Annotated in this window: 47 protein-coding genes and 2 pseudogenes (2 of these 49 running past the window's edge); 26 read left to right on the forward strand and 23 right to left on the reverse strand. The window is 63.7% G+C overall.

Going from position 1 to position 57,671, the window contains the following annotated elements; all coding sequences use genetic code 11:
• From AC1Z3W_RS15170 to AC1Z3W_RS15180, 3 genes and pseudogenes are all read left to right on the forward strand, one after another.
• Positions 1-963, forward strand: a pseudogene (locus AC1Z3W_RS15170) (CheR family methyltransferase) (its annotated part extends 1,734 nt beyond the left edge of the window); the annotation flags it as partial.
• An 87-nt stretch (positions 964-1,050) separates the two neighbouring features.
• A pseudogene (locus tag AC1Z3W_RS15175) lies at positions 1,051-2,124 on the forward strand (hybrid sensor histidine kinase/response regulator); the annotation flags it as partial.
• 154 nt (positions 2,125-2,278) lie between these two features.
• Complete coding sequence (locus tag AC1Z3W_RS15180; protein WP_483507896.1) at positions 2,279-3,283, forward strand: chemotaxis protein CheB; 1,005 nt, start codon at positions 2,279-2,281, stop codon at positions 3,281-3,283.
• Positions 3,284-3,343: 60 nt separating this feature from the next.
• Here the strand turns inward: AC1Z3W_RS15180 and gfa are convergent, their stop codons facing one another.
• The 4 genes from gfa to AC1Z3W_RS15200 form a co-directional block, all read right to left on the reverse strand.
• Positions 3,344-3,919: an S-(hydroxymethyl)glutathione synthase gene (gene gfa / locus AC1Z3W_RS15185; RefSeq protein ID WP_483508311.1), complete on the reverse strand. Its 576-nt coding sequence runs from the start codon at positions 3,917-3,919 to the stop codon at positions 3,344-3,346.
• A 522-nt stretch (positions 3,920-4,441) separates the two neighbouring features.
• On the reverse strand, positions 4,442-4,846 hold the full coding sequence (locus AC1Z3W_RS15190; RefSeq protein WP_057927633.1) for a cupin domain-containing protein: 405 nt from the start codon (positions 4,844-4,846) through the stop codon (positions 4,442-4,444).
• Between the two features lie 4 nt (positions 4,847-4,850).
• The gene (locus tag AC1Z3W_RS15195) at positions 4,851-5,330 is read right to left on the reverse strand and encodes a carboxymuconolactone decarboxylase family protein (RefSeq protein WP_057927634.1); all 480 of its coding nucleotides are present in this window, start codon (positions 5,328-5,330) and stop codon (positions 4,851-4,853) included.
• 178 nt (positions 5,331-5,508) lie between these two features.
• Positions 5,509-6,009 (reverse strand): Ohr family peroxiredoxin, encoded by a 501-nt coding sequence (locus AC1Z3W_RS15200; protein WP_124834520.1) that lies wholly within the window; start codon positions 6,007-6,009, stop codon positions 5,509-5,511.
• A gap of 532 nt (positions 6,010-6,541) precedes the next feature.
• Here AC1Z3W_RS15200 and AC1Z3W_RS15205 point away from each other — a divergent pair.
• The 3 genes from AC1Z3W_RS15205 (at position 6,542) to AC1Z3W_RS15215 (ending at position 11,712) form a co-directional block, all read left to right on the forward strand.
• Positions 6,542-8,650: an efflux transporter outer membrane subunit gene (locus AC1Z3W_RS15205; protein WP_483507897.1), complete on the forward strand. Its 2,109-nt coding sequence runs from the start codon at positions 6,542-6,544 to the stop codon at positions 8,648-8,650.
• Positions 8,651-8,684: 34 nt separating this feature from the next.
• A complete protein-coding gene (locus AC1Z3W_RS15210; protein ID WP_483507898.1) occupies positions 8,685-10,055 on the forward strand; it encodes an EmrA/EmrK family multidrug efflux transporter periplasmic adaptor subunit in 1,371 nt (456 codons plus the stop codon).
• Positions 10,056-10,158: 103 nt separating this feature from the next.
• Positions 10,159-11,712, forward strand: coding sequence for a DHA2 family efflux MFS transporter permease subunit (locus AC1Z3W_RS15215; RefSeq protein ID WP_483507899.1), 1,554 nt, complete (start codon positions 10,159-10,161; stop codon positions 11,710-11,712).
• Between the two features lie 570 nt (positions 11,713-12,282).
• On the opposite strand, the gene AC1Z3W_RS15220 is transcribed toward AC1Z3W_RS15215, so the two are convergent.
• From AC1Z3W_RS15220 to AC1Z3W_RS15230, 3 genes are all read right to left on the reverse strand, one after another.
• Positions 12,283-13,605 carry an MFS transporter gene (locus AC1Z3W_RS15220; RefSeq protein WP_483507900.1) on the reverse strand — a complete coding sequence of 441 codons (1,323 nt, stop codon included), beginning with the start codon at positions 13,603-13,605 and terminating at the stop codon, positions 12,283-12,285.
• Between the two features lie 72 nt (positions 13,606-13,677).
• The gene (locus AC1Z3W_RS15225) at positions 13,678-15,105 is read right to left on the reverse strand and encodes a sulfatase family protein (protein ID WP_483507901.1); all 1,428 of its coding nucleotides are present in this window, start codon (positions 15,103-15,105) and stop codon (positions 13,678-13,680) included.
• A 117-nt stretch (positions 15,106-15,222) separates the two neighbouring features.
• The gene (locus tag AC1Z3W_RS15230; RefSeq protein ID WP_483507902.1) at positions 15,223-16,194 is read right to left on the reverse strand and encodes a LysR family transcriptional regulator; all 972 of its coding nucleotides are present in this window, start codon (positions 16,192-16,194) and stop codon (positions 15,223-15,225) included.
• 160 nt (positions 16,195-16,354) lie between these two features.
• On the opposite strand from AC1Z3W_RS15230, the gene AC1Z3W_RS15235 reads away from it, so the two are divergent.
• Both AC1Z3W_RS15235 and AC1Z3W_RS15240 read left to right on the forward strand, forming a co-directional pair.
• Positions 16,355-17,464, forward strand: coding sequence for a porin (locus tag AC1Z3W_RS15235; protein WP_483507903.1), 1,110 nt, complete (start codon positions 16,355-16,357; stop codon positions 17,462-17,464).
• Positions 17,465-17,521: 57 nt separating this feature from the next.
• A complete protein-coding gene (locus tag AC1Z3W_RS15240; RefSeq protein ID WP_483507904.1) occupies positions 17,522-17,842 on the forward strand; it encodes an NIPSNAP family protein in 321 nt (106 codons plus the stop codon).
• A 249-nt stretch (positions 17,843-18,091) separates the two neighbouring features.
• Here AC1Z3W_RS15240 and AC1Z3W_RS15245 read toward each other — a convergent pair whose 3' ends face one another.
• The 5 genes from AC1Z3W_RS15245 to AC1Z3W_RS15265 form a co-directional block, all read right to left on the reverse strand.
• Positions 18,092-19,126 (reverse strand): DedA family protein/thiosulfate sulfurtransferase GlpE, encoded by a 1,035-nt coding sequence (locus tag AC1Z3W_RS15245; RefSeq protein WP_242431859.1) that lies wholly within the window; start codon positions 19,124-19,126, stop codon positions 18,092-18,094.
• Positions 19,123-20,394 (reverse strand): DUF3734 domain-containing protein, encoded by a 1,272-nt coding sequence (locus AC1Z3W_RS15250; protein ID WP_057927645.1) that lies wholly within the window; start codon positions 20,392-20,394, stop codon positions 19,123-19,125. The genes AC1Z3W_RS15245 and AC1Z3W_RS15250 overlap by 4 nt, the downstream gene beginning before the upstream one ends.
• A 10-nt stretch (positions 20,395-20,404) precedes the next feature.
• Positions 20,405-21,187 (reverse strand): 3-hydroxybutyrate dehydrogenase, encoded by a 783-nt coding sequence (locus AC1Z3W_RS15255; RefSeq protein ID WP_483507905.1) that lies wholly within the window; start codon positions 21,185-21,187, stop codon positions 20,405-20,407.
• A gap of 15 nt (positions 21,188-21,202) precedes the next feature.
• Positions 21,203-21,982 carry an acetoacetate decarboxylase gene (locus tag AC1Z3W_RS15260; protein ID WP_483507906.1) on the reverse strand — a complete coding sequence of 260 codons (780 nt, stop codon included), beginning with the start codon at positions 21,980-21,982 and terminating at the stop codon, positions 21,203-21,205.
• A 328-nt stretch (positions 21,983-22,310) separates the two neighbouring features.
• Positions 22,311-23,312 (reverse strand): bestrophin family protein, encoded by a 1,002-nt coding sequence (locus AC1Z3W_RS15265; RefSeq protein ID WP_057927648.1) that lies wholly within the window; start codon positions 23,310-23,312, stop codon positions 22,311-22,313.
• Positions 23,313-23,581: 269 nt separating this feature from the next.
• On the opposite strand from AC1Z3W_RS15265, the gene AC1Z3W_RS15270 reads away from it, so the two are divergent.
• The gene (locus AC1Z3W_RS15270) at positions 23,582-24,790 is read left to right on the forward strand and encodes an NAD(P)/FAD-dependent oxidoreductase (RefSeq protein ID WP_057927773.1); all 1,209 of its coding nucleotides are present in this window, start codon (positions 23,582-23,584) and stop codon (positions 24,788-24,790) included.
• A 116-nt stretch (positions 24,791-24,906) separates the two neighbouring features.
• On the opposite strand, the gene AC1Z3W_RS15275 is transcribed toward AC1Z3W_RS15270, so the two are convergent.
• Together AC1Z3W_RS15275 and pdxR are read right to left on the reverse strand one after the other, a co-directional pair.
• A complete protein-coding gene (locus tag AC1Z3W_RS15275) occupies positions 24,907-25,407 on the reverse strand; it encodes an Ohr family peroxiredoxin (RefSeq protein ID WP_057927649.1) in 501 nt (166 codons plus the stop codon).
• A 312-nt stretch (positions 25,408-25,719) separates the two neighbouring features.
• Positions 25,720-27,240, reverse strand: a complete 1,521-nt coding sequence (gene pdxR, locus AC1Z3W_RS15280; protein ID WP_124834510.1) for a MocR-like pyridoxine biosynthesis transcription factor PdxR — start codon at positions 27,238-27,240, stop codon at positions 25,720-25,722.
• A gap of 194 nt (positions 27,241-27,434) precedes the next feature.
• On the opposite strand from pdxR, the gene AC1Z3W_RS15285 reads away from it, so the two are divergent.
• From AC1Z3W_RS15285 to AC1Z3W_RS15300, 4 genes are all read left to right on the forward strand, one after another.
• Entirely contained in the window at positions 27,435-28,178 is a 744-nt protein-coding gene (locus AC1Z3W_RS15285; RefSeq protein ID WP_057927651.1) for an SDR family oxidoreductase, read from the forward strand.
• 84 nt (positions 28,179-28,262) lie between these two features.
• Positions 28,263-29,300: a LysR family transcriptional regulator gene (locus tag AC1Z3W_RS15290; protein ID WP_057927774.1), complete on the forward strand. Its 1,038-nt coding sequence runs from the start codon at positions 28,263-28,265 to the stop codon at positions 29,298-29,300.
• 378 nt (positions 29,301-29,678) lie between these two features.
• Complete coding sequence (locus tag AC1Z3W_RS15295; RefSeq protein ID WP_057927652.1) at positions 29,679-30,731, forward strand: proline racemase family protein; 1,053 nt, start codon at positions 29,679-29,681, stop codon at positions 30,729-30,731.
• 107 nt (positions 30,732-30,838) lie between these two features.
• Positions 30,839-31,810, forward strand: coding sequence for an Ldh family oxidoreductase (locus AC1Z3W_RS15300; RefSeq protein WP_483507907.1), 972 nt, complete (start codon positions 30,839-30,841; stop codon positions 31,808-31,810).
• A 90-nt stretch (positions 31,811-31,900) separates the two neighbouring features.
• On the opposite strand, the gene AC1Z3W_RS15305 is transcribed toward AC1Z3W_RS15300, so the two are convergent.
• The 3 genes from AC1Z3W_RS15305 to AC1Z3W_RS15315 form a co-directional block, all read right to left on the reverse strand.
• Positions 31,901-32,830 carry a DMT family transporter gene (locus tag AC1Z3W_RS15305; RefSeq protein WP_057927654.1) on the reverse strand — a complete coding sequence of 310 codons (930 nt, stop codon included), beginning with the start codon at positions 32,828-32,830 and terminating at the stop codon, positions 31,901-31,903.
• A 46-nt stretch (positions 32,831-32,876) separates the two neighbouring features.
• The gene (locus tag AC1Z3W_RS15310) at positions 32,877-33,074 is read right to left on the reverse strand and encodes a tautomerase family protein (protein WP_057927775.1); all 198 of its coding nucleotides are present in this window, start codon (positions 33,072-33,074) and stop codon (positions 32,877-32,879) included.
• Positions 33,075-33,384: 310 nt separating this feature from the next.
• Positions 33,385-34,305 carry a LysR substrate-binding domain-containing protein gene (locus tag AC1Z3W_RS15315; RefSeq protein ID WP_057927776.1) on the reverse strand — a complete coding sequence of 307 codons (921 nt, stop codon included), beginning with the start codon at positions 34,303-34,305 and terminating at the stop codon, positions 33,385-33,387.
• Positions 34,306-34,640: 335 nt separating this feature from the next.
• Between AC1Z3W_RS15315 and AC1Z3W_RS15320 the strand changes: the two genes are divergently transcribed.
• The 3 genes from AC1Z3W_RS15320 to AC1Z3W_RS15330 all read left to right on the forward strand — a co-directional run bounded on the left by AC1Z3W_RS15320 (position 34,641) and on the right by AC1Z3W_RS15330 (position 38,169).
• Positions 34,641-35,900 carry an aromatic ring-hydroxylating oxygenase subunit alpha gene (locus AC1Z3W_RS15320; RefSeq protein WP_124834504.1) on the forward strand — a complete coding sequence of 420 codons (1,260 nt, stop codon included), beginning with the start codon at positions 34,641-34,643 and terminating at the stop codon, positions 35,898-35,900.
• Positions 35,901-35,908: 8 nt separating this feature from the next.
• Positions 35,909-37,060, forward strand: a complete 1,152-nt coding sequence (locus tag AC1Z3W_RS15325) for an FAD-binding oxidoreductase (RefSeq protein ID WP_483507908.1) — start codon at positions 35,909-35,911, stop codon at positions 37,058-37,060.
• 179 nt (positions 37,061-37,239) lie between these two features.
• A complete protein-coding gene (locus AC1Z3W_RS15330; RefSeq protein WP_082664782.1) occupies positions 37,240-38,169 on the forward strand; it encodes a GlxA family transcriptional regulator in 930 nt (309 codons plus the stop codon).
• Between the two features lie 104 nt (positions 38,170-38,273).
• On the opposite strand, the gene AC1Z3W_RS15335 is transcribed toward AC1Z3W_RS15330, so the two are convergent.
• Positions 38,274-39,338, reverse strand: coding sequence for an ABC transporter substrate-binding protein (locus tag AC1Z3W_RS15335; RefSeq protein WP_057927657.1), 1,065 nt, complete (start codon positions 39,336-39,338; stop codon positions 38,274-38,276).
• Between the two features lie 416 nt (positions 39,339-39,754).
• Here AC1Z3W_RS15335 and AC1Z3W_RS15340 point away from each other — a divergent pair, with 416 nt between their 5' ends.
• Together AC1Z3W_RS15340 and AC1Z3W_RS15345 are read left to right on the forward strand one after the other, a co-directional pair.
• Positions 39,755-40,558, forward strand: coding sequence for an N-formylglutamate amidohydrolase (locus AC1Z3W_RS15340; protein WP_483507909.1), 804 nt, complete (start codon positions 39,755-39,757; stop codon positions 40,556-40,558).
• Between the two features lie 77 nt (positions 40,559-40,635).
• On the forward strand, positions 40,636-41,646 hold the full coding sequence (locus AC1Z3W_RS15345; protein WP_057927659.1) for a LysR family transcriptional regulator: 1,011 nt from the start codon (positions 40,636-40,638) through the stop codon (positions 41,644-41,646).
• On the opposite strand, the gene AC1Z3W_RS15350 is transcribed toward AC1Z3W_RS15345, so the two are convergent.
• Entirely contained in the window at positions 41,625-42,332 is a 708-nt protein-coding gene (locus AC1Z3W_RS15350; protein ID WP_124834498.1) for a TetR family transcriptional regulator C-terminal domain-containing protein, read from the reverse strand. The genes AC1Z3W_RS15345 and AC1Z3W_RS15350 overlap by 22 nt on opposite strands.
• Positions 42,333-42,751: 419 nt before the next feature.
• Here AC1Z3W_RS15350 and AC1Z3W_RS15355 point away from each other — a divergent pair, with 419 nt between their 5' ends.
• From AC1Z3W_RS15355 to hutG, 8 genes are all read left to right on the forward strand, one after another.
• Positions 42,752-43,900, forward strand: a complete 1,149-nt coding sequence (locus AC1Z3W_RS15355; protein ID WP_057927661.1) for a branched-chain amino acid ABC transporter substrate-binding protein — start codon at positions 42,752-42,754, stop codon at positions 43,898-43,900.
• Positions 43,901-43,973: 73 nt separating this feature from the next.
• Positions 43,974-44,096, forward strand: coding sequence for a hypothetical protein (locus AC1Z3W_RS15360; RefSeq protein WP_260428319.1), 123 nt, complete (start codon positions 43,974-43,976; stop codon positions 44,094-44,096).
• A 12-nt stretch (positions 44,097-44,108) separates the two neighbouring features.
• Complete coding sequence (gene pruA / locus AC1Z3W_RS15365) at positions 44,109-45,719, forward strand: L-glutamate gamma-semialdehyde dehydrogenase (RefSeq protein WP_057927662.1); 1,611 nt, start codon at positions 44,109-44,111, stop codon at positions 45,717-45,719.
• 229 nt (positions 45,720-45,948) lie between these two features.
• Entirely contained in the window at positions 45,949-47,022 is a 1,074-nt protein-coding gene (locus AC1Z3W_RS15370) for an ABC transporter ATP-binding protein (RefSeq protein WP_057927663.1), read from the forward strand.
• Positions 47,023-47,258: 236 nt separating this feature from the next.
• Positions 47,259-48,530, forward strand: a complete 1,272-nt coding sequence (locus AC1Z3W_RS15375) for an ABC transporter permease (protein ID WP_175826570.1) — start codon at positions 47,259-47,261, stop codon at positions 48,528-48,530.
• Positions 48,531-48,534: 4 nt separating this feature from the next.
• Positions 48,535-49,365 (forward strand): ABC transporter permease, encoded by an 831-nt coding sequence (locus AC1Z3W_RS15380; RefSeq protein ID WP_483507910.1) that lies wholly within the window; start codon positions 48,535-48,537, stop codon positions 49,363-49,365.
• Positions 49,366-49,451: 86 nt separating this feature from the next.
• Complete coding sequence (putA, locus tag AC1Z3W_RS15385; RefSeq protein ID WP_483507911.1) at positions 49,452-53,195, forward strand: bifunctional proline dehydrogenase/L-glutamate gamma-semialdehyde dehydrogenase PutA; 3,744 nt, start codon at positions 49,452-49,454, stop codon at positions 53,193-53,195.
• A 336-nt stretch (positions 53,196-53,531) separates the two neighbouring features.
• Positions 53,532-54,335, forward strand: coding sequence for an N-formylglutamate deformylase (gene hutG / locus AC1Z3W_RS15390; RefSeq protein WP_483507912.1), 804 nt, complete (start codon positions 53,532-53,534; stop codon positions 54,333-54,335).
• Between the two features lie 125 nt (positions 54,336-54,460).
• On the opposite strand, the gene AC1Z3W_RS15395 is transcribed toward hutG, so the two are convergent.
• The 4 genes in view from AC1Z3W_RS15395 to AC1Z3W_RS15410 are tightly spaced (at most 13 nt apart) and all read right to left on the reverse strand, a layout consistent with a single transcriptional unit that may run on beyond the window.
• Positions 54,461-55,390, reverse strand: coding sequence for an electron transfer flavoprotein subunit alpha/FixB family protein (locus AC1Z3W_RS15395; protein WP_124834496.1), 930 nt, complete (start codon positions 55,388-55,390; stop codon positions 54,461-54,463).
• Positions 55,391-56,140, reverse strand: coding sequence for an electron transfer flavoprotein subunit beta/FixA family protein (locus AC1Z3W_RS15400; protein WP_057927668.1), 750 nt, complete (start codon positions 56,138-56,140; stop codon positions 55,391-55,393).
• Between the two features lie 13 nt (positions 56,141-56,153).
• Entirely contained in the window at positions 56,154-56,762 is a 609-nt protein-coding gene (locus tag AC1Z3W_RS15405) for a HutD/Ves family protein (RefSeq protein ID WP_057927779.1), read from the reverse strand.
• A gap of 10 nt (positions 56,763-56,772) precedes the next feature.
• On the reverse strand, positions 56,773-57,671 hold the 3' portion of the coding sequence (locus tag AC1Z3W_RS15410; protein WP_057927669.1) for an NAD(P)/FAD-dependent oxidoreductase. It continues 289 nt past the right edge of the window; 899 of the gene's 1,188 nt are visible here — the last part of the coding sequence; its start codon lies beyond the right edge, outside the window; its stop codon occupies positions 56,773-56,775.

Genomic DNA, 57,671 nt, shown 5'->3' on the forward strand with positions numbered 1-57,671 from the left:
GTGCTCGCGCAGCTCGAACAGGAACTGCAGCACAGCCGCGAGCAACTGGCGACGATCATCGAGCAGTACGAGACCTCGGTCGAAGAGCTGAAGGCGTCGAACGAGGAACTGCAGGCGATCAACGAGGAATTGCGCTCCACGAGCGAGGAGCTGGAAAGCAGCAAGGAAGAACTGCAATCGGTCAACGAGGAACTGACCACGGCCAATGCCGAGATGCAGGCGAGAATCGAAGACACGGCCAAGGCGAACGACGACCTCCACAACATCATCGCGTCGAGCGAAATCGCGACCGTATTCGTCGACAAGGAAATCAGGGTCAAGCGGTTCACGCCGAACGCCACGGCGATCTTCAACCTGATCGATACGGATCTGGGCCGGTCGCTGTTTCACATTACCCACGCGTTGCGGTATCCGACGCTCGCGGACGATGTCCGGGAGTCGTTCAAGTCGCTCCGGCTGATCGAGCGCGAGATCGAGAGCGAGGCCGGCCGGTGGTACCTGATGCGCTTGCTGCCCTATCGCACCGCGGACGATCACATCGATGGCGCCGTGATCACGCTCATCGACATCACGGACCGGCACCACGCGGAAGAGGCGGCCCGGGCAGGCGAGCAGCGCCTGCGGCTGGTCGCGCAATCGACCAAGGACTACGCGATCATCATCCAGGACAGCCAGGGATCGATCGTGAGCTGGAACGCCGGCGCCGAACGCATCTTCGGCTATACGGAAGAAGAGATGATCGGCCAGGACGTGGAACTGCTTTACGAGCCGAACGATCGACAGGCGCTCGTGCCGGCGCGCGAGCGCGACGTCGCGACCCGCGAGGGACGCGCGGACGACGAGCGCTGGCACCGGACCAAGGACGGGCGCCGCATCTTCTGCAGCGGCGTCGTCACACCGATTTCCGATACGTCGTTCAACGGGTTCGCGAAGATCGTCCGCGATCTGACGCTGCGCAAGCAGAGCGAGGATGCGAACCGGGAAGCGCTTGCGCGCGAGCAGGCCGCGCGCGAGCAGGCGTTGAGCTCGAACCAGTTGAAGGACGAGTTCATTGCCGTGCTGTCCCACGAGTTGCGCCATCCGCTCAACCTGATCGGCGTCAAGTCGGAAATGCTGCCGCGCCTGCCGGAAACGCGCGACATCCCCGCCGTGCGCGAAGCGGCCGATTCGATTCGGCAGGCGGTGCGCGCGCAGGCGCAGATCATCGACGATCTGCTCGATCTGTCGCGCATGCAGACCGGAAAGCTGGCGCTCAGCCTGTCGCGAGTCGACCTGACCGCCGTATTGCGAGGCATTGCGGACACGTGCGAGGTCGATGTGCACGCGCGTGGGCTGGACCTCAAGACGGAGTTGCCGGTGCAACCGGCCATCGCGCTTGCCGACCCGGTGCGATGCGAGCAGATTTTCTGGAACCTGATGTCCAATGCGCTCAAGTTCACTCCGGCGCATGGGCAGATCGTGCTGCGTCTGGCCCACGAAGGGAGGATGCTGCGGGTCGATGTCGTGGATAACGGCCAGGGGATCGATCGCGACACGCTCCCGCACGTCTTCGACATGTTCCGGCAGGCGCCTCGCGACCGAACCCGCGGCGGGCTCGGCATCGGGCTCGCGCTCGTGCGACAGCTCGTTGAAATGCACGGCGGCCGGATTTCCGCGGCGTCCGATGGTCCGGGGACGGGGACCACGATGACGGTATGGCTGCCGGCCGCGACGGACGAGCGCGCGGTGGCGGCCGGCAGTGATGTCGAGGAGACGCGTATCGCCGGCCTGCGCGTGCTGCTCGTCGAGGACGACCAGGAGACGGCGATGTCGCTGAGAACGCTGCTGGAACTGGGGGGCGCGGTGGTCAGTGCCGCGGAAGCCGGTACCGCGGCGCTCGAGATGCTGGAGAAAGCGCCGGTCGATGCCATCGTGTCCGACATCGGACTGCCCGACATGGACGGTTATGAACTGCTTCGCCGGATCAAGGCCGATTCCCGATGGTCTAACGTACGGGCAGTTGCGTTGACCGGCCGTAATCGCCAGGACGATGTCCAGGCGGCGGTGGCGGCTGGATTCGACGCGCATCTTGCCAAGCCGCTGGATTTCGCGATGCTGCTCGCGGCTCTGACCGGCGCTCGATGACCGCGTGAAGCCACGCGCGCGAAGACGGTTTGCGGCGGGCGGTCGAGCCGCTTCAAACCGCCTGAGCCGCGCCCGTCGGCGCATCGATGCACGCGTACGACGATAACCCGGGACCAGGCATCAAATTTGCGCACTGAAGCGCAAAGGAGGTGTTATGGACCATCGAGATATCGTCGTCATCGCCTCGTCCAGAGGTGGCCTCCAGGTACTCCGGACGTTGGTGGCGGGCTTCGCCCGGGATCTCCGGGTGCCGATTTGCATCGTTCAGCACATTGGCCGGCATCGGACGATGTTGCCGGAGCTATTGTCGCGATGGGGCACCCTGGATGCGAGTGAGGCAACTCACGGGGAATCTGCGCAAGCGGGGAGGATTTATGTCGCGCCCCCGGACCGGCACATGGTTTTGCGCGGCGGATATATCCGGCTGCTCGATACCGCCGCTGAAAACTTCGCCCGCCCGGCTGCCGATCCGCTGTTCCGGTCAGCCGCACGCGAATATGGCCCCGGGGCGGTCGGCGTGGTACTCAGCGGTGACCTCGACGACGGGGCCGCCGGGCTCGCGGCCATTCGGGCGCGCAACGGTTACGGTATCGTTCAGGATCCCGACGAATGCGAGGCGCCTTCGATGCCTCGCAGCGCGCTAGCCGCCGCAGGTGCCGATGCGGTCGCGAGGGCCATAGAGCTGCCGCGGGCCATTTATGCAGCGGTCCACGGCGCACATGTAAAGGAGAAGCGAAAGATGGCAGATTTGCGCGATCTGGATCGAGAGTCCCGGATTGCGGAGCAGGGACTGGTTACACCGCAGCTTCTCGACGCCATCGGGGAGCGCTCCGCGCTGACGTGTCCCAGTTGTAATGGCGTGCTATGGCGTATACGCGACGATCGTCCGTTGCGATATCGGTGCCATACGGGGCACGCGTTCTCCGTGCTCTCACTGGACGACGCCCAGGCGCAGAAAGCGGAAGACGCGATATGGGCGGCGATACGGGCAGTTCACGAGCGCATGATTTTTGCGCGCGAGCGCCAGGATTGGGCCCGGCACGTGGGCAATACCGAAGACGTTGCAATCGAGCAGGCTCGCATCGATGAAAACCAGCAACTCGCGGACGTGCTGCGCAATGCGGTAGGTGCCGCCGCGCTCGGGAAAGAAAGGGCGTGACGGGCGGCGCCGGGTAACGGCGCGCAGCGTGTCGCCGCGCGCCGGCCTTGGGCGTTGCGCTCAGGCCTCGCGATACGTCCCTTTGGCTTTCGCCGTATGCGTCGCCAGCGCATCCATCAGCGGCGGGCTCAGGCAATCGTAAGGCTCCAGCCCCTTGCTGCGCAGCGTGTCGCGCACGTCCGCCATCAACGACGGCGGCGTGCCGCTCTCGATGATCGACGACACGAACGCGGCGAAACCGGGGCCGTCCCAGCCGGCATCCGGCGACAGTTCGGTATGGATGAAGTCCAGACCGTAAAACGCATGGTCGGCATTTTCGATGCGACCGAACAGATGCGCGCCGCATGCGGAGCACGCATGGCGCTGGATCAACGCCTTGTCGTCCACGACGTGCAGTTTCTCGCCATGTGCGGTCACGGCGACCTTGTCGCGCGGCACGACGCCCACGACGGAAAACAGCGCGCCGGCCGGCTTCCAGCACTTCGTGCAGCCGCACGCGTGATTGAAGGCGACCTGCGCATCGACCCGAACCTCGACCGGATCCTGTGTGCACAGGCAGCGCAGCGTACCGCCCGCGAACTGGGCGGCGCCCTTTTGAATGCCGCGATCGACGGCGGGATGAATGGCGACGGACATGTTCATGCTCCTTTTTCGGTGCTTCAGTAGTGAACGACGGTACGGATCGACTTCCCTTTGCGTATCGGATCGGATGCTGCGTTGATTTCGGAGTGCGATTTCGCGGGTGTCGCGAACGGCGCAAGCCGGATCTTGCCGTTTATTGCGTCCTCGACCATGTCTGGCACTGGCGAGCGGTCCTTGCCGGAAAACCGATCCGCGCCCGGCGCCGTCTTCCGGCGCGCGCGAGCGTATCGATCCGTCCTTTTGCGCGACGTCCGCGCGCAACCACCCGCGTCAATTCTGCGCCTTTTATGTCGCCTCTCGTTCGTCGATTGAAACTGGGGGGGAGTATATGCCGGATACTGGAGGGGAGTATACCCGGCGATTTCCCGATTCCATGATCATCGGGCCGGGGGCACGCCGAAGGTGTGCCGGGAGAGCGGGGTAGTCTGAGGAAAGACCTCGGCGGATCGGATCGCGCCGAGGCTATGTTGAACTGCAGGACCGGGCCCGACATCGCCGGGCCTCGTGACGATCCGGCTATTTCACGGGTGTGAGGACCGGCGCACCCTTGTTCTTGATCATGAACACCACGAACTTCGCAGGTTTCGTGCTGCTGGCGTTTCGTCCGACCGTGTGCACGTCCTCGGGGCCTTCGTGGTACGTGTCGCCGGCATGGAGCGTGACCGTTTTCCCACCGTTCAGGCCCATCACGATGCTGCCGTCGAGCACGTAGACGAATGCGTGCGCGTCGTGACGATGAACGGGATCGACGCTGCCGGGCGGATAGTCCACGACGATCATTTCGACTTCCTTGCCCGGATATTCGGGCAACGGTTCCGTGGTCAGCTGCGTCACCTTGGCCTGCGGCGCGGCGGCCGCCGGCTGAACGGGCATGAGCAGTGACACTGCAAGCGGTGCGAGAGCGAGCATGATGCGTTTCATGTCGTTACTCCAGATTGGCCTTGTCGAGCCCGAACATCTTGTCGAACGAGCCAGGTACGGTGCGGAACGCGACGTTCAGCCGGTTCCAGTTGTTGATCGCACCGACGAGGAAGGTGAGATCCGACAACTCCTTCTCCGAATAGTGGGCCCGCACGCGTTCGTAGAGATCGTCCGGCACGCCATGCGACGGAATCTGCGTCAGTGCTTCGGTCCATGCCAGCGCGGCGCGCTCGCGCGGCGAAAACAGCGTCGACTCGCGCCAGATCGCGACGTGATGCAGGCGCAGTTCGCGCTCGCCGTGGATCTTGGCCGTCTTGATATGCATGTCGACGCAGAACGCGCAGCCGTTGAGTTGCGATGCGCGAATCTCGACGAGCTCGCGGACCGGCGCTTCGATCGTCGTCTTTTGAAGCAGCCCGTCGAGCTCGACGAGTTTCTTGGTCAGTTCCGGCGATTGCTGAAAGTAGTTGATACGTTGCGTCATGATCCGTTCTCCTGATGTGTGGAATCGGTACTGCCGGTGCTGCGCATGGCGATGCATCGCACGACCGGCCCGACAACCATCGTAATCGCGAGTCTCGCGGGCCAGTAGTGCCGGGGACGTGCGCACTCTGTTGCCGCTTCGGCACCAATCGCGCGCGACGTGCGTCGCCGACGTTCGGTCATGGCGACACGGCGACGACATTGCAGATTCCCTGCCGCGCCATCTTCGTATAGGGACACAGGCGCTCCGTGTCGCGGACGAGACGTTCCGCGACCTCCCGTTCGACACCCGGCATGCGGACTGTGACATCGGCGGTCAACGCATATCCGCCGTCTGTCGGATCACGGCCGAACGAGATTCGGACAGCCACGGTTGCCTCCCGAATGTCGATCCGCTCGCGTTGCGCGAGCAGGCTCAGCGCGCCGTGAAAGCACGCGGCGTAGCCGGCGGCAAGCAGCTGTTCGGGATTGGTCCCGCCACCCGGGCCGCCGAGTTCGGTGGGCAATCGCAAATCAAGGACGAGACAACCGTCGTCGGATCGCGCAACACCCGATGCACGGCCGTGCCCGGATTCACCGCCAGAGACCCTGACGGTTGTCGTGTAGAGCACGGCGAATTCCCGCCCGCGGTATTTGTCGAGCAGCGCCAGCGATGGAGGTTGCAACCTCTCGTTCTCCATATGCCTCCCGTTTGTTTGTACTGATCAACGCGAGCGTCTCGACCCTTGCGTACCAGTGCGATGTGTTGTTTTTCGAAGCGAATCCGCGCGATGGTGCGGCTCTTGCCGGCAAGTCGATCCTCATGACTTCCATCCGAAAGATGGGCCAGACGCTCTTGCATGCTAGGCAAAGACGAGTCGCCGCACCAGATCGCTTCGGGATGCATGGTGTTGCCCACTCTGCACCAATGAGGCGAGACCGGCTGACGATCGGGGGCATCACTGTGACGAGAGAGGATTGGTGCCAACGAGGAACGGGAAAGTGTCCCGATACAGGTCTACCTGAAGATGGCTCCGGCTCCTAGCATGACGGTACGGCAATGGGGGCGATCGGCGTCGCTGACGCGCCATCGATTTCGATAGTGCCCGATACACGCGTCCTGGATCGCGATGCTCCATCGCCGATGAAACGTTGCGAATGCAACGGCAACCGTTCCTGGTGTTTCGGGCGGCGACGCGACATGCGACGCACATTCGAAATCGGAGGCCTGCGATGGAAACGTTGGATATCGAGTGGCGGTCGACTTCGCCGGTGCCGATCCGGAATGATCCGCGCATCGAAGCGGGCGCGCATCTCGTCAGTGAACGCGATGGGTATGCGCACCACGGAATCTACGCGGGAAACGGGCTGGTTATCCACTATGGCGGCTTTCATCGCTCAGCAAGGCGGTGCCCGGTGGAATGCGTCCCGTTGTGTCGCTTCGCGGCGAACAAGGGAATCCGCGTTCAGCCGGAACCGGGTGCCGTCTATACCGGAATGACCGTCGTCGAGCGGGCCAGGTCGCGTCTTGGTGAAGACCGATACCAGCTTCTGACGAACAACTGCGAACACTTCTGCACCTGGTGCGTGCGGGGTGTCGGGCGCAGCGAACAGGTACGCCGCAGCTTGAGGAATCCATGGATGGGCGTGAGGACATTGTTCGCGCTCGCGAACGAGGGTCTGGCTTCTCGCGCACGCATGAGGTCGCGTTGCCGCGATGAAATGCACCCGCGGCTCGTCGCGCCTGCGTGGATACCGGAGCGAACCCGAATGGCGATTTTTCTGCAAATGGCTTTCCTGGCCTACTACGTGACGAGACGAGCAATGAACATTTTTTCAATCGCCGGGCGACACACGTCGCGCGTGTTCAAGGCGGGGGTGCCGGCGATCGTCGCGACCGGGTTGTCGGCATGTGTGAACTACGCCGGCATTCACGGCGATGCCGCGATGACCGAGCCGCGGCAGTACGCGACGCAACAGAGCCTGCCGTTCGAGCAAGGGCATTGGCCCGACGCCGATTGGGCCGATCAGTTCGGCGACGGCCAACTGAAGTCATTGATCGACGAGGCGCTCAAAGGCAGCCCGACGCTCGCCCAGGCGCGTGCGCGCGTGGCGGCCGCGCAGGCCTACAGCGAATCCGCGCGAGCGGGGACGATGCCGCGCATCGACGCCAGCTACGCGCTCACACGCCAGCAATTTTCCGGAACGGCGCTGGTACCGCCGCCGTATGGCGGGTCGTGGCAGACGGAGAATCGCGGCATCCTCGGCGCTTCGTACGAGCTCGACCTCTGGGGCAAGAAGCGCGAGGCGCTGAGGGCGTCGGTGTCGACGCTTCAGGCGAGCCGCGCCGACGCCGAAGCGGTCAGGCTGACGCTCACGACATCGATTGCACGCACCTACAACGCGCTGGCTCGCCTGTACCTGCTGCATGACATCGCGCAACAGGAGGTCGATCGGCGCGAGCAGATCGATCGCATCGCGGCAGGCCGTATCGCGACGGGGCTCGACACGCAGGTCGAGCGCGAGACCGCTCGCGCGAATCTCGCGACGAGCCGCGCGTCGCTGAAATCGCTCGACGGCCGGATGCTCGCGACGCGCTATCAGATCGCCGCGCTGCTCGGTGCCGGCCCCGATCGCGGCCTGCAGATCGCGCGCCCGATGCTCGGCATCGGCAACGAGGTTCGACTGCCCGACAACCTGCCCGCCGATCTCGTGAGCCGGCGCCCCGACATCGTGGCCGCCCGCTGGCGCGTCGATGCGCTCGCGCACGACGTGAAGGAAGCGAAGGCCGAGTTCTATCCCGACATCAACCTGAGCGCCGCGATCGGGCTCGATGCGTTCGGCTTCGGGCGCTTCCTGACGGCCGCGAGCCGCACCGCGTCGATCGGCCCGGCGATCCACCTGCCGATCTTCGATGCCGGCGCACTCCGCGCGCAACTGAAGGGACGTTACGCTGACTTCGACGACGCCGTTGCGACCTATAACCGGACGCTCGTGACTGCGTTGAGCGAAGTCGCGACGCAAATCGCCGACGTGCGTTCGACGGACGCGCAACTCGTCGATGCGCAGACCGCGCAGCAAGCCGCGCTGAAGGCGGCCGCGCTGGCGCTGGCGCAGTACAAGGCCGGTCTCACGAATCAACTGACCGTGTTGAACGCCGACGTCAATGCGCTTTCCGCCGATCAGGGCGTCGCGAATCTGCGCATGGACCGCCGCGATCGTCAGATCGCGCTGGCGTCCGCGCTGGGTGGCGGCTTCGTCGACACGTCGTTCGCAGACTCGGGGGCCGCGGCACGTGCCGATGTGCCCGTGTCGGCCGCGCCTGCTGTCGCCGCGCGTTGAGCGGTGATCCATCGAATCTGCCAGGAGAATCAAAATGAGCGAAATCAACCCGCCGGTTCGCAAGCCGGTCGAAGCCGCACGCGTGAAGCGTGATTCGTCGCCGCCGGGAGGCGACGATGTCGCAAGCGAAGCCGCTACGCGACGGCGCAGGCTGTTGCTGGCGCTACTCGGCGCGGCGGTCGTCGCGTCGTCGGTCGCGTATGGCGTGTACTACCTGACGTATGCGCGCTACCACGAATCCACCGACGACGCTTACGTCAGCGGCAATCTCGTGCAACTGACGCCGCAGGTGGCCGGCACCGTCGTGGCTGTGAATGCCGACGATACGCAGATCGTGAAGGCCGGAGACCCGGTCGTCACGCTCGACGACGCCGATGCGAAAGTCGCGCTCGGCAACGCCGAAGCGGCGCTGGGGCAGACCGTGCGGCAGGTGAGCAGCCTGTACGTCAACAACGATCTGTATGCCGCGAACGTCGCGCAGAAGCAGTCCGATCTCACCCGCGCGCAGGACGATCTGCGACGCCGCCAGGCCGTTGCCGATACGGGCGCCGTGTCGGCCGAAGACATCGCGCACGCGCGCGACACCGTGGCGGCCGCGCGGGCCGCGCTCGACGCCGCGCGTCAGCAGGCGCAAGCCAACCGCGCATTGACCGCGCGCACGACGGTCGACCAGCACCCGAATGTGCAAGCAGCCGCATCGAAAGTGCGCGATGCGTATCTGGCCTACGCGCGCAACGTGCTGCCCGCGCCCGTCACGGGCTATGTCGCGAAGCGTTCGGTTCAGGTCGGCCAGCGCGTGTCGCCCGGCACGCCATTGATGGCGATCGTGCCGCTCGACGGCGTGTGGGTCGATGCGAACTTCAAGGAAGGCCAGCTGCGCAACATGCGCATCGGTCAACCCGTCACGCTGACGGCGGACGTATACGGCGGAAAGGTCAGGTACCACGGCCGCGTCGTCGGCTTCTCGGCAGGCACGGGCAGCGCATTCGCGAGCTTGCCCGCGCAGAACGCGACGGGCAACTGGATCAAGATCGTTCAGCGTCTGCCTGCGCGCATCCAGCTCGACCGGAAGGAGCTCGACGCGCATCCGCTGCGTATCGGACTGTCGATGGATGTCGACGTGGATACGCGCGACGGCACGGGACCGCAGCTCGGCGCGGCGACGAATACGTCGTATCGCACGGACGTGTTTGCCGAATACGGCGCACAGGCGGATGCCGAGATCGAGAAGATCATCGCGCGAAACGTCGTCATCGAGCATGCGGGGTCGACGGAGCCCGCTGGATCGCCGACGGCTTCCACCAGGCGCGACACGAGAGACACGAGAGACACGAGAGACACGAGAGACACGAGAGACACGAGAGACACGAGAGACACGCGCGACACGACGCCGCGCGCAAGCTGACCCGTCGACACGGTGCGCGTGACTGTCGCGCTCCGGTCGATCCAATCGCCTGACCGGCCGGACCGATACGCCGGCGCGGTCGATACTTCAGAGTGGAAGCGAGATGAACTCTTCAACGCAACCTGTACCGCCGCCGCTGACGGGTGGAAAGCTGGTCCTGGCGACCCTCGCCGTCGCGCTCGCGACGTTCATGAACGTGCTCGATTCGTCGATCGCCAACGTCGCGATTCCGACCATCTCGGGCAACCTCGGCGTCTCCGTCGACGAAGGCACGTGGGTCATCACGCTGTTCTCGGCGGCCAATGCCGTCGCGATTCCGCTGACGGGCTGGCTCACGCAGCGCGTCGGGCAGATCCGGCTGTTCGTGGCCGCGATCGTGCTGTTCGTGTTCTCGTCGTGGTTGTGCGGTATCGCGCCGAACCTGCTCGTGCTGCTCGCCGCGCGCGTGTTGCAGGGTGTCGTCGCGGGGCCGCTGATTCCGCTGTCGCAAGCGATCCTGCTGGGTTCGTACTCGAAGGAGAAAAGCTCGACCGCGCTCGCGCTATGGTCGATGACCGCGACGGTCGGCCCGATCGCCGGCCCCGCGCTGGGCGGCTGGATCACCGACAGCTATAGCTGGTCGTGGATCTTCTACATCAACATTCCCGTCGGCCTGTTCGCGGCCGGCGTCACGTGGATGATCTATCGCGACCGAGAGACGCAGGTGCGCAAGCTCCCGATCGACAAGGTCGGCCTGATGTCGCTCATCGTGTGGGTCGCGACGCTGCAGATCATGCTCGACAAGGGCAAGGATCTCGACTGGTTCAGTTCGCCCGTGATCTGCGCGCTTGCGGTCATCGCAGCGATCAGCTTCCTGTTCTTCCTGATCTGGGAGTTCACGGAGCGGAACCCGATCGTCGACATCCGGCTTTTCGCGGTGCGCAATTTCCGCGGCGGCACGATTGCGATCTCGGTCGCGTACGCAGTGTTCTTCTCGAACCTCGTGATCCTGCCGCAGTGGATTCAGGGCTATCTCGGCTATCGATCGGTGGACGCCGGACTCGTCACGGCGCCGCTCGGGATCTTCGCCGTGCTGTTGGCACCGATGATGGCGAAGATCATGCCGAAGTCCGATGCACGGGTGCTCGCGACGCTGGCCTTCCTCGGTTTTGCGGGCGTGTTCTTCATGCGCTCGCATTACACGACGGGCGTCGACCCCTATACGCTGGTGCTGCCGACCCTGTTGCAAGGTATTCCGATGGCGCTGTTCTTTACGCCGCTGACCGCGATCATTCTGTCGGGGTTGCCGCCCGAACGGATTCCGGCGGCCGCCGGCCTGTCCAATTTCGTGCGCGTGTTCGCGGGCGGTGTCGGCACGTCGTTGATCGCGACGGGGTGGAACGACCGGACGATCCTTCATCATGCCCGGCTCGCCGAGCAATCGAGCGTGAATAACCCGGCCTATACGAGCGCTATTGCGCAGCTCCACGCGACGCTCGGCGGCGGGGTGGAGCAGGCCACCGCATTTTTCGAACGGACGCTCAATGCGCAGGCCGCGATGCTCGCGCTGAACGATATTTTCTGGCTGTCGTCGATCATCTTCATCGTGATCGTGCCGCTCGTCTGGCTCACCAAACCCGGCAAGGGCGGTGGCGGCATGGCCGGCGGCGCGCATTGAGTGAGGCTGCTTCGAAGCGGGCGGGGGGCGCTCGAACGTCCGTTTCGCCAGGTGGATTCAACCGGTCGATGCAACAACTTGATGGAATCTTTCAGCCGGTGTATCGAAGTTTAGTGTCTTGCGCGGACGTTCATTGAGCCGTCGGGCAATGGCTGGTCCACTCCGACATCCGCCCAACGTCGAGCACGCGAACATCGGTCTTTGCGGATGGTTAGCGGTATGACAGCAGGAATGACCGCTCGCCACGTCCGCCAACACCTTGTTCTGCGACTAATCGGTAGAGCAGTCGCGGTGCCGATCGAACGTCCTCGTGCACCACGGCCATCGGTAAGCGTATGCGCGGTTCGCACTACCAAATTTGATAAGCCCGGCGCCATTTGAACTATAGTTTTTTGTTGAGACGGTGTTAGCGAGCAGTGTCGCGACTGAGGCACCCGACACCATCTTTGCGAGTTCTCGCTAAAGCTCGACAGAGTGGTTGGAGGGATCTTGCGTTTCTGTCTCGCTGATGCGGTGTCAGTGTCGACCAAGCAGACATCGCCCACTCGTTTGATCGTGCATACGGGGTCACTATCGCGCCATCGGTCTAGACGGTGGCCGCGCCACGCTTAGGAGTTTCCCACCACAGCGCTTTAGCGATAGTCCGACACAGAACGCAAGCAAGGCGACAAGGGCAAGGTACCCACCGGGCATTGCTCCGTGCTTCGATGCTTTCATGAGAAAAGTGATGGCAACCGGCGTGAGACCAGTGAAGATCACCGTACTGAGGTTTAGAGACAGCGCGACGCCACTAAATCGGACTTCGGTCGGGAACAGGTCTGCGAGGATGTAGGCATAGGCTCCTGCCACAAGTCCGCCAACGAGACCCATCATGATTACGGCGGTCCAGAGGTCAAGGGTACCAGCGACCAGTGCGAGATACAGCGGGTAACTGCCGCCAATCATCAGTGACGTGCCGATCCGATGCACGACTCGACGCGGTACGTAGTCGCACAGCCATCCGGAGAACAGAATCGAAGCCGAGAGGCAAGCGATCCCGACATTCTGGCAGGCGCTGACGACACGGGCGTCGTGGTGCAGCGTGTTGGTGGCGAAGTTCGGGAAGAAGACGAAGAGCATGATGTTCGATGCGTTCACCACGCTCGAGATGCCGACGCCAATCAATACAGCCTTTCCGTGACGAGAAACCAGGTCGCGGAACGGCTTGCGCGACACGTGGGTTCGCATGCGGGCAAATTCCTGAGTTTCCTCCAGCGAGCGTCGCAGGAAGTAGCTCAGTAGACCCAGCAGGCCGCCGAGACAAAAAGCCATTCGCCAGCCGTAGGAATGCACGTCTGCCGCACTCAGCGAAGACTGAATGATGAAGTTCGTCATGGTTGCGATGAAAATGCCACTGTTCAGGAAGAAGAGCACGAGGCCACTGACGAACCCGGCTTTCTGCGGAACCTCTTCCACCACGTATGTGATGGCGCAGGGCAGCTCGCCCGCGAGGAAGAAGCCTTGCATGAGCCGCAGCAGGACGAGCAGTACTGGCGCCAGAACCCCGATCGAGGCGTACCCGGGCAGCAACCCGATGGCGATGGTCGAGGCCGACATGGCCAGAACAGAGACGAGGAAAACGCTTTTTCGTCCATGGCGATCGCCGAGACTGCTGAGGACAATAGCGCCGAGCGGGCGCGATACGTACCCGATAGCGAAGACGCCGAACGAGCTGATGAGGGCGACGACGGGATCGAACGACGGAAAAAACTGTGAGGCAATTTCCTTCGCGAAGACGCCATATACGATGAAGTCATACATTTCCAGCGAACTTCCAAGACTCGCTAGAAGGACGGTCTTCCACTTTCGCATAGAGAACGCGTCCTGTTGTCGAGCTGTGCTCGTTGTAAGCATTGCTCTGTCTCCTTAGATTTTGATTGTCCAGTTAGCTCCGGCTCCAGCGCTTGCGCCTGAGTCGAGCGTGTCTTACTGACGTTGCACGGGCGTGGCTCCAGGTGTTCCGGTTTTCAATGCCGACTCACGTCCGCCAAAGCTCTCTACCAGCGCATGCTGGTCTTGCTTGGCGGACGCATCAACGGCTTCCGGGTCGACGAGGTTTCGAAGTTGCGCTTCAAACTTCGAGACCAACTCGCAATAGTCTGGAAGCGATGCGAGGTTGGACGTTTCGGCGGGGTCGGCCTCGAGGTCAAAAAGTTCAGGCTCGAGGCCCACGTAGTAGTGGTACTTGTGCTTCTTGTTTGCGAGCATGTACGCCGCTGACTCGGAGCCAACTGCGTGGTATTCGCTGAAGACGGTTCGGCTCGGGTCGTCTGCGGTATTCGCCAGCTGCGCCATGGATGTGCCGGGCGACTCGGTATCTCCGGGCAGATTGACCAGGTCGAGAATCGTATTGTGAATATCGACAAGTGAGACCGGAGTTTGACAGACGTGGCCGGCACGGATCTCGGGGCCGGCAAGAATCATCGGAACACCGGTTGATTCGCGATACATCAGGCACTTGTTCCACATTCCGCGCGAACCAAGATTCTCACCGTGGTCGCTGGCGTAAATGACCGTTGTTGATGCTTCGAGGCCATGCTCCCGCAATGCGCCGAGAACACATCCGATGTTGTCGTCAACGAATGAAACAAGTCCTAGATACGAGGAAATGGCCAGGCGCCGCTGCTCGTCGTTTCCGATAGCAAGGTCATGGTCCATAAAACGCGCTTGACGCTCAACCCAAGGGTGACGCGTATAACCCCGGTCCGGATGCAGCATCGGCAACTCGATGCTGTCGGTCGGATAGAGGTCCAGGTAGCGTTGAGGAACGACCAGCGGAAAATGAGGGGCCACGAAGCCGACGAAGAGTACCCACGGTTCTTCTTGCTCCGCGTGTTCGGCGAGCCAGCGGACAGCGTGGTCAGCAACGCCTTCGTCGAACTGGTTATATGAGGAGTGCCCCGATCCGATCTGGTCATACAACGGCGACCGACCCATCGTCTCAGGCAGGGGGGCACGAACCGAACCCCAAACTTGGCCGATTCCGCCCATGATGTGTGCCGGAGAAATCTGTCGGCGAAATCCCGCAGGACTGGAGGTGCTGCGGTAATGTAGTTTGCCAATGGCGTCCGCCGCAATTCCTGCGTCGGCCAGCCTGTGAGCCCAACCTCTGGGCTCGCCGTCATAGGCGATCGCGTTATCCCAGCAGCGGATTTCATGCACGTGACGGCCGGTGGCCAGGCTCGCACGAGCAGGCACGCAAATTGGAGACGGCGTGTACGCATTCTCAAATCTCGTTCCACGCGCTGCAAGTTGGTCGAGATTCGGCGTATGGACAAACTTGTTGCTAGCACAGCCCATCAGGCCATGCTGATGTTCATCGGACAAAATGAACAACACATTCGATTGCTTCATTGCGGTCACTGAGTTCGGTTTCTGAAGCGGGATACGCCGCCAGTGATACGTATCCTGCTTCCAAGTGACCGGTGCTACAAGTTACGAATTTTCTGATTCGCATTACCGCAAGGTTATTTATCGGGTTATTACTGGCATCGCTGCGCCCGCCTCCTCAAAGCATCGCTGCATCAACCCGGCAACCGGGCTGGCGTGATTGCGCCGGCGAGTTAGCAGAACTTGCGAAGGTAGATGAGTTAGCGACAATGGCAGTACTGCGAGATCGCCGGCGTCTACACTGCGCTGCGCGTACGAGTGCGGGAGCAGCGCTATCAGATTGCTACCTTCCAAGAGGACGGAATAAGCCAAGAGCGACGCCGATTGCACACATCCCACTGGCAGTTCCAGTTTGTTCCGGGAAAGAGTCTGCTCGAGCGCCTTGCCAATTGCGGAACCGGTTGGTGGCAATATCCACGGCACGTCTTGGACATCCTTCCATGTGATGGTGCGACGGTAGGACAACGGATGGTCCTTTCCGGCGACGACCACTATGGGGTCCTTGCACACGGGTGCCGGGTCGAATTCGCGCTGGTTCGGCGGCGGGGTCCGGGAAATCACTATATCGAGTTCACCTTCCAAAAGCATCGGAAACATGCGATCGGTCGTGCTCTCCAGTAGAGCGACCGAAGCGTTGGGCGCATGCCGCTGAAACGTCGCGATGGCTCTGGGCACGAGGACGGGAGTTGTGGTTCCGACTGCCCCGACCACCACTTTTCCCGCGACCCCAGAGGCCAACAAGTCCAATTCGGTTCTCGCCTGCTCAAGATGATGGAGGATTTCCCGGCCATGAGCGACAAGCGTGTCGCCGGCCGCAGTGAACCGCAACCGCCGGCCGACCCGCTGCACGAGGGGCATCTGCAGCGCCGCCTCCATCTCTGCAATTTGCTTGGAAATTGCGGGCTGTGTGACATGAAACGCTTCTGCGACTTTTCGGACCTGCCCCAACTGCGCCAACCGCACGAGAATCCGCAGCTGTTGAAGCTTCAGGCCCGCGCGGAAGAATCTTTCTATCGCCGCAAGGTGAGTCGTATCGCTACCGAGATTACTCATGCATGACATTACCTTGAGGTTATGTGTGATGGAAGAATTATCAATTTTCAGTTATTGAAAAAAATCATAGTCTTTCCTCCGAAGCGAAACAAGCGTGACGCTCGCCAACGCGAGCAAGGCTAAAGCGCATCGCACAAAACCACAAACGGAGACAGAACCCATGAAGAAGGTCGCAGCGGCCGCCATATTGTGCGGCGCAGCGCATATGGCGCTGGCGCAGAGCAGTGTAGTGCTCTATGGCATCGTGGATACCGGCGTTGAGTATGTAAGCAATGTAGGAGCAGCAGACAAAAACCTCTTTCGAGCGGCACAGCTTACCGGGCAGCAGCCTTCTCGTTGGGGTCTTAGAGGCACGGAGGACTTGGGCGGTGGATTGAAGGCGATTTTTCGCCTCGAGAATGGGTTCTCCGTTACAAATGGGCAGATGAACCAAGGCGGGCGCCTGTTCGGTCGCTCAGCCTATGTCGGTTTAAGCAGTACCCCGTGGGGAACCGTCACCTTCGGTCGACAGCAGGCGATGCTGTGGACTGCGTTGCTGCAGGCGGACAACATCGGGTCAGCGTCGTTTTCGATGGTCGACTTCGACCCGTTCTTGGCAAGCGCACGCGAAGACAATTCCGTCGCTTACACCAACACCATTGGCAATTTCACCTTGGGCGCGACATTCAGTCTCGGAAGAGACACGCTTGCACCGGGTAACTGCGCAGGCCAACAACCGGGCGAAGGCGTTGCCTGCCATGCATGGTCAGCGATGGTCCAATACAACCGTACGTCGTGGGGCGCATCCGTTGCTTACGACGAGCAGCGCGGCGGCGAAAAGTCCTCAGTGACGCTCATACCGAGTCAACCCACCATCGCGTTTAGGTCCTCGTCTGATAAAGACTCCCGCTTCTTGCTTGATGGCTTCGCCAAGTTCGGTGACATAAAGCTCGGAGCAGGATGGATTCACCGCCGCCTAAGAGCCGACGCAGTGTCGTTGCAAACGAATCTGTTTTTCGCTGGCGCAAATTATTTGCTCACGCCTTCAGTCGTTCTGGACGGTCAGTACGTTGGTTTGCGCAGTTCGGTTGATGGCGTGCGTGGCGACCTTGCGATTGCCCGAGTTACCTATTTGCTCTCAAAAAGAAGCGCAATTTATGTCGCGGGCGCACATATGTTCAACGGCCACGCCTCGACGTTCTCCGTATCCAGTACATCGCCGGTCCCGGCCGCCCCGGTGGCAGGTCGCGGTCAGACCGGAGTGATGGTCGGCCTGCGCGAAACTTTCTAGCAATTTCGACTGGAAGCGGAGGTCTCGCTTCCATCTCTCATTGAAGGATGCGAACTCGTGATCGTTGAGATTCGGACTTACACCTGCCGTGCCGGGTCAGTACCGTTGTTTCTTGAAGAGTACGAAAAAGAAGGCCTGCCGCTTCAACGTCACTACCTCGGTGAACCGCTTGGCTGGTTCGTAAGCGAGCTAGGGAGCTTGAATGAGGTCGTGCACTTGTGGAGATTCGAAGGCATGGCCGACCGCGAGACTCGTCGAGCGGCCATGCAACAGGACGACAGGTGGCGAAATTTTCTCCGCAGAATCGCCGCGTCAAATTATCTGATTTCGCAATCCAGCTCTATTTATCGCCCCACGAGCTTCTCGAGGATACAGTAATGATGTTGTATCGATAATCTCGATAGACTTTTTGCTCTTGCAACGTGAGTGCGTTTGTCGTTGGTCGGCCGACGAAGCATTGGCGATGGCGGCGCGAGGCTGACCGTTGAACTTCAGCAGGAGACGTTCGGCGTACTGCGGGTCGATCGGTCGAAGTGGGTCGATCGCGCCCCTTGATGAGACGACCTCCAATCAATCTCAGCCCCGATCCAATACTGACCGAGCGATCAGATCCAGACATCCCACATATCAGCCGATTACCGCGTCGTGCATCGCGATCATCGGCTCGACGTCGAAGCCCGCGGCGCGCCATGCATCGATGCCGCCTGCAAGCGGCAACGCCAGCTTGATGCCTGACAGCCGCAACTGCCTGGCCACCGACACCGCGGACACTTCGTTCGGGCACGCACAATAGATGACGAGTGTCCGGTTCGTTCCATGGCGCTCCATGATTTGCCGGGTCTTTCGTTCATCGGCAATCACCGCGCCCGGAATGACGAATGGATCGAGCGTCCTCCGCTCGGCGGAGCGAATATCGATCACGACCGGCCGCGGATTGTTCGCGAGCAATGCATGCAATTCGCCGGCGCTGATCCGAGCCTTGCCGAGCGCGTTTGCCAACATGAGTCTGCGGCAGTAGCGGTACAGGACATACAGCACCGGAACGATGCCGACGAAGATGAGCGCACGCCAGCCAAGACGGGCGACAAACACGAAAATCACGTCGATCTGCGAAGCGAATAGCGTGCCGATCGCCAGTCCGATCGATGCCCACAGTGCGATGCCCGCACAATCGTGCAACACAAACGAGCGCAACCTGACGGCCATCGCACCGCATAGCGGAACGGCAACGAGCGACAGGCCGGGAACGAACCTCGCAACGATGAGCACACGAACACCCCAGCGCCCGAAAAACCGCTCTGTCGTCCTGACGCACGCTTTACGCGATTGCGACAGCTTGCAGACGGTATGAATCGTGCGCTTGCCGTACCGTTTGCCGCCCTGAAACCAGACCAGGTCGCCGAGAAAGCCGCCGATCACGGCGGCGCCCAGTATCGTCGAGAAATGCAGCAACGTCGACGACGCGACATGTGTGACGAGCGCAACGCCTGCCCCGACCGTGATCAACGTCGGGATGGCAGGCAGAGGCAGGCCGAGCGAAGACCCGAGCACATTCAGGAATACGACCAACGTGCCGTACCGTGCAATCATTTCATGCGACATCATGGTGCTCTCCTCGAGGCTCGCACTTTCATACTCACGGAAGGCGTCGCCACGCGTCACTTGGTGGCAGACAACTCCTTCTCCGGCGCGTGTTTCGCTTCCGGCAAAGCGTCCGTGCCCCGGCCCTCCGCTTCGTTGACGTCCTGCCGATAGCGGTGCACGTCCCGCGTGACGAAGCCGATTTCGCGGCTCGGGATATCGAACCAGTCGGGATGGCCGAACGATCGCCGAATATCTTCGAGACCGCTCGCCCAATGCTCGCGCATGGTGCCCTCGCTGAATTCATAGTCCTTGTAGTGCCCCTCGAACGACTTGTTCTTGTAGATCAGATGCACGACGTTCACTGCACTGCCATCGGCCGTCTTCTGCGCTTCCCGCAACAACGGGTGCGCAAGCCGCACGTGTTCGGGAATGTGTTCGAGCAGCGCCTTGATCATCTGCGCATGTTTCTGGTTCTGCGACATGAACGCGGTGATGGCGCGCGTGCGGCTTGAATACTGAATGTCCTTGGTGCGCTCGCTGACATCGAGGAAATCGCTCGGCAACTTGCCGCGCGAGCTCCATAGATCGATCTGGAAAACGAGCGTGTCCTTGTGCTGGCTTTCCCTGATGATTTCGGTCAGCGGCGTGTTGGACACCAGTCCGCCGTCCCAGTAGAACTCGCCGTCGATCTCGACGGCCGGAAAGCCCGGCGGCAGCGCGCCGGAGGCGATGAAATGTTCCGGCGCGAGACGCATTTTCGCATTGTCGAAATAGACGAGATTACCCGTTCGAACATTGACTGCGCCGACGGATACGCGAATGTTTCCGTCATTGATGCGATCGAAGTCTGCGTATCGCAACAGCGTTTCACGCAACGCCGACGTGTCGTAATAGCTGACCTGATCGGGGCGCTTCCTGCCGAACCCGGAGAAGGACATATGCGAGCGCGGGGAGAAGAAACCGTCCTGGCCTTCCATCAACGTGCGCGTTGCGGCCCATGCGCTCGACCACCTGCGTCCCATTTCTTCCAGCCCGGACCACGCCGACATGTAATTGCCGAAGTGCGAGAGCGGGTCGGTCGGCTGACTGATGGTGCTCCAGAAGCCGCGCAGTGCTTCCGTTCGATCCGCGGGCGCATTGCCTGCGATGATCGCCGTGTTCAGCGCACCGATCGATACCCCGGCGATGCGCGTCGGTTCCACGCCGACCTCGGCCATACCCTCGTACACGCCGGCCTGGTACGAGCCGAGTGCGCCGCCGCCCTGCAGCACGAGCCCGATTTCGTCATAGGCGGGAAGCTTGATGCGATGGGGCTGCTTCAGTTTGTTACGCTGGCTCGAATACATGGTGTTCTCCTTACTGCATGAACCAGCCGTGGCTGACGACGATCGATTGCCCGGTGAGCGCGTTCGACTCGAAGCCGGCCAGGAAGGCAACCGTGTTCGCGACATCGGCCAGCGACGTGAATTCGCCGTCGACCGTCTCTTTCAACATGACGTCCTTGATGACCTGTTGTTCTGAGATGCCGAGGACCTTCGCTTGCTCGGGGATCTGCTTGTCGACCAGCGGCGTTCTGACGAAACCGGGGCACACGACATTGGCACGCACGCCACGCGGTCCACCTTCTTTCGCGACAACCCGCGCGAGACCGAGCAACCCGTGTTTCGCGGTCACATAGGCGGATTTGAGCGGCGACGCCTCGTGCGAATGTACCGAGCCCATGTAGATCACCGTGCCACCCTTGTTCGACGCATACATATGCCTGATGGCGGCTCGGGTCGTCAGAAACGCACCGTCGAGGTGAATGGCCAGCATCTTCTTCCAGTCCGAAAATGCGTAATCCTCGATCCGGTTGACGATCTGGATGCCTGCGTTGGACACGAGCACGTCGATTCCGCCCAACCGATTCACCGTTTCGGCCAGCCCCGCGTCGACGGCTTCCTCGCTGGTGACGTCCATGGCGATCGCCAACGCCTTCCCGCCGTTGCCGACGATGTCGTCGGCAACCTTTCGCGCCGCCTCGAGATTCAGGTCCGCGATCACGACCGTTGCGCCGTCCATCGCGAGCTTGCGCGCGCACACCTCGCCGATACCGCTTGCCGCGCCCGTCACGAGCGCGATCTTGTCGTTCAGTGCCATAGGTCCTCCGGGAGCTTATTGGTTGACTGCGATTTTCAGCGGCTCGGCAGGGGCGAGATAGTCATAGGCCACTTCGCCGATATCGAGCGTGAGATGTGCAATGACGTGGCGTGCGCCGATCACGCGGCGAACCGGCAGATCGGCAACCGATGCGAGTGCATGGGGATGCAGCTCGAGCGCGGCAGGTCCCTCCCATGCGCCGATCACGTCGACATCGCGCAGGAAGAAGCGCACCAGTTCGCAAATGCGGGCCGAACCGTCGACGTGCGGAATGATCTTGAGCAGGTAGTTGGGCGTGTCGGCGAGCTTGCGGCGCTCGGCCGCCGTGTCGAGGGCGCGATACTTGTAGCCCATCGTTCCGGTGGCGACGCGTTGCGTGCCATAGTCGAGCGTGCCGAGCAGCGTGTCCTTGCCGTCGACGCAGAGCTTCGGCGACGCCAGTTTCTTGGGGAATCCCCAGATTTCGCGTCCGGCTGCGATCGGGCCTTCGTCGTCGAGGTACATCGCGTGCGTGAAATTGGCTCGATTGCCGTCCTCATCGAGGACGGAAATCACCTGGCCGCTCTCCGTGTAGTCGCCGAATCCGGACGAATCGGGCATGCGAATGAATTCGTAATGAACGACGGGCTGGTCGACCGTCAGCGGTTCCGGAACGACGGCCCGAAGGGCGTCCATGTCCGTCTCGTACGAAATAATAAAGTACTCCCGATTGATGAAACGGAAGGGCGGACGCGGATACGCCGGGTTATGCACGGGCATTGCAAACGCGTTGTCGCGGATGTCTTCTTCTGTCACGGATCGTTCCTCGGTTGTAGAGGGGCTGTGTCACACCCATCGCGCCAGCCTCGGCTGGCATGGCCAATGACGTGCGAGGACGCAGCGCGATGCGGACTTGCCGCGCGCGCTCGCACGTTGCTCTTGCGGTGCCGTGTTGGTTTCCCGGATGCATCAGGCAGCATCTACGGCCACCGTCATCGCCAAGCGTAGGCGATGCGGCCTTGCGGCAGTAGCGTCGCAAACGACCTCACCATGTTGTCTTGACGACAACAATCGACGACGGGAGGTGTGGGAAGCAATGATCGAGGGTCGGCAATCCGGTATCGACCGGAAAACGCCGGATTCGCTATAGCGCAATGATGGCGTGGCTCGACGAACCGGCTGCATGTTCTCCGAGCATCGCTTTCAGATCCCGCTCGATCGTGCCGCACAGCGTCGAAATGGGAACATCGTTCGCGCCGCCTTCGAACGGATTCTCCGTGCTTTCGCCAACTTGATCGAGCGACGTGTACATCCACGACACCGCGACGCTGCATGGCACCACCAGCCAGACCATGTTGCCGTGCATGAAGCCGCTCACGCTATCGTTCAGTCGGTTGAATTCGTTCAGAAGACCGAACGGAAGCGACAGGCAAAAAAATCGGACGAACAGGGAGCTGACAGTCGCGTACTGACGCGGATAGGGGAAATTCTTGAAACGTTCGGATCGCGACTGGAGATCAATGAAGTCTCCAATGGTTTTCTGAAGTTCCATATAGAAATTCGAATTCAGATGGCCGGCCATGTGAAGCATTTTCAGCGAGGTACCTTGCAGTCCCAGCACGCATGTCGTGATGGAAGCAGAGGAGAGCGCCTGTTCCGCTTCAGAAGGAGACAAGTATGTCGGCAGTATTTCCTTGATGTCTTTTTCCCATTCCGGCACGCGATAGAAGCGACGATACTCCGCGTTGTGGCGCTTGTCCGTGCTTTCCCAGACACGAGGACGGCGCAGGTCGTATCGCAGCGCGGTCAGCCAGGCGAGGTGTCGATAGATCAGCTTTCGGGCCACCTCTTCGTCCGTCACGAAGTCGCGCGTGAATTGCCCCCAGCGACGGCTTTTGCTCTGGATGTCGGTCCATATGTCGAGCGCATCCATTGACCGGTTGTACGTCTGGACATTCTTGAAACCAACGATAAAGGATGTCGCGGTTCCGAGGAGGGCCACGATCGTCAGGGGTATCGACAGCCATGTGACTGAAAAGAATTTATACAGAACAACCGGTACGGAACCGAAAATGAGAAGCTCGTAAATCTTCCAGCGAGTCCAGATCAGAAATTCCGATAGCTTGTACGATTTGCCGAGATGCATTTTATTTGCCTCGTCGATAACTCAGGTGGGTGATGAACAGGGCGCCTTGGGCACGCGCGATCTTCCGTCACGCATCATGCCTGCGATCGATTCGGCCGGGATGGGGTCGATTGGTGCCCAAGAGGCAACATCGTGAGAACGCTTGAGGATCTACTGCGCAATGCTGTGTCGACCTAGGATGACCTCGCGCGACGACGTTTTCGTTTTGCCTGTTTGGCTTGCAGCCGGCGTCCGTCGACATCGCCAATTTCCAACCGAGGACAATCATCATGTCGCAGAAAATCCTGATAGTGGGTGCCGGTTTCGCCGGCGTATGGGGCGCACTCGGCGCGGCTCGTGTGCTGGATGGTGCCGGTGTGACGAGCGGCGACGTTGAAATCACGTTGATCTCGCCGAAACCGGAATTGCAGATCCGGCCGCGGCTGTACGAAAGCGAACCGCAGCAAATGGCCGCGCCGCTGCTGCCGCTGCTCGACGCCGTCGGCGTGAAATTTCTCGAGGGTAGCGTCGAAGAGATTGCAGTCGACGAGAAGACGGTCAGTGTGGCGTGCGCCAGCGGCCAAAAGCGTTTGCTCGCGTACGACAGGCTGTTGTTGACCAGTGGCAGCAAGTTGAGCAGGCCGCCGGTGCCGGGGCTGGCTGATCATGCGTTCTCGGTCGATCGTATCGAGGACGCGGTAGCGCTCGATGCGCACTTCGCGGCGCTGGCCAAACTTCCGGATTCGCAGGCACGCAATACCGTCGCGGTCGTCGGCTGCGGCTTTACGGGTATCGAGGTCGCCACCGAATTGCCCAGGCGATTGCGCGAGCGGTTCGGCCCGGACGCGGCGATTCGTGTCGTCGTGATCGGTGCGCAGGCCGAAATCGGCCCCGATCTCGGCCCCAATCCTCGGCCTTACGTCGCTGAAGCCTTCGACTCGCTGGGCGTCGAGGTCGTGCTTGGATCGCGCGTCGTATCGGTGGGGACGGACGGCGTTCGTACCGCGTCGGGCCAGCATATCGAAGCCATGACCGTGATCTGGGCCGGCGGTATGCAGGCCAGCCCGCTGACGGCGCAAGTCTCCTCGCATCTCGACCCGCTCGGACGTGTCGAGGTCACGCCTGATCTTCGTGTCGCCGAAGCACCGCATGTGTTCGTGGCGGGCGATGTGGCGCGAGCGCGCAGCGACCATGACGGGCACTATGCATTGATGTCGTGCCAGCACGCGATCGTGATGGGGCAATTCGGCGGGCACAACGTCGCCGCGGACTTGATTGGCGCGCCGACGCTGGAATACACGCAGCCGTTCTATGCAACCTGCCTCGACCTTGGCGAATGGGGTGCTGTTTACTCGGAAGGCTGGGACCGGCAGATCAAACTGACGCATGCCGAAGGAAAGGCGCGCAAGCAGATGATCAACACGCAGTGGATCTATCCGCCGGCGCCGAATCGCGCCGAGGCGCTGGCAGCAGGTAATCCGCAGGCTTCCTTCGGCTGATCTGCCGCCGCCCCCGCACGTGTCGCGCGATGCACGGTGGGGGCGGTCCGGCACGTCGCAGTGACGGCACACGTGATCGTTGGACAAGACGCCGCCGCCGCGCGAAAGGCGTTGAGTCAGTCGACGACGGTCACGATATTGACGGTGCCTTGCTTGGCCATCTTTGCATACGGACACAAGCGCTCCGCGGTTCGAACCATCTCTTCCGCGATGTCGCGATCGATACCGGGCATCCGGACCCGGACATCGACAAGCAATGCATAGCCGCCGTCCATGGGGTCGCGGCCGAACGAAACCTGCACCTCCACGACCGTATCGGCGATCTCCATGTCGGCGCGTTTTTCGAGCAGGTTCAGCGCACCATGGAAGCACGCGGCGAAGCCCGCCGCGAACAGCTGTTCCGGATTGGTCCCGTTGCCGGGTCCGCCGAACTCGGTGGGCAGGCGCAGATCGACAGCGAGATTTCCATCGTCCGAGCGGGCCACGCCGGATGCACGGCCGTGTCCTGTCTCGCCGCCGGTGACGGTGACGCTCGTTGTATAGAGAGGCTGAAAATCCCGGCCCCGATACCTGTCGAGGAGGGAAAGCGGAGGGGCCTGCAGCTTCTTGTCATCCATGATGCATGCTCGAGTTCGACGACGCGCTCCGACCGTTGGTCATTCGTCGAAGCGTCTTGCAACCGGAGCACTGCCCGGGCAGATGGCGTCTTCAAGAAACGATGCGGAGCGAACTATCGTATGAGGAATGCGGCAATCTTCCGGTGCGGCCCGATTTGTGGTTTGTCTACGGGGGAAAGACGACTCCATGCTAGAGGAGCGCGAATGATGCCGGTATAGCCATCGAAGGCGAATGTATGTTTCCCGTTGGACACCAATCCGGACGCTGCCGGGCGCACTGATGCAATACGCGCAGTTGCCGGGTGCCGCGCATCAGCGATCCAGGCAAGCGCGTAGCGTTTTGGCATGACGTCGCGCTTCGTCAGCATCGGCGATGTTCGCGAACCCGATGATGAGGCCGCGCGGCGTTTGCTGCGTGTGGCTGTTCGTATACCAGATCGACAGCGGCAGGACCGCGAGCCCGGCGTCGCGCGCGCGTGCGGCGACCGCGACGTCGTCGACCGGTCCTTCCGGCCCGTCAGTGAATCGCACGGCAAACTGGATGCCGCCCGCCGGCAATTCGACGATCAGCCGCTCGCCGAACGCCTGCCGCAATGCGTGCACGATCAGCGTGCGGCGCTCGCCGTACAGCGTGCGCATGCGTTTCAGGTGCCGGGCAAAGTGACCCTGCTCGATGAAATCGGCGAGGGCCGCCTGCAGGAGCGTCGGCGAACCGGCATTCATGCTGCATGCCACGCGTTCGACGCGCTCCACGGCGCGCTCCGGGACGACCGCGTACGCGAGCCGCAAGCCGGGGTACATCGCCTTGCTGAAGGTGCTGCAATAGATCACGTGATCCCGGCGGTCCAGGCTCTTCAACGCGGGCAGCGGGCGGCCGAGATAGCGAAACTCGCTGTCGTAGTCGTCCTCGACGATCCACCCCGACGTCTTTTCGGCCCAGTCCAGCAAAGCGATGCGACGGGAAAGCGACAGCGTATGCCCAAGCGGGCTCTGATGCGACGGCGTCACGAGCGCGAAGCGCGCTTGGGGGTCCAGCTGCATGCCGCGCCCGACGTCGATCCCTTCGGCATCCACCGGCACGGGAACGAGTTGCACGCCGGTTTCCGACAGGAAGCCGCGGGCGAGCAGATAGCCGGGATCCTCGAACCACACGCGGTCGTTCGCGCGGGCGAGGCTGCGCAGCACGAGTTCGAGCGTCGCGCGGTAGCCGCCGGTGACGAACACCTGTTCCGGCACGCAGGTGACGCCGCGCGACAGGGTCAGATAGGTCGCGATGTGTTCGCGCAGCGGCCGGTAACCGGCCGGATTCGGGTAGCCCAGCAGCGCGCGGTCGCTGCTGCGCGCACGCAGCGACACCAGCCGGTGCCAGACCTTGCGCGGAAATGCATCGAGCGCCGGGAGCCCCGGTTGCAGCGGACGCGGCTCGCCGCTCATCGCGACGGCGATCGGCTGCGGGCGCCGTGGCGGCGGATTGTCGTGCGACATGCCCGCCTCATCGCGCGGGCCCGCGGATTCGGCGCGCGGTGCCGGTGCGCCGCCTCGCGCGGGCGCCGCGCGTGTCAGCGCGACCGGCAGGGACGGCGACACGAACGTACCCGCCGCGCCGCGCATTTGCAGGTATCCCTCGTCGACCAGGATCGTGTAAGCCTGTTCGACGGTGCCGCGCGCCGTGTTCAGTTGCGTCGCCAGGCCGCGCAGCGCGGGCACGCGATCGCCGGGGCGCAGGTGACCGGCGGCGATCGCGGCCCTGAAACGCTCGCAAATCTGCAGATAGACCGGCAACTGGTGATGCCGGTCGATTTCGATGGTCAGCGGGGGCGTTTGCGTGGACATCGCGGTCTCCCGGGTAACGCGAACGGATAGGGCATGGACTAGTCCTGTCGACGATTCTTGGCACTTATGGATAGGACATGATTCTTCCACAATTGCGCCACGTGATGCGACGGTCATGACCGGCTTCATCGGATCGGGCACCCGTCGCATCCGCTTCGCATTCCAATGCAATCCATTCGTCAGGAGATTTTGCGATGAAGATCGTTGTCATCGGCGGTTCGGGCCTGATCGGCTCGCGTGTCGTTACGTTGCTCGGCGCAGCGGGCCATCAGGCGCTGGCCGCATCGCCGCGCACCGGCGTCAATACCATCACCGGCGAAGGCCTGGCCGACGCATTGACGGACGCGGACGTCGTCGTGGACGTGGCGAATGCGCCGTCGTGGGAACCGCAGGCGGTGCTGGACTTTTTCCGCACGTCGGCGCGTAATCTCGGCAAGGCCGAAGTGGCCGCGGGCGTGCGCCATCACGTCGCGCTGTCGATCGTCGGCTGCGACCGCATGCCGGAGAACGGCTATTTCGCGGCCAAGGTCGCGCAGGAACAGGCGATCGAAGCGGCGGGCGTGCCGTACACGATCGTGCGCGCGACGCAATTCATGGAATTCATCGGCGGTATCGCGGATTTCGCCACGCAAGACGGCACGGTCCGGATCGGTGACGGATTGTTTCAGCCGATCGCCGCGGAAGACGTGTCGGCGCTCGTCGCGCAGATCGCGCTCGCCGGGCCGCTGAACGGCACGGTCGAGATCGCGGGCCCGGATCGCGCACCGTTCGCGGAGATCGTCGCGCGCTATCTGAAGTCGGTCGGCGACGCGCGCACGGTCGTGACCGATCGCGATGCACGTTACTACGGTGGTCGCGTCGAGGAAAAATCACTGGTACCGCTTGGGGAGGCGCGGCTCGGCCGCATCGGTCTCGACCAGTGGCTCGCGGAAATCTGATTCGCGTTCGCACGTTTGGCGGCTCGCCGGCGCAAGCCGGCGATGGACAGTCAGGAGGAGCGGCATGCGTTGGGGGCAGCGGAAATGAATCAATCGGATACATCGGAGCAAGGCGCTCGTCGCGACCTGGCTGGTCGCGCCGATGCACTCTCCGCGAGCTTCGGTGCGAGCTATGCGGGCATTCTTGCATTCGTCGCAGTGGCGAGCGAGGGGAGTTTTACCAAGGCTGCCGAACTTCTTGGCGTCGGCCGGCCGGCCGTGAGCCGGAACGTCCAGAAGCTGGAGGCGCAGTTGAGTACGCGGCTGTTCCAGCGGACCACGCGCATGACCGAACTGACTTGCGAAGGCCAGCGATTCTTCGAGAACTGTCATCAGGGCGTGGCGCAGATCGTGGAAGCCATGAACGACATGCTCGAGTTGCGACAGGGGCCGCCACGCGGCCTCATTCGTATCAGCTCGGCGGTGGGATTCGGCAGGAAAATCGTCGCGCCGCTGCTGGAAACGTTCGCGGAGGCCTATCCCGACATCGTCATCGACCTGTTGCTCGACGACCGGCCGATCGACCTGGTGTCGGAGCGGATCGACGTGTCGTTCCGCAATGGACGCATCGAGGACTCGAGCATCATTGCCCGGCAATTGATTCCGATGCAGGTGGCGCTCTGCGCGGCACCTTCGTATGTGGCCAGGCACGGGCTCCCGCAGAGTCTGGAGGACCTCGGCCGGCACAAGTGCATCAATTTCCGTTTTGCCAGCGGTCGCGTACTCGAATGGGAGTTCAATGTCGACGGCCGCGTGCAAAAGTACCTGCCGACGTCGCGCCTCACGTTCAACGACACGGATCTGGTGTTGCGCGCCGTGCTGAACGGGTCGGGCATCGCGCAGATGGCCGGCTACCAGATCCGCGACCATCTCGCGTCGAACGAACTCGTCGTCGCGCTGGCGAAGCACGTGCCGGAGGATCGCGGCCACTACATCTGCTATCTGAGCCGGCAACATCTGCCGACGCGCATTCGAATCTTCGTCGACTTCATGACCGAGCAGATTCGTGCGCTCGATCTGAACTGCATGACGCGGTTCAATCCGGATGTCCCGGGGGCTTCGTCGGCGGGGCTGGCGGCTTGAAGAATGCGTGAGGACGGACTGGCCGTCCGACCGGATGGTGCGGACGCTGTCTGCACGGTCCCCACCGCTCGAATCGAGCCGGGAAGGACCTTTGATCTCCTCTTTCCGATTGCGCCGCGGCGGATCGCGGACCTCCGCGAAGCTGCCGATCGTGCCTACTGCCGGTTGCCTAAGCGCCGCTTATGATCAGCACAACCTCGGCTAAATCAGATCGGCCGGTCATTCGACCGGAGTATGTTGCCTCATCGGATCGATGACCATGACCAGGACGCGTTAGAGCCGTTTGGTCGCGGGGACGACGTTGCGCGGTACAGGGAGACGTTCGCGCCACGCCGAGCACGATCATTTTCGGTAAAGACGTAGGCAAACAGGACGATCATGACCTTCAAGCGCACTTTCCATGCCGTCGAGACTCACTCGGGTGAGCCGATGCGCGTGATCACCGGTGGCGTTCCCCATATCCCGGGCAACACGGTCTACGAGCAGATGAAGTGGCTCGAGCAGAACGACGACCAGATCCGCATGCTGATGCTTCGCGAGCCGCGCGGCTATCCGCCGCTCTGCTGCAACCTGGTGGTGCCGGCAAAGCATCCGGATGCGGCGGCGGGCTACATCATCATGGAGCAGGTCGAGTATCCGGTGATGAGCGGCGGCAACACCATTTCGGTTGCAACCGTGCTGCTGGAAACCGGGATGATCCCGATGCAGGAGCCCGTGACGGAGTTCCAGCTCGAAGCGCCGGCGGGGCTGATCGGCATCCGCGCCGAGTGCAGCAACGGCAAGGTCACGTCGGTCACCTTCAAGAACGTGCCGGCGTTTGCCGCCCACATCGAGAAGGTCATCGACGTGCCGCATCTCGGCAAGGTCACGGTGGACGTGGGCTGGGGCGGCATGTTTTACGTGATCGCCGACGTCCGCCAGTTCAAGGGACTCGAACTGAAGCCCGAGCACGCCCGGGAAATCACCCGGGTTTCCGCGCTGATCCTGAAGGCCGCGCAGGAGCAGTTGCCCGTCGCGCACCCGCATTACCCGGGCTACGGGATCACGATCGCGCAGCTGTCCGGTCCGACGGAGAACCCGAACGCGGACTGGAAGAACGTCGTCACGGTGGCCAGCGGCGCAATCGACTTCGACAAGCCGGCGACGTGGACCGGCGCCGTCGACCGATGCCCGTGCGGCACGGGCACGTCCGCGAAGATGGCCACCCTTCATGCGAAGGGCCAACTGGACCTGAACCAGCCGTTTCGACACGAAGGCGTGCTGGGCACCGTGTTCACGGGCAACCTCGTCGAGCGGGCCAGCATCGGCGACATCCAGGCGGTCGTGCCGACGATCTCCGGCCGTTCGTGGATCTACGGCTACAACACCTATGTGCTCGATCCCGACGACCCGTTCGCCAACGGCTTTACGATGGGCGACATCTGGGCATGACACGGGGCGGCCTGGCAGGCCGTCGGTCGGCAGCACAGGCACGCATGCGGGCGACCCGGGCACATCGAGGCGGCTCGGGTCGTCCATTGCATTCAAGGGACGAGACGATGAAATACGAGCGTGAAGCGGCGCGGCAAGTGGCGTTCGACGCAATCAAGGCGGTGGGGGCGAACGACGCGATCGCACATTCGCTCGCCGAGGCCGTGATATCGGCTGAACTGGCTGGAAGCAAGGCGGTGGGTTTTGCGCACCTTCCGGATTACCTGGACGGTTTCGCGAAGGGCAGGATTGCCGCGGGTGCCGAGCCGGAAGTGAACTTTCCGGCCCCGGCCGCCATACGGGTCAACGCACGCGGCGGAATCGCGCAACTGGCCTATGACCGCGTGTTCGACGAACTCGTCGAGCGAGCGAAGACTTACGGCGTCGTCACGCTGGCGGTGTCGAACAGCTTCACCGTCGGCGAGCTCGGCTACTACACGCGCAGGCTGGCGGAGTCGGGCCTGGTCGCGCTCGGCACCTGCAATGCGACCGCGCAGATGACCACGCTGGAGAGCGGCAAGGCCGTATTCGGCACCAATCCGGTGTCGTTCGCCGCGCCGGTCGCGAACGCGCGGCCGTTCGTGATCGACCAGGCATCCAGCGCAACCGCCTTCGTCAACGTACGCAAGGCTGCGCAAACTGGCGAGGCGATTCCCGACGGGTGGGCGGTGGACGGGCAAGGCATGCCGACCACGGACGCGCGTGCGGCGATCGACGGCCTGCTGTTGCCGTTCGGCGGCGCGCGCGGCGCCAACATCGCGATGATGATGGAGATCCTGGCCGCGGGCGTGACCGGCGCCAACTGGTCGATGGACGCGCCGCCTTATGCACGAGGGAGCGAGACGCCGGGCGTCGGGCTGTTCGTCATGGCCGTGAAGGCCGATGTGTTCGCCAGCGATTTCGAAGCGCGCCTGGCCGCGCAGATCGCCAGGCTGGCGCAAGCCGGCGTGCGGATTCCGGGCAGTCACATCAAGGTGCGCGAGATCGACGTGCCGGACGACGTGATGAACCGGGTTCGTGCGTTCGGAACGGCCGGTTGAACCTGAGGCCGCCCGGCCGGCGGGGTGGCAGAACGCGCGGGCGGTCGTAGTCTGTAGTCGATCCGGTCGCGCTGCAACTCCGCAGCGACGTCACTCGGCGGGTGCCGCGCCCTGGATGAATCGTGACTGCTGCCGCGTGCGGTATTGCCGGCCCGCTTCGAGCATGGCGATGCTGCCGAGAATGAGAACGGCAGCTAGAATCTCCGTCAGTCCTATTGCTTCACCGCTGCCCCACCCGATGAGCAACGCGACCACGGGCGTGATGTACACGGCGCCCGCAGCCGCCACGGCGCCGAGTTTCTGCAACAGGTAGTAATACAGAATAAACGCCGAGCCGGTGCCGAGCAGCCCGAGCCCGATCGCGATCCCGGCCATCGCACGGCTGTCCTCGAAAATCCGCCCGATGCCGTGGACGTCGGTCAGTGCGGCAAGCATCAGCAATGCAATACCCATCTGCCAGGTCACGATGGCCAGCGGCGCGAGGCCGGTCGGCGACAGGAAGCGCCGGGCGTAGATGTACGAGAAGCCGAAGAGTGCCGACCCCGACATCATCCATGCGACGCCCGCCAGGCTGATGGCGTCGCCATTACCCAGGCCGGCCCACGGCCGCGCGATCAGCATGATGCCCGCCATGCCCAGCGCGACACCGTATTGCGTCGGGCGGTTCATCTTCTCGTTGCGCAGGAACAGGCCCGATGCCAACGATGTGAAGATCGTCGACGATCCGCCCAGCACGCCGGCAATACCGGACGGGAGCAGCGTCGTCCCCTGTGCCATGGCGAAGTAGGGGAAGGCCGCGGCCAGCGCGGCCATCACGGCGAAATGATGCAGGTGGCGTAGCTGGCCGAGCCGGATCGCGCGTTGATGCCAGGCGAGCGCGGCTAGCGGCGCGAAACCGAACAGGACGCGCAGCAGCGATATCTGACCCGGGCTGATATAAGCTCCCGCCCATTTCATGTAGATGAAATTGGATCCCCAGAACACGCCGAGGAGGACGAAGGCACAATAGGTTCGTATCAAGATGGATCCGGTTTGGCGGGTTGGCGATCGGTGCGGGCGCGCTTCGTCAGGCGGGACGCGATGGTTCGGCGCACAGCTCGCCCGCAATGGCCCAATCGCTGGCGGGAACGTCCTCGAAGATGACGAAGGTATGCCTGGGTTCGATCCCGGCATGGCGAAACAGGCTCTCCGTGATCTCGGCCGCGACGGCCTTCTTGGCGGACGCCTCCTTGCCCGCGAGCCAACTGACGCGAACGACCGGCATGGGTATCTCCTTTCCGACTGTCTGAAGCGGGGTGTTGTCGAGCGCGGCGCAGCCGGCCGGTTGCGCCGGCACGGGCCCGGCGCCAGCGTACGTTTCAGGCAAGTATCGAAAGGATGAAACGGTGGGTCAACGGACTATTTTTTCCTGGTCGCATTACATTAGGTTATGCGAGCGAAACCGTAGGCAACGACGCGCAGGCAACGACGGCAACGCGACGCAGCGAATGGGCACCGGCGGCGCGAAGCCGACCTGCGTCGCGGACGTGATGCCGGCCGATCAACGACGAGTGCGGAAAGTCGAACGGCGCGGTTCAGCGAACCGGGAGATCCTCGCGCAGCCAGTCGATCAACTGGTTCACTGCCGGCGTGATCGAGCGGCCGTGAGGCACGACGACGAAATAGGCATCGGTCATCTTGCAGGACGCGACCGGCAGACGGACCAGCTCGCCGGTCGCCAGCAGATCGTGGACCATTCGGCTCCAGCCGAGCGCGACGCCTTGCCCGTATCGCGCCGCCTGAACGGCGTCGGTGTAGAGGCTGCAGCGCAGCACGTAGTTCAACCGGCTCGGGCGATGGCCGGCCGAGTGGAACCATGCGTCCCAGCCCATCCAGCCCTCGTAGGTCGAATCGGATTCGACGAGCGGCAGCGCGGCGAGCGCCTGGAGCGATTCCGGCATGCCGTTCTCCTCGAGGAATCGCGGCGAGCAGACGGGAAATACTTCCTCGTCGAACAACAGGATCGACGTGCCGTCCGCCCACCGGCCATCGCCATAGCGCACCGCGACATCGACCTCGACGTGCCGGAGGTCGGCCGTGAACATCTGGGTGGTTAGCCGCAACTGCAACGGCGGATTCAGTTGCTTGAGCTTGGGAAGCCGCGGCAGCAGCCGAAATTGCGCGAACGGCGCGGTCGACGCGAGGACGAGTTCCTGCTGCTCGGCGCCGGTCGACAGGCGATCGAATACGCCGGCGATCTTCTGCATGGATTCGGCCACCGTCAGGTACAGCATTTCCCCCTCGGTCGTCAGCGAGATCGAGCGATGCAGGCGATGAAAGAGACGGACATTCAGCGTTTCCTCGAGGAACCGTACCTGCCGGCTCACGGCCGCCTGCGTCACACCCAGTTCGGTCGCGGCAAGCGTGAAGCTTGCCAGGCGCGCGACCGCTTCGAACTCGACCAGCGCCGTCAACGACGGGACGATGCGTCGATACCCTTTGGTTCGTTTCGTCATGTTCATCAGGTTGGTGTCATGCGAGGTGCAGGCTCGAGGCCGGATGGCGTCCGGCCATCGGAAACGCCATGGCGGCGCCCCATCGTTCGGCGCGCCGGCGCGACATCCTGAGCCTACAAATTGTAGGGGTCAAGTCGGTGCGCCGCGGCGGTCGGATGGCGCCGGATTCCTTGCGGGCCAGTCGAGTCAGGGTAAATCAGGGCGGGGCAAAGATCGCATAACTTAAAGTAATGCGAAGCAGAAAATAAGGCGCGTTGACGCTACGAATCGGCACTCCAATACTTCGGGCAAAGCGCAATGGAGGCATTGCGAAAGTCAACCCATTGGAGGAGTACATGTCTGCGATCCCGCTCAAGACCCACCGCGAGTTGCTCGACAGCCGCAAGCCCGGACACGGGATGCCGGCCGAGCTTTTTGGCCGCCAGGACGTGTTCGAGACGGACGTCGAAGTCTTCTTCGAGAAGCTGTGGATCTTCGTGGCCGTGACGGCCGACGTGCCGGAACCGGGCGACGTCTACGCGGTGGACATCGGCAAGTCGTCGATCATGATCGTGCGTGACGACGACGAGAACATCCGCGCTTACCGGAACGTCTGCCGGCATCGCGGCGCACGCCTGATGAAGGGCGGCGCCAAGGCGACCGTCGGCATGGTGGTGTGTCCGTATCACCAGTGGACGTACGACCTGGACGGCAGCCTGAAACATGCGACTCACATGGGCAAGGAATTCGACACGACATGCCGGAGCCTGATCCCGGTGCACGTCAAGGTGGTCGGCGCGCATGTGTTCGTTTGCCTTGCCGACGAGGCACCGGACGATTTCTCGACGCTCGAGACGGTGATGGCGCCGCGCTTCGCGCCGCACGACATGCAGCGCACGAAGATCGCGCACGAGATGACGATCGTCGAGAACGGCAACTGGAAACTCGTGATGGAGAACAACCGCGAGTGCTACCACTGCGGCGGTACGCATCCGGAACTCACGCAATCGTTCCTTGCGCACGACTTCGGCTTCTGTCCGGACGGGCAGAGCGACGAATCGCTGCGCGAGTACGACGCGTACCTTGCGCACAATGCGGCCCGCAAGGAAGAGTGGGAGGGAGCAGGCTATATCTGCGAAGCGTTCGAGTCGCTCGACGAGAGCGTCGACACGAATTTCCGTTCGCAGCGGCTCGTCATTGCCGGTGCCTGCGAATCGCAGACGATGGATACGAAGGTGGCATGCACGAAGCTGCTCGGCGGCCTGGAGCGCCGCGATCTCGGCGACGTGCACATGTGGGGCCATCACTCGTGGACGCACGTGATGAGCGATCATGCGGTGGTCGCGTACATCCTGCCGCTCGCGCCGGACAAGACGGTGGTGCGTACCGTGTGGCTGGTGCATGCGGATGCGGTCGAAGGCGTCGACTACGACCTGAAGACGCTGACCGAAGTGTGGGAAGCCACGACGCGGCAGGATGCGGATCTGGTTGCGATCACGCATAGCGGAACGCAGGACCCCGCCTATGTGCCCGGCCCGTACTCGACCTACACGGAAGCCGCGCTCGATCAGTTCGCACGCTGGTACGACGCACGCCTGAAGGCTCACGGAATCTGAGTTTCGCCATGACTGTCAGAGAGAATTCTTGCGTGGCCGGTCCGGCTGCGGAAGCACGGGATCGCTTCTCGGACCCCGACACATGGGAGCGCGCGGAGCCGCAATGGTCCAGCGGCGAGCGCAAGACGCTGGTGTGCTGCAGGGTGCGGGCCGAAACGCACGACGTCCGCACCTTCGTGTTCCGCGCGAAAGACGGCCAGGCCTTCGGTTTCGAGCCCGGTCAGTTCATCACCGTATCGGCCGACATCGACGGCGTGCCGGTCAGCCGCTGCTACACGATCTCGTCGCCGCCGACGCGGCCGTACACGTTGACGATCACGGTCAAGCGCACGCCCGGCGGGATCATGTCGACCTGGTTGCACGACAACATGCGGCCCGGTGTCGAGCTGGATGCGTTCGGCCCGTCCGGCATCTTCACGCCGGCCGCCGCGCCGGCCGTGAAGATGCTGTACCTGTCGGCCGGCTCGGGCGTGACGCCGCTGATGTCGATGACGCGCGCGGCGATCGACCTCGGCCTGAATCTCGATATCGTGTTCGTTCACAGTGCGAGAACGCCCGAGGACATCATCTTTCGCAACGAGTTGAACCGGCTGCGGGAGGACGCGGACCATCTCCAGGTGATCCACGTGTGCGAAGCGCCGGGGGCCGAGGCAGGCTGGCGCGGCCCGATCGGCAGGCTGAGCGTCGAACTCCTGCGCGAGCGCGTCCCGGACTATCGCGACCGCGAGGTGTTCACATGCGGCCCGTCGGGCTATATGAACGCCGTCAGGGATCTCCTCGTCCAGGGCGGCCACGACCCGGCCCGCTACCATCAGGAAAGCTTCAACTTTGCCGAAACGGTGGAGCCGCTTGCGGACGTTGCCGATGGATCCGGCAACGCGGAGCAAGTGGCGGACGGCACCTATACGGTCCGGCTGGCCAAGTCGGGCAAGACGTTCGCGATGAATGCGTCGGAGACGGTGCTCACTGCCGCGCGCAAGAACGGCGTCGCGTTGCCGTCCTCGTGCAGCCAGGGCATTTGCGGCACGTGCAAGACCGCGGTGCTCGAAGGCACCGTCGACATGCATCACAACGGCGGCATTCGTCAGCGCGAAATCGACAAGGGCCTGCGCCTGATGTGCTGCAGCCGGCCGACGTCGGATCTCGTGCTGGATCTGTAGTCCGCGCCGAACCTTCGGGTTCCGGTTTCCCCACCTTCAGTCGGACGGCGTCCCGGGCCGCTTCTCCACGAAGCTGTCCCGGGGCGCCTTCATCCAGGTCCGTTCACTTTCCTTGCGTTGCAATCGTGCACGACGTCTCGCCTGTCCCGGATTCGAAACCGCGCCATTTCGGGTTTCTCATGCTTCCGTCGTATTCGATGATTGCATTCACGAATGCGCTGGAAGCGCTGCGCATCGCCAATTACGTGGACCGTATCGAGCACTATCGCTGGACGGTCTTCTCCGTCGACGGCGTCCCCGTCGAAGCCAGCAACGGCATCTCGATCCGGCCCGTGCAGGCGCTGGAGTCATCCGGCGATCTGCCGGACGTGATGATCGTATGCGGCGGCACGCACATCCGGGAGACCGTGGACGCGCGGCTGCGGCAGGCACTCGTCGCGCTCGCGAGCCGCGGGATCGCACTGGGCTCGCTGTGCAGCGGTGCGTATGCGCTGATGTCGGCGGGCTTGCTCGACCACTACCGTTGTGCGGTGCACTGGGCGGATCTGTTCAGGCTGCGCGCCGAGTTTCCGGACGTCCGGATTGCGCGCGAACTGTTCGTCGTCGATCGCGACCGCATGACCTGTACCGGCGGCACCGCCCCGCTGGACATGATGCTCAATCTGATATCGACGCATCTCGGCCCGCATCTGGTCGTACGCGTGTCGCAACACCTGCTGCTGACGAGGCTGCGAAGCGCGAGCGAGCACCAGCCGATACCGGTCGGCGCACGTCTCGAGTCGGCGCGTGCGGAGCTCGTGGAGGCGGTGACCCTGATGGAGGCCAATGTCGAAGAGCCGCTTTCGTTCGACGAAATCGCGCGGCTCGTCGGACTGTCGGAGCGCCAGATGCAACGCATGTTCAAGCAGTATCTGAACGCGTCTCCGCGCGAGTATTACCTGAGCGTTCGCCTGAAGCACGCGCAAGGGCTATTGCGCACCGGCAACGATTTCGTCGCGCACGTATCGAGCCGTTGCGGATTTCCGTCGGCGTGCAGTTTCAGCAAGGCGTATCGACGGGAATTCGGCCATGCGCCGATTGCCGAGCGTCGCATTCCGCGTCAGGCATAGATGGCCATCGAGATCGAATCGGCACGATCGTCCGGACGACAGGGCGGGGCGGGCCATTCGCCATCCGGCGCACGGCCCGCCCGCTTCATGGTTGCGTCGCTCGCTTACTTCTGGCCGAGCCAGACCGCGAACTTCTGGTTCAGGTCGTCGGAATGATCGGCCCAGAATGCGATGTTGGTGTCGATCGCGTTCTTCTGGTTCTGCGGCGCGGTCGGCAGGTACGGCGCGACCTTGGGATCGACCAGCTTGACCGACGACTGGCGCAGCGGCCCGAGCGCCGTGGCCGTGGCCAGCTTCGCGAGGGCCTCGGTCGAGGTCGCGTGGCGAATGAAGTCCTGTGCGGCCTTCTGGTTCTTCGCCCCCTTCACGATCGCATAGCCTTCGATGTTCTTGACTTCACCATCCCACAGGAATCCGAACGGTTTCTTGTCCTGCGTGGCGGCGACGTAGATCCGGTTGTTGTAGGCGCTCGTCATCGTCACTTCGCCGTCGGCCAGCAGCTGCGGCGGCTGCGCGCCGGTTTCCCACCAGACGATCGACGACTTGATCGTATCCAGCTTCCGGAATGCGCGCTTCAGGCCGTCGGGCGTCGCGAGCGTCTTGTAGACGTCCGCGGCGGGGACGCCGTCGGCGAGCAGCGCCCATTCGAGCGCGGCTTCCGGCGACTTGCGCAGCCCGCGCTTGCCGGGGAACCGCTTCAGGTCGAAGAAGTCCGCGATCTTCGTCGGCTCGCCGCCCTTGAACGCATTCTTGTTGTACGTGATCACCGTGGACCATGCGACGTTGCCGACCAGGCAGTCCGACAGGCCGCCCGGCATGAAGTCGGACTTGGCCGCGGCACCCGTCGAGGCTGCCGGCAGGGACGCGGGATTGATCTTCTCGAGCAGACCTTCGTCGCACGCGCGCGTTGCGTCGGCGAGCTGCATGTCGACCACGTCCCACGTGACGTTCTTCGTCTCGACCTGGCTGCGGATCTGGGCAATCCCGCCGTTGTACGTATCGGTCTTGACGTTCGTTCCCGATTGCGACGCGAACGGACGCACGGCGGTCGCGTTTTGCGCGTCCTGATACGAGCCGCCCCATGACGAGAAAACGAGTTCGGCGGCCGTGGCCGGCAGCGCCGCCATGCCGATCACGACGAGTGCCAACGCCTTCAAAGAGTGATTCATTTAAAGCCTCACCAAGAAATGTGCAGAAGTCTCCGCGATAGTTTTCGAGCGGCAGGCGGCCTTCGGTCGAAGCCGGAAATGGCGCGTCTGCCGCGGTCGGCACATCCATCTGAATCTCCGCCGCGCGCCCTTTCGCGTGATCGGGCTGGCGGCGGGTACTCATACGTCGTGCTTGCGAGCTGCCTTCGATGATGCCGCGATCCGCAAGCCCGCGTTCCGGTCGCGAATCGATCTTGGGGTGGACGAAATTGCACCGACGCTTCGCAACGGACGCTTATGCATAGATAAAGGCGCGCTTACGATATCGCGCCGACCGGGCGCGACGCGTAGTGTTGACCGACGCGCGAACATGAACACGCGTGTCACCGGTTCGTGCCGCGTGACGTGCGTGCGGACACCAAATCGAGGGCGACGCTATGTACGATGAGGCCGGCGGTCAGATCTATCGCGGCGACGGGCCGATACTGGTTGCGGCGCCGCATGTCGGGACGGCGATTCCGGAGGCGTTGCAGGCGCTGCGCGCGTGGCGCGCCGTGCAGGAGATGCCGGTGGATCCGGGCGGCGCAAGACTCCGGGAAGCCGCCGCGGCGCGCGGGATGTCCTGCATCGCCGCGCGCATGCATCCGTGCGTAATCGACGTCAACATGGCCGCCGACCCTCAGTCGCTTGCGTCCGAACTCGGCCGCAGCGCGCTGTGCCGGCCCCATTCCCCATCGGGGGAGCGCCTTTACGGCGGGATGGCCGAGCTGTCGGAAGTCGAAGTGATGCGGCGCGTACGACAGTACTGGCAGCCCTATCACGACGCACTCGCAACGGAGTTGAAACGGCTGCGCGAGATCCATGGCGACGTGCTGCTCGTCGTGCCGCACGCAAGCTCGCGGCTGTCGCCGTTTCAACACCCGTCCGGCGCGTCCGATTGCAACGTGGGAACGAACCGCGGGGCATCGTGCGACAAGCTCCTCGTCAGCACCCTGACGAAGTCGGTCAAGCGCAGCGGACGCTCGTGGGTCGTCAACGGCAAACTGGCCGACGCCTTTGCGGCACAGCACTACGGAATGCCTGCGGCCGGCGTGCACGTCGTCGAACTGGAGGTCGCCGGCAAGTGGCGGGAGGCGTGCGAGGCCGCACCTGTCGCCAAGTCGACCGCCAACGAGTTCGACGGGCTGCTCGGCCATCTGCTGGACGCGTTGTCGACGCTGGCGAACGCCGAGGGTGCGTGAGCAATGCATCGCGAGATCGATTCGCGTCGAGGGCTTCAGGGCGACACCATCCCGTGCTACAGTCATCTGTCACTTTGATGGCCATCATGAAAGATAGCGGACCTGAACGGTATCCCGACTGGGATCTCCTTGCCAGCTGGCTGGCGGTCGTGGAAGCGGGGTCCATCTCCGATGCCGCCGATCGACTGAACATCTCGCAAGCGGGTGTGTCGCAGCGCATCAAGGCGCTGGAGACGCTGCTCGACACCACGCTGCTCGACCGTGCGACCCGGCCTGCCAGGCCGACCGCAGCCGGCCAGCGTCTGTTCGAGCACGCCGCGTCGCTGCTGCAGAGCGCGGACCAGATGGTGGAGAGCGTGCGCAACGTGTCGCGGGCCAAGCGCGTCGTCGTGCGGCTCGGATGCGTGGATTCGTTTGCCGCGACGATCGGCCCGATCATCATCAAGGCGCTGTCGGGCGCATCGCACCAGATCCGGCTCTGGTCCGGCATCACACCGACGCTCGACGCGCAACTGGAAGCCCGTCAGCTTGACGTTGCCGTGACGACGAGCGGCACCACGCCGGCCATGGGCATTCGCAAGCAGAAGCTGTTTTCCGAGCCGTACTTCGTCGTGTTGCCCAAAGGCTTCGAAATCGATCGTTTGACGACACTGACCGAGTTGGGCAAGCATCTTCAGTTCATTCGCTACAGTGCGCGATCGGTCATCGGCCAGCATGTGGATGCGTACCTCGCCGCGCATGCCGAGCACATCGAGCGATCGTGCGAATTCGATGCGACGGATCCGGCGCTGAGCCTCGTGGCCGCCGGGCTCGGCTTCGCGATCACCACACCGCTGTGCGTGTGGCAATCGCGTCACTATGTTCCGGACATCACCGTCGTGCCGCTCACGGCGTTCTCGCGGCACGGCCGGCCGTATGCCGGCCTCAGCCGTTCGTTTTACCTGTCGTACCGCGAGAACGAGCTGGGCCATCTGCCCGCGGATCTCTACGACCTGCTTCGCCGTGCTTACGAACGCCAGGTGTCGCGCGATATCGCGAGGACGCTGTCGCTGAAGCCGGAAGACGTCTACCTGCCCGAAGCCGATTGATTCCCGTGCGCGCCGGCGCCGTCCGGCGTCTGTCGCCGGGATGTGCCGCGCATGTTCAGCCGCCAGATCTGCCCGGTCGCATCGTCGATCATGCCGTGGAATATCCCGATCACTTCATCGATCGTGATGGTGCTGGCCACACGGTGCTCGATCCACAGCCCGTGCACCAACGCCATCGCCTGAATGGCCCAGATCGTGGCCATGGTCCTGTCGCACCCGGCGTTTCGCAGGTCGTGAATGAAGTTCGATCGCAGGCGCCTGGAAAAGGCGGTGCATAGCCGCCGCACTTCGTCGTCGTGGGCGGACGAACTCCACATGTGCGGCCAGACGTTGGCCGCGCCGGGGCTCAGGACTTCATCGCTGAAGCACATGTCCGCCGTGAATTTCATGCGCTCGACCGGGTCGGCGATGCCTCGCCGTCCGGCGGTGAGCTGTTCGCGCACGCGCCTGATCAGATACACGAACGTCTTGTAGACCAGGTTGTTCTTGTTCTCGAAATGGTGGTGCACCAGGCCGACCGACACACGGGCGTATTCGCTGACTTTGCGGATCGTCAGGTTCTCCAGCCCGACTTGCCCGACGACTTCGAGCGTCGAATCGATCAGCTTGAGGCGCATGCCCTCGTATTGTGCGGATTCGTCCTTGCGGCCGTCGGAAACGGTTCCGCGGCGGCTGCCATCTTCCATGATCGTGCTCCGTGCCTTCCAGATTGAACGCTGCTTGCCGTCATTCCGTGCGGAGCAGTGAGGGGTTCGCACGATGATAGCGCCGAATGCGCGTGACTGAACAAGCGTTCATGCCGATCCGGTGGGGATCGATGCTTACATTTTTCAGTGTGATTGAACGGATGTTCATGCGCAGTCGAGCCGAATTGGCGGGCGCATGGCAGAAAACGACAAATTATTAGTGTTAACGTGCATGCAGACCGTGCGTTTTTATTTTTGATATCAGGCAGGCCGGTTATATAGTACAGCGAGCCGCGCATGTACTGAACAAATGTTCAGATTCATTGGTCGATATACGACCCTGATAATCGGGGCCGGATGTCGAGCCAAGCCGTCACGGCGATTGATCTCTCCTTTCCTTTCTCTGCGGGACTGAACCCATGCTCAATTTTTCGCACAAGGCGCTCGCCACCGGCCTGAGCGCCATTGCGTTGTCCGTCGCCTGCGGTGCGGCCTACGGGCAACAGGTCGTCAAGATCGGTGTCTCGAGTCCGCTCACCGGGCAGAGCGCGGCAAGCGGCAAGGACATCGAGAACGGCGTGCGCCTCGCGATCGAGGAGGCGAATGCGCAGCACATCAAGCTGGGCGGGCAGGAAGTCCGTTTCGAGCTCGATGCGGTCGACGACCAGGGCGACCCGCGCATCGGCGTGCAGGTCGCGCAAAAACTCGTCGACGACGGCGTGGCCGCGGTGGTCGGCTACTACAACTCCGGCGTGGCGCTGCCGTCCGCGCCGATTTTCGCGAAAGCCGGCATTCCGCTGATCGATCCGGCGGCGACCAATCCGGCCATTACGCGCCAGGGGTTGAAGACCGTCTTCCGCATCATTGCGACCGACGCGCAGAACTCCGGCAATGCCGGCAAGTACGCGGTGACCGTCACGAAGGCGCGGCGCATCGCGGTGATGGACGACCGCACCGCGTTCGGCCAGGGCGCGGTGGAGGAGTTCAAGAAGGCCGTCGCCGCGGCCGGCGGCAAGATCGAGCTGGCGGAATACACGAACGACAAGGCCGTCGAATTCAACGCGCAGCTCACGAACGTGAAGGCCGCACAGGCCGATCTGCTGTACTTCGGCGGTCTCGACGTCCAGGGCGGCCTCATCACGAAACGGATGCGGCAACTCGGGATGCGCACCCAGTTCGTCGGCAGCGGCGGCATTGCCGATCGCATCTTCATCAACGACGCGGGGCCGGCCGCGGAGGGTGCGATGGCGTGGGAATACGGGCGGCCGATCGACTCGCTGCCGCAAGGCAAGGCGTTCGTCCAGAAATACAAGAACCGGTTCGGTTCCGACATGCTGACCTATGCGCCGTTTGCGTACGACTGCGCGTGGGTGGCGATCAACGCGATGAAGCAGGCCAATTCCGCGAAACCCGCCGACTTCCTGCCCGCGCTGCGCAACACGCACTACGAAGGCATCACCGGAAAGATCGCGTTCGACGCGAACGGCGACCTCAAGAACCCGACCTCGACGCTCTATCAGGTGAAGGGCGGCCGCTGGGTTCCGGTCACGACGATCGGGGCGGAGTAAGGCCTGTTCACGCCAGTAACGGGCCCGGGCGTCGGCGTTCCATAACGATGTCCGATTCTTTGCATAAGTCGACATGAAGAAGCACGGGGCTTTTTTGGCAGCCACTACTCTCGAAACTGAAGTGACCGATTCGGGAAACGCTGCCGAAAACCGCGCCGATGCGCCATCCCCGATCGGTTTTATCGAAACGATTTGACAAGGAGTTAGCGTGAGTTCAGGTGCACAATTTCCGCTGCCGGCCAACGAACCGGAAGTGTCGTTCCGCCCGGGAACCGAAGCCGCAGACGCACTGAGCAAGGCCCTCGGGCAACGCGAAGTCGTCGACATCCCGACCGTCATTGGCGGGAAGAAATATTTCTCGAACGATACGGTCGAGGTGCGCGCGCCGCACGATCATCAGCGCGTGCTGGCCCGCATCCACCGCCCGACCGAAGCGCAGGTGTCGGAAGCCATCGCGAGCTCGAAAGCGGTGGCGCGCGACTGGGCGAGCCTCACGCACGCCAGCCGCGCGACGATTCTGCATCGGGCCGCCGAAATCATCGCGACGCGCCTGCGCGTGAAGATCAACGCGGCGACGATGCTCGGCCAGAGCAAGACGATCGACCAGGCCGAGCCGGACAGCGCGTGCGAGCTCATCGACTTCCTGCGCTTCAACGCGTTCAATGCGCAGCGCGTGTACGCCGAACAGCCGCTGTCGGTGCCGAGCGCGGTCAACCGCGCCGACTGGCGTCCGCTCGAAGGCTTCGTGTATGCGGTCTCGCCGTTCAACTTCACGGCCATCGGCGGCAACCTGACGACCGCGCCGGCGATCATGGGCAATACGGTGCTCTGGAAGCCGTCCGAAAAGTCGGCGCTCGCGAATTACATTTTCTACGAAGCGCTGGAGGAGGCGGGCCTGCCGCCGGGCGTCATCAACTTCGTGCCCGGCGACGCCGAGATGACCACGCGCGTCGCGCTCGCTTCGCGCGATCTGGCCGGTATCCATTTCACGGGTTCGTCGGCGGTGTTCCAGTCGCTGTGGAAGGGCGTGGCGTCGAAGGTCGACGCGTTCCGCACGATTCCGCGTCTCGTCGGCGAAACGGGCGGCAAGGATTTCGTGCTGGCGCATGCGTCGGCGAACCCGTCCGAAGTGGCGATCGCGCTGATTCGCGGCGCATTCGAGTACCAGGGCCAGAAGTGCAGCGCCGCATCGCGCGCCTATGTTCCGAGCAGCCTGTGGCCGGCGGTGAGCAAGGAACTGCGCGAGCGCCTGGCGGAACTGAAGGTCGGCGACGTCGCCGACGCGAGCACCTTCATGGGTGCGGTGATTTCGCAGGCGTCGTACCAGAAGCTCGCACGCGTGATCGGTGCCGCCAAGGAAGACAGCGCGGTGACCGTCGTGTCGGGCGGCAAGACCTGGTCGGATCCCGGCTACTTCGTCGAGCCGACCGTGCTGCAAGTCTCGGATCCGAAGCACGCGCTGATGACCGAAGAGCTGTTCGGCCCGGTCCTGTCGGTGTTCGTCTACGACGACAACGCGTGGGCGGACACGCTCGAGCTCATCGATGCGACGAGCCCGTACGCGCTGACCGGCTCGATCTTCAGCACCGACCGCTTCGCGCTGCACCAGGCCGAAGCCGCGCTGATCAACGCCGCGGGCAACCTGTACCTGAACGACAAGCCGACCGGCGCGATGATCGGCCAGCAACCGTTCGGCGGCGGTCGGGCGAGCGGCACGAACGACAAGGCGGGCTCGTACCTGAACCTGCTGCGCTGGGCGTCGCCGCGCGTGGTCAAGGAAACGTACCTGCCGCCGCGTGAGTGGCGATTCGGCGAGTAAGCCCGGACAGGTTTTCCGCGAAGCTTTGCATGAGGTCAGGGTGCGAAGCATGGGACCGGAGCCGATGCTGAAGCAAGGCTCCGGTCGACGCAGGCGCACGTGCGCCGACTCTGATCAATCGTGAAGCATGGGATCGGATGCGAAGCATGGGGCCGGAGTAAGTGCTGAAGCACTGACTCCGGCCGACATAAAGCGCTGAAGCGCCAACTCTGACCCACAGGAGAATACGATGTCGACGATCGTCTCATTCAAGAACGTCCAGAAGACTTACGACGGCGAAACGCTGGTCGTGAAAAATCTCAACCTCGAGATCGAGCAGGGCGAATTTCTCACGATGCTGGGGCCGTCCGGGTCGGGCAAGACGACCTGCCTGATGATGCTCGCGGGCTTCGAAACCGCCACGCACGGCGAGATTCTCCTCCAGGGCAAACCGATCAACCGGATCCCGCCGGAGCGCCGCAACATCGGCATGGTGTTCCAGAGCTATGCGCTGTTTCCGCACAAGTCGGTCGCGGAGAACCTCGCGTTTCCGTTGAAGGTCCGGAAGGTCTCCAAAAGCGAGATCGACACGAAAGTGATGCGGGCGCTGCGGATGGTCAACATGGAGAAGTTCGCGAACCGCATGCCGGCGCAGTTGTCCGGCGGCCAGCAGCAGCGCATTGCCGTGGCACGCGCACTCGTGTTCGAGCCGGCGCTGGTGCTGATGGACGAGCCGCTCGGCGCGCTCGACAAACAGCTGCGCGAGCAGATGCAGTACGAAATCAAGCAGATTCACGAGCAGAGCGGACTGACCGTCGTCTACGTCACGCACGACCAGGGCGAAGCGATGACGATGTCGGACCGGATCGCCGTGTTCAACAACGGGATCATCCAGCAGCTCGCGTCGCCGTCGGAGCTCTACGAGAAGCCCGCAAACGCGTTCGTCGCCCGCTTCATCGGCGAGAGCAACGAGCTCAACGGCGTCGTGTCCTCGCTCGACCATCCGCGCTGCGTCGTTCGCCTCGACGGCGGTCAGGCGATCCATGCCAGCGCGAACGGCGGGATCCAGCTGTCGGGCAACACCAGCGTGTCGTTGCGTCCCGAGCGCATCGCGGTGGGCGAGCAGGCGCGCGGATGCGACAACGTGTTCAACGCCGGCGTGAAGGACCTGATCTATTATGGCGACCACCTGCGCATCGTCATGCAGGTGTGCGGCCGTGGCGATTTCATCGTGAAGCTGCCCAACGACGGCGCCGCGCGCAACCTGCGGATCGGCGACGCCGTCGATATCGGCTGGATGGCCGACGCGTGTCGAGCACTGTAACGTCGATGTAGCAGGGCCGGCGTCTCGCCGGAACGCCGGGGCAATTCAGCGTGGAGACCACGCAGCGAACCGGAGTTAATTATCTGGATTCCTTATCGTCATGCTCTGCGCGGACCGAGCCGGCGACCTGAACCAGAAGTTTGCGGTCCGGCCGGCCCGGCAGTAACCGGACCGACCACTGTCCATACCAGGAGGCGCGGTTGCAACCGCCGAACATGATGATTCTTCCGAGTGATATGACGGTCATGACACACGGGATCGAGAACGTTGCCGTTCCCGATTCGAAGGCGCTCAAAGCCAGATTGCGCAGGACCGAACGTGCGGGTCAGATCAAGGCGATGCTGCTGATGTTTCCGCTGCTCGCCTTCCTGCTGGTGACGTTCCTCGTCCCCATCGGCAGCCTGCTGCTGAAAAGCCTGCGCGACCCGACGGTGTCGCAGGAACTGCCGCATACCGCGGCCATGCTGCGCGAATGGGAACCGAAGGCCGGCAAGCTGCCGGACGAGCAGCTGTATGCGACGTTCGGGAAGGAACTGGTCGCGAGCCGGGCCGGCGAAGGGCTCAGCCGCATCGCGTCCCGCCTGAACTACGACGAGACCGGGATGCGCGGCCTGCTGATGAAGACGGCCCGGCATCTCGCGGACGACACGGCCGCGTCGGGCGGAACGTGGCGCGCGCGGATGTCGGCGATCGATCCGCGCTGGGATGAGCTTCGCACGTGGTCGACCATCAAGTACGCGGCGTCGCCCTGGACCTTCGGCTATTACCTGAAGGCCCTCGACTTCAAGCGCGACGAAACGGGCGAGATCGTCCGTCAGTCGCCGGGCGAGCGGCTGTATATCGGCGTCTTTCTGCGCACGGCCTGGGTCAGTATCGCGGTGAGCCTGCTGTGTTTGCTGTTCGGCTATCCGGTCGCCTACTTCCTGGCCAACATTCCGGCGCGATACAGCAACGTCCTCATGATCATGGTGCTGTTGCCGTTCTGGACGTCGATCCTCGTGCGCACGACCGCATGGGTCGTCGTGCTGCAGACCAACGGTGTCCTCAACGACTGGTTGATCCGGCTCGGCCTCACCGATTCGGCGCTGCCGCTGATCTACAACCGCTTCGGCGTGCTGGTCGCGATGACGCACATCCTGCTGCCATACGCGATCCTGTCGCTCTACAGCGTGATGAAGGGCGTGCCGAACCTGTACATGAAGGCGGCGCGCTCGCTCGGCGCCGGCCCGATCCGCTCGTTCTTCCAGGTGTACTTCCCGCAGACGCTGCCCGGCGTCGGCGCGGCCGGCATGCTGACCTTCATCCTCGCGGTCGGCTACTACATCACGCCCGCGATCGTCGGCGGTCCGGAAGACCAACTGGCGAGCTACTACATCGCGAACCACGTGAATTCGACGCTGAACTGGGGGCTCGCCAGCGCATTGGCCACGATTCTGCTGGCAGGCGTGCTGATCGTGTACGGGATGTTCGTTCGACTGACCGGCGGTGCCGGCGTGAAGCTGGGGTGAAGCCATGTTCAATTTTCCTGCCTACGTAACGATCTGGGGCCGCGCGGGACGCTACGCGCACGTCGCGATCTCGCTGCTCGTGCTGCTGTTCCTGGTGCTCCCGGTACTGGTCGTGATGCCGCTGTCGTTCAATTCGCAGCCGTACTTCACGTATCCGATGCCCGGCCTCAGCTTCCGCTGGTACGCGGAGTTCTTCGACAGCGCCGAATGGATGTTCGCGCTTCGCAACACGCTGATCGTCGGTGTCGGCTCGACGCTGCTCGCGAGCCTGCTGGGCGTGCTCGCGTCGCTCGGCCTCATGCATCCGCGACTGAAGGGCAAGTCGTTCATCACCGGCGTGCTGGTCTCGCCGATGATCGTGCCGGTCATCATCACCGCGGTCGGCGTGTACTTCGCGTTCAGCCCGCTCGGACTGACCAGCAGCCTGCTGGGCCTGACGTTCGCGCACGCGGCGCTCGGCGTGCCGTTCGTCGTCGTGACGGTGACCGCCACGCTGGCGGGCTTCAACGAGACCCTGACGCGCGCCGGACGCAGCCTGGGCGCGTCGCCGATGCGCGTGTTCTGGCAGGTCAAGTTGCCGATCATCGCACCGGGCGTCGTGTCGGGCGCGCTGTTCGCGTTCGCGACGTCGTTCGACGAGATCGTCGTCGCGCTGTTCCTGACGGGCCCGGACCAGCGGACCATCCCGCGGCAGATGTGGGCCGGCATCCGCGAGCAGCTGAGCCCGACCATCCTCGCCGTTGCAACCGTGCTCGTGGTCGTCTCGACACTGCTTCTCGTCACGCTCGAGTGGCTGCGGCGCCGCACCGAACGGCTGCGCGGGCAGGCCGGTTGAGTATCGCGTGTTTCGACGCAAGCGAAACACGACACATAGTCGAAGCAATCAGTGGGTCTATCAAAATGCTGACGGAATTCAAACCAATGCAAACGGTATCGACGGATTTGAGCGCGCTGCGCCGGAGAATCGTCGACGCTTCCTCGCTGGACGAGCAGGTCGTCGTGCAGGCGCTGATGCAGGAAGCCAGAATGGATGGCCCGACGCTCGCGAAGGCGCAGGCGCTCGCGGGCAAGCTCGCACAGGGCGTTCGCGATGCGCGCATCGACGCGGGCGGCGTCGATCTGCTCACGCAGGAATTTTCGCTGGACAGCCGCGAGGGGATCGCGCTGATGTGTCTCGCCGAAGCGATGCTGCGCATTCCGGATACGGAAACACGCAACCAGCTGATTCGCGACAAGATCGTCGATGCGGACTGGCGCGCGCATCTCGGCAAATCGCCGTCGTTCTTCGTCAATGCGACCGCGTGGGGCCTGCTGATCACCGGCAAGCTGCTGAAGAAGCCGGACGATGCCGCGTTGACCGAGGCGCTGATGAGCGTGCTCAGAAAGGGCGGCGAGACCGTGGTGCGCGCGGGGGTGGCCTACGCGATGCGGATGCTCGGCAAGCAGTTCGTCACCGGGCAGACGATCGAGGAGGCCATCGGGGTCGCGAAAGGCCACGAGGCGAGCGGGTATCGCTATACGTACGACATGCTCGGCGAAGCCGCGCTGACCGACGAGGATGCGCTCGCGTATTTCAATTCGTACAAGCATGCGATCGAAGCGATCGGCAAGGACGCCGGCGGGCAGGGGCCGATCGAAGGCCCGGGTGTCTCGGTGAAGATCTCGGGCCTGCACGCACGCTATGAACTGCCGCAGCGCGAGCGGGTCATCGCGGAGCTGTATCCGCGGCTGCTGCAACTGGCGGAACTCGCCAAGCGTTACCAGATCGGCTTCCACCTCGACCAGGAAGAGTCGGCGCGCTTCGACCTGACGCTCGAGATGCTCGAGCGGCTTTGCCGCGAACCGAGCCTGCGCGGGTGGAACGGCATCGGCATTTCGCTCCAGGCGTACCAGAAGCGCGGGCGCGCCGTGGCCGACTGGATCATCGCGCTCGCTCGCGCGACCGGCCGGCGCATCAACATCCGCCTCGTGAAGGGCGCGTACTGGGATACCGAGATCAAGCTCGCGCAGGATGCGGGGGCGGCCGGGTACCCGGTGTTCACGCGCAAGGTGCATTCCGACGTCAGCTATATTGCCTGCGCGAAGGCGCTGCTGGCCGCGCCCGATGCGATCTTCCCGCAGTTCGCGACGCACAACGCGTTCTCGCTCGCCGCGGCGTTCACGCTGGGCGGGAACCAGGAATTCGAGTTCCAGTGCCTGCACGGGATGGGCGAAACCGTCTACGACCAGGTCGTCGGCAAGTCGAAACTCGGCCGTGCATGCCGCATCTACGCGCCGGTCGGGCCGCACGCGACGCTGCTGGCCTATCTGGTCCGGCGCCTGCTCGAGAACGGTGCGAACTCGTCGTTCGTGAACCAGATCGTCGACGAGGCGGTCAGCATCGACGACATCGTCGAGGATCCGGTCGCGCGCGCGGCGCGCACCGGTGGCCGCCCGCATGCCGGCATCGTCGCGCCGACGGGCGTGCTGCCGGGGCGCGTCAACGCCGCGGCGCTGAGTTTCAGCCAGTCGGCGGAGTTCGATGCGGCCATTGCGGAACTGCGCGCGAATCGGCTGAGCGCACAGTCCATCGTCGCCGGCGTATCGGACATCCATTCCGATGCGACCGCGCTGGTGTTCGGTGCGAGCGATTCGTCGGAAGTCATCGGCAGCGTGACCGCATGCAGGCCGGACGCGGTCGCATCGGCACTCGCTGCCGGCGTGCATGCGGCGGCCGCGTGGCGTCAGCAGTCCGTGGCCGATCGCGCCGCGTGCCTTGATTCGGTAGCCGAACGAATCGAGCAGAGCGCGTGCCGGCTCGGTGCGCTGCTGGTGCTGGAAAGTGGTGCGACCCTGGCGGAAGCGGCCGACGAGATTCGCAAGTCCGTGAACCTTTGCCGTCTGTACGCCTATCAGCTGAGAACGGACAGCCGTCTCGAAGCGGCGGAGCCGCTCGGTACGGTCGTGAGCATCACGCCGTCGGCGTCGCCGCTGGCAACCGCGGTCGGTCAGATCGCCGCCGCGCTCGCGGCCGGCAATACCGTGATCGCCAAGCCGTCGTCATCGGGCGGTTCGCTGGTCGCCCATGCGGCAGTCCGCCTGTTCCTCGAGGCCGGTATGCCCGACGGCGTCGTCCAGCTTCTGCTGGGCTCGGGACAGGAAGTCGGACGCGCGCTCGTCGCCGACCGTCGCGTTGCGGCCGTTCTTTTCACGGGCACGTCGCGTGTGGAAAAGGCGATCGCGTTGCAGCTCGCACAGGCGTCGAGCGCCGCGAAGCTCGTCACGATCGTCGGCAGCGTGAACGCGCTGGTCGTGGACAGCTCGGCGTTGCCCGAACAGGTCATCTCCGACGCGATGGTGTCGGCTTTCAAGCATGCCGGGCAACTCGCGTCGTCGCTGCGCATCCTGTGCCTGCAGGACTCCACGGCCGAGATCGTGCTGCGGATGCTCACGGGGATGCTGAGCGAGCGGCGCATCGGCGATCCGCTGGATTCGGCGACGGACATCGGGCCGGTGGCGACACGCAAGCTTCGCGACCAGCTGGATGGCCACCTCGCACAGATGGCGCGCCGCGGATTCAAGGTGATCCGTGCCCGTGTATCGGGCGACTGCGCGAAAGGCCAGTTCGTCGCGCCGGCCATCGTCGACCTGGGCACGCTCGACGCGTTGTCGGGCGTCGATCTCGCGATCGCCGGCCCCGTGCTGCACGTCGTCCGGTGGAAGACGGGCGAAATGGACCGGCTGATGGACCGCCTGAACGCAATCGGGTGCGGCGTGGTCGGGTTGCATACCCGCATCAACGAGGCTGCCGGCATGCTGCTGTCGCGTTCGACCGCCAACAGCGTGTGCGTCAATCGCGCGATGCACAGCGCGTTTGTCGGCATGCAGCCGTTCGGCGGCGTGGGTGCGTCGGGGACGGGACCGATGATGGGCGGTCCGCTGACGCTGCTTGCGCTTACCCGGCAGATTCCCAATGCGTATGCGGGCGCGAACGGTCCGTTCGCGCCGTCTTCCCGGCTGAACAGCGAGAAGTTCTACGAGTTTCCGATGCAGACCGGCGACGGCCGCTTCGTGGCGCGGCAGGCCGCACTTCAGCAAGCGAAACAGGCGAGCCGCGCTCGGGTCGATGCGCTGTTCTCGCTGGCATCGGAACGGCGCCTGGCAGCGGCCGACGTCATCGCGAATGCGAGCACGAGGCTTTCCCGCCTGATTGTCGACACGCTTCCGGTCGGCCTGCCGGCCCTGACGGGCGAAGAGAACACGACGGAGGTGCTCGCCCGCGGCCAGGTCCTTTGCGCGGGTGCATCGATGAGCAGCGTGATCGCGCAGGCCGTCGCGGCGACGGCATTCGGTAACGAAGTGATCCTGCTGAAGTCGCCGATGGCGGGTGACGTGGCCGCGCGTCTCGCCGGATATTGCCGGATCGTCGACACGGACGATGTGCAGCGTGTCGTTCGCGGCGACATCGCGGGCGTTCGCCCGGCGGTCGTGCTGGTCGACGGCGACGACGCGCAGGTGGCGTCGATTCGTACCGCCGCGGCGGATGCCGGCGCCGTCGTGCTCGCGCCGGACGTTCACGGCATGTACGACTGGACCCGCCTCGTTCGCGAACGCGTGACGACGGTCAACGCGAGCGCTGCCGGTGGAAACACGCAGCTCATGGTGTTGAGCGAGGATTTCGCGTAGCCGATCGCTTCTCACCTTCATTCGGCGTTCGGGCAACGCCGATTTCCCGTCAGCCATTCGACGTGTCCAGCCGGAAGTCGATCGAGCGCGAGGCGGGCGGCGCGACGGGATTCGAACGGATCCCGTCGCGTCGTTGCTTGGCCGCGTGCCGAAGTGGCGCTGGCCGTTGTCGCTGCGACGCATGCGGAACCGCACCGGCGACCGGGCCTGGCGTCCGGCTTGTCCGGCTCGTTCGACCGGCCACGCGCGACCGACTACGTGCGACCGACTACGTGCGACCGGGCGCCCGGAAGCAGTCCATCCATCCCGGCCTCATTCCTCCATGGAGATTCCATCTTGACCGACGCCGTATTCCACTTTCATCAGGGGGAATTGCCGCTCCTGATCTCGATCCCGCATCTCGGCACCGACATCCCGCCGCAGGTCCGAAGTCAATTGACCGACGTGGCGGCACACGTCGCGGATACCGACTGGCATCTCGACCGGCTCTATGCGTTCGCAAAGAATGCGGGGGCGTCGATACTGGCGGCGCGCGTGTCGCGCTACGTGATCGACCTGAACCGGCCGGCCAGCGGTGAAAGCCTGTATCCGGGACAGACGACGACCGGGCTGTGCCCGACCGAGACGTTTCGCGGCGAGCCGCTCTATGCGAGCGGTGCCGCGCCCGACGCGGCCGAAATCGCGCGGCGCCTGGATGCGTACTGGCAGCCGTATCACGCGCGGCTGCGCGCCGAGCTCGCGCGCCTGAAGGCGGCGCACGGCGCGGTGTTGCTATGGGAGGCGCACTCGATCGCGAGCGTGCTGCCGCGGCTGTTCGACGGCAAGCTGCCGGACCTGAACCTGGGCACGAACTCGGGCGCGAGTTGCGATGCGCGCATTATCGACGCGGTGACCGGCACGCTCGATCGCCAGCCGTTCACCTGGGTGGCGAACGGGCGTTTCAAGGGCGGATACATCACGCGCGAATATGGCCGGCCGGCTGACGGCGTTCACGCGATCCAGCTCGAGATGTGCCAGTCGACCTACATGGACGAGACGCCGCCGTTCGACTATCGGGTGGACCGCGCCGATCGGGTCGGGCCGGTTGTGGCGCGCATGATGCGCGCGGCGGTCGATGCATTGCGGAGCGTCGATCGTTGAGTGATGCCGCTCGCGGGGCACGTGCCGCCGCGTGCCTGCAAGCCGAAAAAAACCGCCATCACGGAGATCCGGTGATGGCGGCAAACGCGGGAGCCGGCCCGGCTACCCGCGTGTCGAAGCAGTGCTCAGAGCCCGTTCGTCAATTGCGGGACGATATCGAAGAGATCGCCGACCAGACCGTAGTCGGCCACGCCGAAGATCGGCGCATCCGCGTCCTTGTTGACGGCCACGATGATCTTCGAATCCTTCATGCCGGCCAGATGCTGGATCGCACCCGAAATCCCGATCGCGACATACAGCTCCGGCGCGACGATCTTGCCGGTCTGGCCGACCTGCCAGTCGTTCGGCGCGTAGCCGGAATCGACCGCCGCGCGCGATGCGCCAACCGCCGCGCCGAGCTTTTCCGCGAGCGGGTCGAGCAGCGCGAAGTTCTCCGCACTGCCGAGGCCGCGGCCGCCGGCGACGACGACGCGCGCGGCCGTCAGTTCCGGCCGGTCGCTGCTCGCCACTTCGCGGCGCACGAAGGTCGACAACCCGGTATCCGCGACCGCGGGCGCGGTTTCGATCGGTGCGCTGCCGCCGTGCGCCGGTGCCGCATCGAACGCCGTGGTGCGAATGGTCGCGACCTTCACCGGGTCCGGCGACTGCACGGTGGCGATCGCGTTGCCCGCATAGATCGGGCGCTGGAACGTGTCCGCGGAATCGATCGCGATCACGTCGGAAATCTGCGCGGCGTCGAGCTTGGCCGCGACGCGCGGCGCGACGTTCTTGCCCGCGGCCGTGGCGGGGAACAGGATGTGCGTGTAGTCGCCCGCGAGCGCCAGCACCTGTGCGGCCACGTTTTCCGCGAGCGCGTCGGCGAAATGCGGCGCGTCGACGTGGATGACCTTGTCGACGCCCGCGACCTGGCTCGCCGCTTGCGCGACCGGCTGCGCGGCGTGGCCGGCGACAAGCACGTGAACGCCGTTCGACAGCGCGCGGGCCGCGGCGATGGTGTGGAGTGTCGCGCTCTTCAGTTGAGCATTGTCGTGTTCGGCAATAACAAGCGTCGTCATTCAAATCACCTTGGCTTCGGATTTCAGTTTCTCGATCAGCGTCGCAACGTCGGGCACGCGCACGCCGGCCTTGCGAACGGGCGGCTCGACGACCTTCAGCGTCTTCAGCCGCGGCGACGGATCGACGCCGAGGGCGGCCGGCGTGACGGTGTCGAGCGGCTTCTTCTTCGCTTTCATGATGCTGGGGAGCGTGACGTAGCGCGGCTCGTTCAGTCGCAGGTCGGTCGTCACGATGGCCGGGAGTTTCAGCGAGATCACTTCGAGGCCGCCGTCGACCTCGCGCGTCACCGTCGCGACGCCGTCGCCGATCTCGATGTGGCTGGCGAACGTCGCCTGCGGCCAGTCGAGCAGGGCGGCCAGCAACTGGCCGGTCTGCCCGGCGTCGTCGTCGATCGCCTGCTTGCCGAGGATGACGAGCTGCGGCTGCTCGTTGTCGATCACGGCCTTCAGCAGTTTCGCGACGGCCAGCGGCTGGAGTTCCGCGTCCGTCTCGACGAGCACGCCGCGATCGGCGCCGATCGCGAGCGCCGTGCGCAGCGTTTCCTGCGACTGCGCGACGCCGCACGACACGGCGACGACCTCGGTCGCGTGGCCGGCTTCCTTCAGCCGCGTGGCGGCCTCCACGGCGATTTCGTCGAACGGGTTCATCGACATCTTGACGTTGCCGATTTCCACGCCCGTATGGTCGGACTTCACGCGCACCTTGACGTTGTAGTCCACCACGCGTTTCACGGCTGCAATAACTTTCATTTCACACACCTTTTCATGACGTTTCAGTGATGTTGGTCGCCAGCACGGGTTCGATGGTCACGAGCGCCGCGTACGACGCCGTGCCGGTTGGGCCGGCACACGCGGCCCGCGGAAAGAGCCGCAGCGTGCGGGCATGGTGTTCCGATACCAGTACGCTGCCTGGCGGCAGTGCGCGCCGGTTCGCATCGGGCCCTTCGGCGAAATCGCATCCGCCGCCCAGCGCGACGACGATCGCCGGACACCCCGGCGCGATGGCGATCGGTTCGTCGACCAGCCGGACGTTCGCCCGATATCGACGCTTCGCGGTCATCGCGTTGAGCGCGACCGACGGGCCATCGACGAGCGTCGCGCCCCAGTCCGCGTCTCCGTCGTACGCCGTCACGCGCATCGGCCGCAGCGGTACGACCGCTGCGTCGTTGCGCAACACGACGCCCTGGCCGCCCAGGATGAGCGACACGCGCGACATGCCGGGAAACCGCGAGTACGGGCCATCACGCTCGATCGACGCGAGACTGACGCGCCAATCGGCGCCGCCGGTCGCGATCGTCCGCGTCGTGCCGCCGCCATTGCGCCAGGGCTCGGTCGGAATCGCGTCGATCGGATACACGTCGATCAGCGACACGATGGCGTCCTCAGGACACCGCGCCGAGGCCATACTTGCCGCTCAGCAATTCGCCGGTGGCGAAGCGCTCGATCGAATACGGCTTCAGCGACACCTCGGTCGGCAGCCCGAGCGCTTCCTGCGCGAGCACGAGACCGACGGTCGGCGACAGCTTGAAGCCGTGCCCGGAAAATCCGTAGCCGACCACCAGGCCTTCGATACCCGGCAGCTTGCCGAGCACGGGGTTCCAGTCCGGGGTCACGTCGTACACGCCGGTCCACGACGACGCGATGCCGGCCGTTTCGTAGTTCGGGAAGCGCTCGGCGACCTGCGCGCCGACATCGACGATGTAGTCCATCGGGATATCGCCCTGCTCGACGTCGGCCGCATTGAGCTTTTCGCCGACGATGCCTTCGCTGACCAGCATCTGGTTGCCGCCATAGCTGCGGTAGTACAGCATGCCGGGCGACGCGAGATCCTTGAAGACGGGCATCGAGAACGTGTACTTGGCCGCATCGCACTCGAGCGCGAGCACGGCGTGCCGCTCGGGCATGATCGGCAGCGTCTTGCCGGTCCAGCCGGCGAGTTCCGGCGTCCAGATGTTCTGCGTGCTGATGACCATCGACGTCTTGAATTCGCCGATATCGGTCGACACGCCGACGACCTTGCCGTTCTCGATCAGCACCTTGTCGACGTTGACGTTTTCCTTCACGGTGACGCCGCCGCGCCGGGCGGCACGCGCGAAGCTCGTCGCGACGAGATAGGCGTCGGCGAAGCCGGCTTCCGGCTCGTAGCCGATCAGCGCGCAGTCGTCGAAGCGGGCGATCGGGAGCAGTTCCGCGGCCTGTTGCCGGTTGAGGAATTCGAGCGGAATGCCTTGTTCCTTCTGCTGGTCGAGCGACGCGCGCAGCGGTTCGAGCTTGTCACCTT

Source organism: Burkholderia sp. 10_S31, from assembly GCF_056930375.1.

Coding starts and splice junctions, on each gene's coding strand:
- AC1Z3W_RS15180 (WP_483507896.1), top strand. CDS start 2,279: ATGGACCATCGAGATATCGTCGTCATCGCCTCGTCCAGAGGTGGCCTC.
- gfa (WP_483508311.1), bottom strand. CDS start 3,919: ATGTCCGTCGCCATTCATCCCGCCGTCGATCGCGGCATTCAAAAGGGC.
- AC1Z3W_RS15190 (WP_057927633.1), bottom strand. CDS start 4,846: ATGAAACGCATCATGCTCGCTCTCGCACCGCTTGCAGTGTCACTGCTC.
- AC1Z3W_RS15195 (WP_057927634.1), bottom strand. CDS start 5,330: ATGACGCAACGTATCAACTACTTTCAGCAATCGCCGGAACTGACCAAG.
- AC1Z3W_RS15200 (WP_124834520.1), bottom strand. CDS start 6,009: ATGGAGAACGAGAGGTTGCAACCTCCATCGCTGGCGCTGCTCGACAAA.
- AC1Z3W_RS15205 (WP_483507897.1), top strand. CDS start 6,542: ATGGAAACGTTGGATATCGAGTGGCGGTCGACTTCGCCGGTGCCGATC.
- AC1Z3W_RS15210 (WP_483507898.1), top strand. CDS start 8,685: ATGAGCGAAATCAACCCGCCGGTTCGCAAGCCGGTCGAAGCCGCACGC.
- AC1Z3W_RS15215 (WP_483507899.1), top strand. CDS start 10,159: ATGAACTCTTCAACGCAACCTGTACCGCCGCCGCTGACGGGTGGAAAG.
- AC1Z3W_RS15220 (WP_483507900.1), bottom strand. CDS start 13,605: ATGCTTACAACGAGCACAGCTCGACAACAGGACGCGTTCTCTATGCGA.
- AC1Z3W_RS15225 (WP_483507901.1), bottom strand. CDS start 15,105: ATGAAGCAATCGAATGTGTTGTTCATTTTGTCCGATGAACATCAGCAT.
- AC1Z3W_RS15230 (WP_483507902.1), bottom strand. CDS start 16,194: ATGAGTAATCTCGGTAGCGATACGACTCACCTTGCGGCGATAGAAAGA.
- AC1Z3W_RS15235 (WP_483507903.1), top strand. CDS start 16,355: ATGAAGAAGGTCGCAGCGGCCGCCATATTGTGCGGCGCAGCGCATATG.
- AC1Z3W_RS15250 (WP_057927645.1), bottom strand. CDS start 20,394: ATGTATTCGAGCCAGCGTAACAAACTGAAGCAGCCCCATCGCATCAAG.
- AC1Z3W_RS15255 (WP_483507905.1), bottom strand. CDS start 21,187: ATGGCACTGAACGACAAGATCGCGCTCGTGACGGGCGCGGCAAGCGGT.
- AC1Z3W_RS15265 (WP_057927648.1), bottom strand. CDS start 23,312: ATGCATCTCGGCAAATCGTACAAGCTATCGGAATTTCTGATCTGGACT.
- AC1Z3W_RS15270 (WP_057927773.1), top strand. CDS start 23,582: ATGTCGCAGAAAATCCTGATAGTGGGTGCCGGTTTCGCCGGCGTATGG.
- AC1Z3W_RS15275 (WP_057927649.1), bottom strand. CDS start 25,407: ATGGATGACAAGAAGCTGCAGGCCCCTCCGCTTTCCCTCCTCGACAGG.
- pdxR (WP_124834510.1), bottom strand. CDS start 27,240: ATGTCCACGCAAACGCCCCCGCTGACCATCGAAATCGACCGGCATCAC.
- AC1Z3W_RS15285 (WP_057927651.1), top strand. CDS start 27,435: ATGAAGATCGTTGTCATCGGCGGTTCGGGCCTGATCGGCTCGCGTGTC.
- AC1Z3W_RS15290 (WP_057927774.1), top strand. CDS start 28,263: ATGAATCAATCGGATACATCGGAGCAAGGCGCTCGTCGCGACCTGGCT.
- AC1Z3W_RS15295 (WP_057927652.1), top strand. CDS start 29,679: ATGACCTTCAAGCGCACTTTCCATGCCGTCGAGACTCACTCGGGTGAG.
- AC1Z3W_RS15300 (WP_483507907.1), top strand. CDS start 30,839: ATGAAATACGAGCGTGAAGCGGCGCGGCAAGTGGCGTTCGACGCAATC.
- AC1Z3W_RS15310 (WP_057927775.1), bottom strand. CDS start 33,074: ATGCCGGTCGTTCGCGTCAGTTGGCTCGCGGGCAAGGAGGCGTCCGCC.
- AC1Z3W_RS15315 (WP_057927776.1), bottom strand. CDS start 34,305: ATGACGAAACGAACCAAAGGGTATCGACGCATCGTCCCGTCGTTGACG.
- AC1Z3W_RS15320 (WP_124834504.1), top strand. CDS start 34,641: ATGTCTGCGATCCCGCTCAAGACCCACCGCGAGTTGCTCGACAGCCGC.
- AC1Z3W_RS15325 (WP_483507908.1), top strand. CDS start 35,909: ATGACTGTCAGAGAGAATTCTTGCGTGGCCGGTCCGGCTGCGGAAGCA.
- AC1Z3W_RS15330 (WP_082664782.1), top strand. CDS start 37,240: ATGCTTCCGTCGTATTCGATGATTGCATTCACGAATGCGCTGGAAGCG.
- AC1Z3W_RS15335 (WP_057927657.1), bottom strand. CDS start 39,338: ATGAATCACTCTTTGAAGGCGTTGGCACTCGTCGTGATCGGCATGGCG.
- AC1Z3W_RS15340 (WP_483507909.1), top strand. CDS start 39,755: ATGTACGATGAGGCCGGCGGTCAGATCTATCGCGGCGACGGGCCGATA.
- AC1Z3W_RS15345 (WP_057927659.1), top strand. CDS start 40,636: ATGGCCATCATGAAAGATAGCGGACCTGAACGGTATCCCGACTGGGAT.
- AC1Z3W_RS15350 (WP_124834498.1), bottom strand. CDS start 42,332: ATGGAAGATGGCAGCCGCCGCGGAACCGTTTCCGACGGCCGCAAGGAC.
- AC1Z3W_RS15355 (WP_057927661.1), top strand. CDS start 42,752: ATGCTCAATTTTTCGCACAAGGCGCTCGCCACCGGCCTGAGCGCCATT.
- AC1Z3W_RS15360 (WP_260428319.1), top strand. CDS start 43,974: ATGAAGAAGCACGGGGCTTTTTTGGCAGCCACTACTCTCGAAACTGAA.
- AC1Z3W_RS15370 (WP_057927663.1), top strand. CDS start 45,949: ATGTCGACGATCGTCTCATTCAAGAACGTCCAGAAGACTTACGACGGC.
- AC1Z3W_RS15375 (WP_175826570.1), top strand. CDS start 47,259: ATGACGGTCATGACACACGGGATCGAGAACGTTGCCGTTCCCGATTCG.
- AC1Z3W_RS15380 (WP_483507910.1), top strand. CDS start 48,535: ATGTTCAATTTTCCTGCCTACGTAACGATCTGGGGCCGCGCGGGACGC.
- putA (WP_483507911.1), top strand. CDS start 49,452: ATGCAAACGGTATCGACGGATTTGAGCGCGCTGCGCCGGAGAATCGTC.
- AC1Z3W_RS15395 (WP_124834496.1), bottom strand. CDS start 55,390: ATGACGACGCTTGTTATTGCCGAACACGACAATGCTCAACTGAAGAGC.
- AC1Z3W_RS15400 (WP_057927668.1), bottom strand. CDS start 56,140: ATGAAAGTTATTGCAGCCGTGAAACGCGTGGTGGACTACAACGTCAAG.